The sequence below is a fragment of the Yersinia sp. 1652 StPb PI genome, from assembly GCF_041538345.1.
Taxonomy (GTDB): domain Bacteria; phylum Pseudomonadota; class Gammaproteobacteria; order Enterobacterales; family Enterobacteriaceae; genus Yersinia; species Yersinia enterocolitica_E.
Genome location: NZ_JAULSM010000001.1, coordinates 57,672 through 112,275, shown reverse-complemented (window position 1 = coordinate 112,275; position 54,604 = coordinate 57,672). Strand labels below are relative to the sequence as shown.

Here is a 54,604-nt window from a genome sequence, read left to right as displayed (position 1 = left end):
ATCACCATTTTCCCCATAGTACCTTCAGTACTCAGTCCATTCTCCAGAAATCGAATGGCGATCCCCTTTTTATAGCACGCATCAACAATGTGGATCATGTCTGCGGTATTGCGGCCAAGCCGATCCATTTTTGTACAAATGATGATATCGTCTTTTTCCGCACGGGCCAGCAGACGTTGTAATCCTTCACGTTCGTCCGTGGCTCCCGACATCACATCAGTAAATATTCTGTCATCTCTAACACCAACAGATTTCAGCTCCGTGAGCTGCACCGTTAGCTTCTGATGGCTGGTTGATACTCTTGCATATCCCAGTAATGCCATATTGGTCTCACAAATCGATATTGATACTGTGTAGTATCATAAAGCATAAATCACGATTTCTGATACTCATTTTTTGATCTGTTTTTAGCAGTCTCATAACTTATAATATCTGATACTGCCAAAAATAATACGGTTCAATAAATAACGAAAGGATGCGTGATGGCTGCTGATTTTCTGACCGACAAACAGACACAGAACTACGGGCGTTATGCCGCAGAGCCAAACGAGATTCAACTGGCACGGTATTTTCATCTTGATGAGCGAGACCTTACTTTCATCAACCTGCGTAGGGGCAGGCATAACCGGTTGGGGATTGCCCTTCAACTCACAACCGCCCGCTTTCTGGGAACCTTCTTGCCCGATCTCATTCAAATACCGCCCGGTGTCCAGTTTTATGTCGCAAGGCAACTTAACATCCGCTATCCAGAGATCATCTCCCGCTATGCTCAAAGGGAAAACACACGTTGGGAGCACCACGGGCTTATCAGGCAGCACTACAGCTATCATGATTTCGGTGATTTCCCGTGGTCGTTCAGACTGAAGCGATTGCTGTATACCCGTGCATGGCTCAGTAATGAACGCCCGGACTGATGTTCGATTTTGCCACCGCGTGGTTGCTTCAAAATAAAGTGTTGTTGCCAGCCGCATCCACCCTGACGAGGGTCATTGGTGAAATCCGTGAGCGTGCGACCCGCCGCCTGTGGCGAAAATTGGCCGCGCTGCCAAACCGTTGGCAGACCGCACAACTGGCTGGGTTACTTGAAATCCCCGAAGGACAGCGACTCTCAGTGATGGAGCACCTAAAAAGAGGCCCTGTCACTATCAGCGGCCCCGCGTTCACTGAAGCACTTGAACGTTACACTCGCCTGCGCAGCCTGGAATTTTCCTGCCTGAACTTCACTGGGCTGCCTGCCATACAGCTCCGCAACCTGGCACGCTATGCCGAAATATATCAGCAGAATGCCAGAAGAACGGCGGCTGGCTATCCTCACCGCATTTGTGAAAGCGCAAGAAATCTCGGCGCTGGACGAGGCCGTTGACGTGCTGGATATGCTGATCCTCAATATTACCCGGGAGGCGAAGAAAACCGGGCAGAAAAAGCGACTTAGGACGCTCAAGGATCTTGACCGCGCTGCGTTGCTGCTGGCGCGGGCATGTGCACTTTTACTTGATGAGGATACTGGCGATGATTTGCTGCGAAAGACCATATTCAGCAGTATACCTGTCGCCAGACTGGCAGAGTCCGTGGAAAAAGTGAATGAACTTGCCCGCCCCCAGGATACAAACTTTCAGGATGAAATGGTGGAGCAGTACGGACGGGTAAAGCGTTTTTTGCCCGCACTACTGCGCGATCTGCACTTCCGGGCGGCCCCAGACGGTGAACATACCCTGGCTGCCATCCATTACCTGGCAGAGCTAAACGGCTCGAAAAAACGGATCCTGGACGATACACCTGAACATATCATTTCAGGCCCTTGGAAACGCCTGGTGTAAGATGCTGAAGGTCGGATACAGCGAGCGGGTTACTCGTTGTGTCTGCTGGAGCGACTTCAGGATGCGCTACGCCGTCGTGACATTTGGTTGGAAAACAGCGATCGTTGGGGTGATCCGCGCCAAAAACCTCTTCAGGGGGAAGAATGGCAGGCGCAGCGGGTTCCAGTGTGCCGGGCATTGGGTCACCCCACCAATGGCAGTAAAGCATCGGAGCAATTGGCAGCACGGCTAGATGAAACCTGGAAAACGGTGGCATCACGTTTTGACCGCAATACCGCCGTGGACATCTGAAATGAAGGTAAATATCCTTCGCTGACCATCAGCAGCCTGGATAAATTGGATGAACCACCGGCGCTCATACGACTGAGCAGCCGAGTCAGACAATTGCTCTCACCCGTTGACCTGACAGAACTGTTGCTCGAGATTGACGCCAGAACGGGCTTCACCTGTGAATTCAGCCATGTCAGCGAGTCAGGTGCCCGTGCGCAGGATCTACATATAAGCCTGTGTGCGGTGATGCTGGCTGAGGCCTGCAATATCGGACATGAGCCGCTGATCAAGCACAATATCCCTGCCCTGACCCGCCATCGCCTGAGCTGGGTGAAACAGAACTACATCCGAGCAGAAACGCTGGTCAGCGCCAATGCGCGACTGGTTGATTTTCAGTCCTCGTTAGCGTTGGCAGGATACTGGGGTGGCGGTGAGGTAGCCTCCGCTGATGGTATGCGTTTTGTCACACCAGTGAAAACGGTGAATTCTGGCCCCAACAGAAAATACTTTGGTTCAGGGCGCGGCATCACCTGGTACAACTTTGTCTCTGACCAATATTCGGGTTTTCATGGCATAGTTATCCCTGGAACGCTGCGGGATTCCATCTTTGTGCTTGAAGGGCTACTTGAGCAACAAACGGGACTAAACCCGGTTGAAATCATGACGGACACAGCAGGTACCAGTGACATTATCTTTGGCTTGTTCTGGCTACTGGGATACCAATTTTCACCTCGTCTGGCGGATGCGGGTGAGGCGGTGTTCTGGCGGGCCGACAAAGCAGCGAATTACGGGGCGTTGGACGAACTGGCGCGGGGTTGTGTTGACCTTTCTAAAATAGAAAGCCACTGGAATGAGATGATGCGGGTTGCCGGTTCGCTGAAGCTGGGCACTATTCATGCGTCAGAACTCATTCGATCGCTATTGAGAAGTACCCGACCGTCAGGGCTTGCTCAGGCAATAATGGAGGTCGGAAGAGTTAATAAGACATTGTATCTTCTCAACTATATTGATGATGAAGACTATCGCCGCCGGATCCTAACACAGCTGAACCGGGGCGAAGGTCGCCATGCCGTGGCAAGAGCCATCTGCTACGATCAGCGTGGTGAGATCAGAAAACGTTACCGCGAGGGGCAGGAAGATCAGTTGGGTGCGCTGGGTCTGGTGACAAACGCAGTGGTGCTGTGGAATACACTTTATATGCAGGAAGCCTTGTCGCACCTGCGCAGCACCGGGGAAGGGCCAGAGGATGAACATATCGCGCGGCTTTAGCCTCTGATACACGGTCATATCAACATGCTGGGACATTATACGTTCACACTATCGGAGGATATTATGAAGGGGGAGTTGAGGCCGTTAAATCTAAATATAAACAATGAATTATCTCCTTAGCGTGGTTTTTTACATCATTGGCCCTCAAACCCCTTTACGGGTTCCCAATGCTTTTTTCTACATGTTTACTTCCGAACTTTTACTGGCTACAGGAACCCACGAAATAACACCCATAACTCCGCTGACATTCTTCTCTTTGGATTTATAACTAGTTGCCGAGTTTGAAATCCAATCATTTAAAAACATACTGATATTTTATTTTTATAGCGGATGAACGCTTATAGTATGATGTGACAAATTTAACCAACCCATTAGCTCACAGATAACCACAACATAAACAAGTAAGTTTAAAATTCAGTTAGGCCTGAAATTATTAGCCAGTATTATCTGATATTACTAACGAGCTAAAAAATCTAGAATAGTACAATCCCATTTATCATTCACGGAGTAGCTTTACTGTTGTAAATGCGTTTCCATACCCAACTCAACGTCTTGACAAGATCACCGGACTCAGGCATTTGGGTTATTTCGGGTGCTGCAGCCCAAACGCCACGGTCAACTATGCCCGTAATGTCATAGCGGAAAAAATAATCAGGCTCTAACCCCATTCGCAGGTCTGTAAGGATCAACCGAAGCTCGCCATCCTTACGTCGCTGCGCGTGAGCGGCGACAAACCCCTGAGTGAACCACAATAGACGTTTCAACTGAGGTACAGATGTCAATTGCGTCAACGCCTGGTTGTCACTTACGTGAAAAATAAATTGCATTGCTCCCCGATCCGCGACAAGGGACCGGTCACCGAGCCAGTAGCCATCCGGTATCCCCCTGCTTCCGCCCGTGACCATGCAACTTTTCCAACAAGAGTAGACATAATGAAGCTCCTTAGAGGGGGTTAATCGTTTTTTGCTTCTGTGCATTCGCACTACGCAGTAGGCGAATATCAGGAAGTAACGTCATCAAGCCGACGATAGCCATCAAAAAACCAACCCAAAGCGGCGATCGCAGACTGAAACCAAAGCTGACGCACAGGCCGCCGAGGAAGGAGCCGACGACAATACCCAGCGTGATGACGGAGGTATGTAAGGTGTTGACCAAGGGCCTTCCGTTCGCAGTACGCATTACGCGTGAAACCATGGCGGGGTTCATCGTGACGCCAACCAGACCGATCCCCACCAACGCCAGAGCGGCTATCAGTTTACTGTCTGCGAACAAGGCAAATAACACCAGGAATACCGCCAGCGCGATCAGTCCAATGGACAATGTTGAGATCGTATGGCGCTCTGCCAGTTTCCCAACAACCAGGTTGCCGACAACCGTAGCTGCCCCATAGGCAAACAATAAGCTCGCTACCGCCGCATCGCTGTATCCTGTGATCTCTTTCAAGATTGGAGTGAAATAGGTGAATGCCGCAAAAGTGGCGCCAATGATTAATAAACTGGTCGCAAAGGCAGCCCAGAGTTTGGGATTTTTCAAGGCTCCCAATTCACCTCGCAGGCTTAGCGCGGCAGCCTTTGGAATGGAGGGGATAAAGACAATACTCACAATGCCAGCCATCGCCGCCAGAGCGCTAACGGTCCAGAAACTTTCGCGCCAACCAAAATGTGTCCCGATCAGATTAGCCATAGGGAGGCCTAACACTGTGCCGACCATAATGCCAGCCAATACAATAGAAACAGCCCATCCACGCAGTGATTCTGTAACCAGTTGCACGCATATCGCCAACGCAACACCAAAGAAAGCCCCAGATGCTGCACCGGTAATCAACCTGGCGATAATCAATGCCTCATAGCTTCTGGAGAGTGCCCCAAGAACTTCACCGCTGATAAAGACCAGGTAAAGAATGATTAACGCCGTTTTTGGCGCGATTTTCAGTAGCCCGATAGCTAACAGTGGGCCACCGAAAGCCATGGCAAACGCATAAATGGAAACGAGATAACCAACTTGCGATATCGTCACCCCCAGATCGTCAGCCATGACAGGGATCATTCCAGAGACTTGAAACTCACTGGTCACCATCGCGAATATGCCTAGGCACAGTATGTAGATGGCTAAAGGCAGTGAGTCTTTCTTTGTATTGATGGGGATAGCGAGATTAAGTTTCACGTCATCCATTTGTTCCCCTCCCAATGATCGAGCGAGCAGCTACATCACCATCGGTTGGCATTTCCTGATGAGTTTGATGATAAGAGGCAATCTTGATTTCCCTGGCCAGGCTATCCTCGGTAGCTGCGGGCGGAGTAACTCCCTCAACCACGGGTCGGCCTGCCGCCAAGAAGAACTCTTCTATGCCTCCTGGGGTATAGAAAATCAGCATGCTGGCAGCCTGGTCTGAACGATTGATAAAGGCATGCGGAACCCCACGTTTGACAAATACACGCCCACCCGCCTTGACCTGATATACGACAGCATCAACCATGATGTCGAGCTCACCGGTCTGTACAAAGAAAAGTTCGCCCACGTTGCCATGCTGATGCATGGGGGGCCACTTCCCGGGGGGATAAGTGCCTCAATCAGCGTCATGGTATTACCACTGTTTTGAGCATCAAGAAGAATCTGATATTCATCACCACTCATCCATACTTTCGGTCCAAAACCTGCGGGTAAATAGGTTCGCCTTATATCGGATGCGGATTTATCCCTTGGGTTTCTCTCTGACTTTTTCATCATAAACCTCTTTAGCTTTGTGTCGGATTAGCCTGCAGCAGCGAGCTTAGCTTGTGCCACTCTGGACGTGACCAGCAAATTGCTGGGAGTAACACGAGTTTCTATAGGCCCCAGTTTTTCCCTGTGCTTATCGCGTGTAGACCGATATGTGTTTTGAATTGATTGAACAGGCGAATAATCTGCTGAACCTGTTTCACCGTATGGGGACGAATGACGGCATGAATAGCGCGAGATCTGAATTGACTGGCATTGCGTTGCGGGGGCAAGGGCAGTGAACTCATTGGCTTATTATAGGTTAAATTCTCCTCGCCGATCAGTTGCTCAACCTGAACCAGCACCTGTTGTAGTGCCGTGAAATCTATCGGTTGTGAACTTCTATTAATTTGATCCATCAACATTTCTCCTTGAGAAAGCGTCGTAGTCAGATTTAAGGACAACTTAAATCCTGCACTGGCCGAACGGCTATAGTGCCAGGCAGAAAGATGTGACGTGGTTCACCATGACGTTTGCGCCAATTCACATGAGCGAGCAAACGGATCATTCTGGGGAGCATTATCTGGGTGGGGAGTTCCGCAGCACGTAGCATAGGGATCCTTCCCCAACCCGCTTCTTGAGCCGCCAGAGGAGGAAGCTCGCTAGTCAAATTCGGGGTAACGGTAAAAATGAAACTAATCAAGTCTGAATGACGCAAACTATTGCGAGTAACGAGTTGGCTAATTAAGGCCGAGGTACCTGACGCAATCAAATCAGGCGTATCGGATGCGATTTGTATGGCCCCTCTTATCGCACGGAGTTGAGAAGAGCAACAACCTGTCCTCCTTGTCTGTTTGCGCATATCGATCCCTCAATTTTGTGACACAGCAATGGTATTGGCGTCTACCGGTCAGCGGTCGAAATCAGCGCTATGCAGCTAGCCGTTGCTAATTCTTTGAACCGCGAAAAGACGATGCATTATCAGGTTTTTATCCATTTCTGTAATAACAATTACAAAAATCTAACACCCTTGCCAAATTCAATCAAGTGAATTATGTTATTACCACTACAGAAATAAAGTGAGGTAAAAAGGGCATGTCGGTAAGAGGAAGACCTCTTAGTTTTGATCGAGGGCTAGCACTCAAACGTGCGATGGAGGTGTTCTGGTCGAAAGGTTATGAGGGAGCACAATTGGTTGATCTCACAACAGCAATGGGGATCAATCCACCCAGTTTTTATGCAGCCTTCGGTAACAAAAAAGCGGCATTTTGTGAGGCCGTTGACCTGTATATTGAGACTATAGGGTGCAAATCAGCACATGCTCTCAATACTGCCAAGACGGCACGTGCAGGATTAAAAGCCATGCTTAAATGCTCTATTGATGTCGCTACATCCAATGAATCCGGAGGGTGCCTCATTGTGTTAGGCGTAGTGAATAATTTTGCTGAAAACCATGAGGTATGGGCATACCTTAAAAATGCGCGCCGCAAAACATTGGCTATGATCCATGCCAGGCTTGAACGAGGCGTAATGGAAGGGGATCTCCCTGCGAATACCGATGTCAAAGTGCTCGCTTCCTATTTTTTAGGGCTAACACAGACTATTTCATTTCAAGCCCGCGATGGCGCCTCACGTACTGCGCTCACACGTTTGATAGAGCCAGCAATGGCCGCTCTCCCGCTTACATAAGCGTACAAGCATCCCAAGTATAAACATTAACCCCCTCGGAACCCGCCGCCAGATCACACCCTCAATATTTAACATGAAAAGTACACTTTTTACCTTAATGTTACATTCCTTTAAATCACCTTACGCATACTCATCCCACGCCCACCCCTACCGAGGGAACCAACTGATGAAAACTAGCAACCCGATGCTGGAAAAATTACTGCCCATTCTGCCACTTAACGCTGCCAATGCCGCCTAGGCAGAAAACGAACGAAAAGTACCGGATGAGAATATCCGTTTGTTAAAAAGCATAGGTATGCACCGGATTTTCCAACCGAAAAAATTCGGTGGCCTGGAAATCTCCCTGCCAGAATTCACCGACTTTGTCGCCGCGCTGGCTGGAGCCAGCGTAGGTACGGCTACCCCGGCGCTAATGTGTCTTGCAGAGTCCACCCGCCGCCCGTGCCTTTTTGGAAAAAAACTGGCAAGAACATGCCGAACACGGTCGCCGGCACCAATATCCTTCTCACCAGACATTGACGTTCTGGCGTACCAACCAGGCCTACGCAGTCAAAATGTGCATCGAATCGGTTGATCGCCTGTTCAGCGCTGCGGGGGCAACCAGTTGGATGGAAAGCAATGAGATCCAGCGCCTGTTCCGCGACTCACACATGACCGGGGCACACGCCTATACCAATTACGATATCTGCGCGCAGATCCTGGGGCGCGAGTTGATGGGTTTAGAGCCCGATCCAACGATGGTGTAACGAGCAGGAGTTCCTATTTAATGACACATCACACAGAACCAGCCCAGGATCCCCGCGCATTCCGGCGTGCGCTAGGCAATTTCGCTACCGGCGTGACGGTAGTGACAGCGGCAACAGCAAATGGCACCCGCGTAGAGGTAACGGCCAACAGCTTTAACTCGGTATCACTGGATCCGCCGTTGGTCTTGTGGAGCATTGATAAACGCTCCGGCAGCTACTCAATCTTTGAGCAGGCCAGTCACTTCGCCATTAATGTGCTGGCCGTCGATCAGATGGATATTTCCAATCGCTTTGCCCGCCCCAGCGAGGATAAATTTGCCGGGATTGAGGTGGAGGTCGGCGCGGGTGACGTACCTTTGCTTACCGACTGTGCCGCACGCTTTCAGTGTGAGAAATATCATCAGGTTGATGGCGGTGACCACTGGATCATGATTAGTAAGGTATCCTCCCAAACTAAACTGCTCAGCCACAGCGATACCAATGGTCTGCTCCCATGCGGGTTGTGGTTGGCCAGTAGGGATGTTCTCTTAAATAAAAAGGGAAACATCCCCCAGGGAAATGTTTCCCTGGGGAGTGATAGGTTGACTTAGTAACCCTGTGTAGAAAGTCAGTGCTGCGTTGGTTTGTCGCCTGCCTCATCGATACAGACGAGTTGGACTTTCTCCGGCACAATTTCCATTACGGCAACCAGGAAGTTGCTCGGAGTCAGTAAGGGACTTCGGAGAGACCAGACATTCTGGTCAATCCTGTCCAGGTGGTATTTTTCGACCAGTTGGTTTATCGCTTCAAACACCGGCACGTTAAGTTCAACCAACTCTTGTACAACAGTATCGTCATGCAGGTTGGTATCGTTCAACGTCAGCCCAAAATGCTTCTTCAGCAGATACGCCGCTATCGTCTGGTATTCACGAACTTCATGGGTATCCATCGTTAATTCCTCCGATATGGGCTCAGGCTGCAGCCAGGGCCTGTTCACGTAAAATAAGGTACTCAAAGGCTTCTCGGGCAAAACGGCTTGCCTGAAAAATAACCTTCTTGTCTTCTTTCAGTGCCTTCAGCCATGACGCGATATAGCTCTCATGCTGAACATCACCCTGGATACCCACTTCGGCGCACAGGAATGCCGAACCGATTTCCGCCACAAGCTCTTCGAACGCATACACCGGGTCCCCAAACCGACGTGAAGAAGACGTTATGCCTTCTCGCGCCAATCGGGAGACATGACCGGTAGAATGCACCAGCTCATGCAACAGCGTACTGTAGTAATCTGCCGGGCGATGGAACTGCACCGCTTCCGGCATCGTGATACGATCTGCTCCAGCGCTGTAGAACGCCCGGTCTTGATGCCTATGTACCACCGGTACGCCACTGCAGGCGATCACCTGCTCTGCCCGCTGAATACGCTCAATATCGTGTTGCTCTGGCGATTCTACTGCATCACCGGCCACACTCACCGGCGTCAACAGTTTCTCGGGTAAATTCTCACATTGCTCAACGTTGAAGAGGTGAAAACTGGTCATAAAATTCCGCTGAGAAACCACGGCGTTCCCCTGTTCGTCAAAAAGCGGCCTGCCCTGTTCGTCAGTCTCTTTTTTCTCAAACGGCTTGAACAGGGTCACCAGTGTGGATTTCTCGCCTTTACGCACGTGACCGCCCACATCCAGTGCCTGTTTGAACGTCAGCCAACGGTGTGAGGTAAACCCCTTCTCCGCTGCATCAATCCACAGCAGCAACACATTGATACCGCTGTAGGCTCGTCCAGTAATGGCGTTGGCCGGTAATCCGCTCATGCTGACAGAACGGCCACCGGTAACAGTACGCCACGGTTTGCGCCACGGAGACGTGCCCTTTTCCAGCGCCTCGACGATTTTATCCGTCACGATCTGGAACAGGTCCACTTTATCCTGGTGACGTGATGCTGCCTTTTTCCTGGTTTCTTTCGTTGTCATGGTAAGTCCTCGCCATAAAAAACGGGGACTTACCCCTTGCGGGAATAAATCCCCGCAAGGGTTGTCAGTGCTAGAATCGCATTAACCGATAATAGCGTCAGTGTGTTGAAGCCCTGGTGGTAACATCACCACCAGGTGGAGGTGGGCGTTTAACCAGTCAGCCACCTGCTGCCACTCAGCACGTCCGACTGTCGAATGAAGGGCGTAACACGTCGGGCAATAGTGGTTGACCAGCAGCAGTACCGCCATCACCAGAAAATCGTAAGGATGATGGCCGGTATCACACTGACTTTGCCGCCGTTCGGAGGAAAACAACCGAACCAGGCAAAGAGGGTCACCTGACAGGCCTGCGCCAAAATCACCGTTAAAGGAGATAACGCCCAGACCGACCAGACTGTCGTCATACCTCAGTGGCTTTGTTCCACTGTGGTCACAGACAGTCAAAGGCTTACCCAACCAACAAAAATCAGGCTCATTACGGATCCGATGATGCACCTGAGTTACTGCACGACACAGTTCCTTCCAGGCCTCATGGGGAACAGTCTGAAGATGAGTGAAAGAATGGTTCCGTTTCATCACCATCCTTCCTCCATATCCATCTCGATCTCGATTGCTCTAGCCATGCCACATTTGAAAAAGTAATCCCAGGCACCTTCAGTAATACTTCGCGCCAGGGTAACCACCTCTTCAACCAGTGCTCGGCAAGAAGGATGCGTGAAACGGGGTGAGTTACCGCCACATTTCAACGCAAAATCTTGGGCCAGAAAACCTATCGCCCAAACGTTATCGGTAAAACCATCTTCATCGGGCTGTATGCCAATGCCCAATTTCTCGCGTGCTGCAATCACCAGCAAATCACCTTCAAGGTTCGCCAGTTCACACAAGTCATCGAGAGAAAAGGGGTTGTTGGGCTGGTTTGTCGCCATCATGGTAAATTCCTTTAACATTAAAAAAGGGACTTACCCCCGATAGGGAAGTCAGTCCCTATGGGTGAGTGAAATCAAAACATTGGTTTAGCTGCCCTGAGTTCGAACAACCTCTAATGCAGCCTCCAGCGTTAACCAGCAGATCCCATTGTTGGCATCGAAATCATGAACAGCCTGTTCAAGTGCTGCTATGGCTTCGTCATGGGTCGCCGTCTCGTCTTGAGACTGAACATCTTCGGCGTACCACAGATCCAGCAGGATCATTTCGTCCTGATCCGCATGCCGTTGAAGTTTTTGAATGGCTTCAGCCACCGTTAAGATAGCGGCCATCAGTCAATCGCTCCGCCAATAGCAGCCCATTCAGGATGCCACGCTGCAAAATCACGCAGTCGATGGTAGCTCTCGATAAAAAAATCATGACCCGATTCCGCCAGGACGCACAGGGCATACAATGACACCGTCATTCCCAACGCCTGGGCACTCATCTCACCCCGGTAATAGTTTGAGTACACCTCAACACGATAGGTTTTTTCTGTCTGCGGACAGACAAAGAACCCGCCATCGGATTGGGTGTACCAATGCCAAAAATCCCCGCCATAGTCCTCGCCATAGTCCTGACTAAACTTACGGGCATAGGCGTAGCACATCTGAGTAAAGCTAACCACGTGGAGAGTGGCACTGTCCTGGGAAAAACCCTGTTGGACGAGTACCGAAACCAGGTTGTAGAAACCGGTCATCCAGTCCGTGTTCTCCGCCGTTACGAAGGGTGTTTCTGTTTTTGTCATCTGTGTCATTCCAGGTTTTCTCCAAAAAAAGAGCGGAACCTGCCCTTTGGGGGACACGTCCCGCAAAGGATTGAGTAACAATAAGGTTATGCGACGTTCACCACAGACGTGGGTAGCAGCATCTCGCCGTGTTCGTTCACCATCGCTATACGTTCACGCAATACACGACTGGCATGGCTGAAACATCGCCGGTCACGCTCACTCGCTCGCTTACAGCTCAGATTTTCCAGTTCTGCAAGATGACGTTGCGCACTACCCCGCCATGAACGTCGCTCATCATTCCCAACGCAGGCGCAGAAATGGGCATTCGCCAGGGTAAACATACGGTCCGTTGCATTCCGGTATTCCGCGACAAGAACAAAGGTTGTCATAAGTCACTCCGTATCAAATATGACAGGGAGTCATCCCTTTACGGGGATCGGCTCCCGTAAAGGTGAGAATGAAAATCTCTACCAGGGGAAAAGCATCCCGGCAGAGACAAGAGCCATTAGCTCGCTGAAGTAATTATCAGTTTGTAATCGTCATATTTCACCAGGAAGCTCTCTGTCAGCTCGACAGATTCCTCCCCCAGACGAACAAACAGGGTTAATGAAAATGTCACTTCCGTATCGGATGGAACGAACCGCTTACTCCAGGCATCCTGCGCTGCTTTTATCAGCGCAAGTTGCCGACGTTCCCACTCAGCGATGCTAAAGCGGTCTACGGCGCGATCCCAGGCCGATAACGTGATAGATACCGGTAAAAAAGCCAGTTCTTTGTCTTTGTGTGAGTCCATAGATGTTTCCTTACGCAAAAAAATAAGGGAACACCTATCCCTGGAGGGAAGCGTGTTCCCTTTAGGGTGAGTCAATCAGATAGGATGCCAATCAAGGCAAGTGGGATAAACGTACCTTCATCGCAGTAAACTGCGATCCCCGCTTTCAAAGATTCAGGGGGGTTACCGCTCTAAAAGCGTTGCATTTCAGGTCTAGGCAACTGGGGTTTGACCACCTTACAGCGCTACCTTACAGGTCATGGCAGCATTGGGTGTTGTCGAAGACAACGGTTCAACGACTAAAATCGTACACAATTCAAACGTACTCGACAAGCCCCCCTTTTTGCATAAATACTCACCGTTGGCACTGTCAAGATTCATCATCACTCACTCTGTTATAAACCCTGGCAACGTAATGTCCGCGCCCATCCCCATGCCCCAAATCCATCGAAACCATTGCTTCCGCCTCTTTTCGGCTCAATCCTTTATTCATATGATACTCCGTCGCTTCTCTGGAATAGGCATAGCGTATCGGGTACAGCTTGATTCAACGAGGCGTGTCGTCAGCAAGAAATATACCCAGCGAATAGAACGATATAATCTTAATCTGCGCACATATATCAAACGACTGACCCGCAGAATAATTTTCTTTTCTAAGTCAGAGGAAATGCACGATAAGATCATCGGTTGGTATCTCACCATTCATCATTATCAATAAATCTGCGTCACGACCAAATGTATGATGGAAACCATGCCAACCACACGCCCTATCTTTCTTTATGGCGAGATTTAACCCCCCTCGTTTTCCCCTATGTGATGAAAAATGGAAAACAATTAACAATAAACAGAATTGGTTCAGGCCTGCGGGATATTAATACGCTGCGTAATCGCATATCTCACCATGAACCCTTATGGAGGTCAGATAAAACTTACTTTATCGAGCAGGCAATAAATAAAGTTATACGTGAGTACAATCGGCATTTTGAGGTCATTAGATGGTGCAATCCTTCTAATCTTAAGTTATTAAGTACTGTAGATAAATCACAAAAAAAAAAATAAATGAACCTTGCAGCCAAAAATAATTATGGAAAAATAAAAAACTTCCTGCGGAACTTTCTGAGATTGGTTTAATTAATAATGAAACGTGGTTAGGGAATATCTTGTTAGAAACCCGACATACAGGCGAAATCGTAAATATTAATACCCAAAGTAATATAGCAATGATTCACAGCGAAAAATGTGGCAATACCTTTATTGCCTTTGCGAAATCATTTGTGGGAGGGATTAATGCATATGCGCTGGGTGAAAGGGTTTCATTTGAACCTGAAAGGAGCACGCAACAAGATGCACAACCTATTGCTGTTTCAATAAAGAGGGCGTAGGTGCACATTGATTTAGACTGTCATTGTGTAGTGGCATAGTGAATTTGGCCACCTGAATAGAGGTGATATCATCACCTCAACCACTAAACAGGTGAAAAAATGACTAACAAAACGAGGCAGACTTTCTCTGCTGAATTCAAACTTGAATGCGCTCAACTTATCCTTGACCAGGGCTACTCATTCCGTGCAGCCAGCCAAGCCATGAATGTCAGCACATCGGCTCTCGAATCATGGGCAAGACAGCTCCGTCTGGAGCGTGAAGGGGTCTCACCTAAAGCCTCGCCACTGACTGCCGAACAGCAGCGTATTCGTGAGTTGGAAAAGCAGGTTCGTCGCCTGGAGGAACACAACACCATATTAAAAAAGGCTACCGCTCTCTTGATGTCAGACTCCCTGAACAGTTCTCGCTAGTTGAAAAACTCAGAAGCAGTCACACCGTCAGCCTTCTCTGCGATGTTTTTGAAATACACCGCAGTAGCTATAAATATTGGGCAAAAAGGCGGCATGTCATCAATCCAGAGCGGGTCAGAGTCCATAGCGAAGTTCGTCGCATACACCGCCTCAGTAACGGTTCTGCCGGTGCCAGAACGCTTGCGGATATCCTTACCCGTGAGGGGCTTGCGTTAAGCCGATACCGGGCAAGCAAGATAATGAAAGCGCTGGGCCTGAGTAGCTGCCAGCCGGGTAAACATGCCTACAGAAAATCGACTCAAGAGCACACGAGTCTGCCAAATATACTGGAGCGCCAGTTCGCAGTAACGGAGCCTGACCAGGTCTGGTGCGGTGATATCACTTTTATCTGGACCGGACAGAAATGGAGTTACCTGGCTGTCGTGATGGATCTGTTCGCCCGTAAGCCAGTGGGTTGGGCAATGTCGCCGGTTGCGGATACAGAGCTCATCATTAACGCCCTGGAAATGGCCTGGGAAAGTCGTAATAAGCCAGAGGGGGTGATGTTCCACTCGGATCAGGGAAGCCAGTATACAAGCTTGAGGTACCGGCAACGGCTCTGGAAAAAGCAGATAAAACAGAGCGTCAGTCGGAGAGGAAACTGTTGGGATAATAGCCCGATGGAACGCTTCTTCCGTAGCCTGAAAAGCGAATGGATACCTGAAGGAGGCTACAGTGCAGCGAAAACAGCTCAACGAGAAGTCACTCGTTACATAACGGGTTACTACAACACGTTCAGACCTCATCAATACAACGGAGGTCTGACACCTGACGAGTCAGAGAGAAGATACCACGCAGCTTATAAAACCGTGGCCAGTTTTACTTGACCACTACAATCAGATGGGATGCCAATCAAGGCACGTTGGATAAGTACACCTTCATCGCAGCGTACTGCGATCCCCGCTTTCAAAGGTTCAGGGGGGTTACCGCTCTAAAGCGCGTCCTCTCAGGTGATGGTCGCTTTGGTTTGTGATTACCCGAAGGCGTCCCTCTCAAATCACCAGGACATTGGCTGTTGTCAGAGGCAACGGGTTAACATGTAAAATCGTACACAGTTCAAACTTATTCGACAAGCCTATTCCTGCAAAAAACACTCACCATTGGCAACTGTCAAGACTCATCATCACCACTAACTTTGTTATAAACCCTGGCAACATAATGACCACGTCCATCACCATGCCCCAGATCCATTGAGACCATTGCTTCCGCTTCTTTCCGGCTTAATCCCTTACTCATATGATAGTCCGTCGCCTCTTTGGAATAAGCATAGCGCAAACTGTGCGGAGACTCCTTCCCCGTTAGCCCGGCCTCTTTAAGTATATTTCGATACCGATCAATCGCAGAATGTAAATTAGGTTTATCTATAAGTCGGCCATTATGCTTATCGGCATATTTAATCGCCTCATTCACTGCGCGAATAACCGTATCGCGATCCACAACCGTGGTATCCCTCGGGCGTCCACCTTTGGTCCCGAATACAATGCGTAGGCGCGCATCCCCTTTATTCAATGCCTGCTGCCAGGTCTTTAACGACTTAGCGGATTGTACCGTCTCTTCTGTTCTCAATCCTAAATAACGGGCTAATTGCATTGCGGCAGCAACACCTTCGTCTTTATCACGGACCTGGGCGAGCGCTGCGTGATAGCGCTCGTCTGAAATAGCGACTTTTGAACCGTCACGACTGGCCCCCGATAAGCCGAGTGACGAATTACTTAATCGTTCATGATTCGGATCGGCGAGTTTCGTCCTGCCTGCTGTAGTGAACATCGCTCTAATCGCCGCCATTTCATTTTGCAGAGTACGTTTAGAGATATTATCTGACTGACGGCTTTTTATATAAAGCTCAACATGATTGGTTTTTACATTACTGATATCGCGGATCTGGATATTTAATTTCAACATACTTTCGGCGAAACGCGACGCTATTCTGGCGCGATCTGAAACGGTTTTAAAACTCCCGCCCGACTTTCGGGCCAGCGTGATTAATTGCTTGCTTAACTGCTTATTGGCTCTCGACATCCCCCCTCTCCTTTCGTCTTGAAAAACGCACGACATTACCGCCTTCGTCGCGAGGGATGAAGGACGTACCGAACTGCATTTTTGATGTATGCCAACAACGTCTGAACAACGTTCAGCGCGACGGTGATACATCCTGGCCCCGACGACACGGTGTGATTTGCGCTTCCTGCGGCTCGACTGATAACTGTGCATCGGGGTGGCAAAATGTTGAGTTCTTGTGAGGTATCCACAGCTCGCTGAGCTGCTTGCGGCTTGCGCCGGTACCTGACTACTGCCAGGTCACCTCCATCCATCAGCTTTGGCTGATGTTGCCATCGTTATCGAGTCGATTGTTCTCCTTCATTGCATAGATAAGCGTCTTCATGGGGTTACCCCGTTTTTATGACGCGATGGTTTAAAAAATGTTCTTTTACTGCTCGGGATGTTCCGTAGTCCGTGGTTCGGCCAGGGTACTACGTGTCGGTCAGAGCGTAGAAGACGTTGGAAAAGCCCGTATTACGTGGGTTCGTCCGTTATGCGCTTTGCGCGTCACTTGGTTTTCGTTTCACTTCATACAAGTGACGCGCTGCGCATATCCCGCGCCAAATGCTGCTTCTGCAGATGCCAAATGTTCCAATTGGCATAGCAGAACGCCGCAAATGTTGCCGGGATAGCTGGACGTAGGTCCAAAGAGATAAGGGCATAGACATGGTGTTTCTCCTGGTAATAGAGAAACTAGCCCGCTGGGGTGCAAGTTGTCGTGATGAAACTGACTGTCTGTGAGTGGATAAACGTACCTTCATCGCAGTGGTTCTGCGATCCCCGCTTTCAAAGATTCAGGGGGGTTACCGCTCTAAAAGCGTTGCATTTCAGGTCTAGGCAACTGAGGTTTGACCGCCTAACAGCGCTACTTTACAGGTCATGGAAGCATTGGGTGTTGTCAAAAACAACGATGAGACAGGGGCATCATAAATGAGAGTTCAAAAACCTTCAACAGAAACGAGGCGGAGATATATGCAGCAAAAGAGACTGAGTTTTGCACATACCCACCGCCAGAGTCTGTTCGCTTGCCCCGCTCACAGACCGCTCCCGTTTGCCGGGGTGCTGGGTGGCCCCCGGCTTCACTGGCTTTTCTGACCGTGGATATGTGCATAACTCAATTTATTTTTCAACATTGACAAGTTCTCAATCGCTTTTTTCTCCGTCAGTTTGACTGTCGGTTTTATATTATCCCCAGCACCTGGAGATACTGTCGAAATAACATCAACATCCGCTGTTTTGGATGGGTATAGTAACCAGATCACGGGGAAACCCCTTCCATTCACTAAGACTGTTTTTTTACAGACCACTACTGGTACAAAAGCATTATCCACTAACCCCAGCGCCCCAATCGCTCCTACTGATAGGCGGCTATGATCAATAATTTTTTTCTTCAAGAGTTGACTTTAACTGATCTAACATTGCAACTGCATGGGTTGCATATTCGCCAATCCATCGATCATAGATTGCTTTAATTGGAAGTGCATTCAGATGGTTCCAACGCTCACGTCCTTCTCGACTGAATATAACTAAGTCTGCCTCTTCAAGTATTTTGAGGTGCATCATAACTGTGCACCGATCCATTTCAGGAAAAAGCGCACATAGTGCACCCGTGGTTAACGGATTATTTTTTAGCTCATCTAAGAGGAGACGACGTGTCCGGTTAGAGAGCGCCTTGAATACCTGGTCATCTTCGTTTACATTTGACATGTTATAAATATATAACATATAGTCCAGTCTCTCAAGATAAAAAGGGTATTTCAATAACGTTAGATTTTCAGGTGTCTGCTCGGATGAGTAAGCCGGTCGAGGATGTGTATCAGGCGGTCGTCAACCCTGAGCAGCTTAGTGCCTATTTCACAACGATTGGAGGGGCAAGTAGACCGCTGGTTGCTGGAACTACCGTTATCTGGTGGGGCCGAACGCCTGTTGAGGTTATCGAGATTGTTGAGAATAAACGTATTGTGCTGCGCTGGGATGCCGAGATATCGCCAGGAAATAATCCTTACAAGACTTTAATCGAAATGCTCTTTATCCCCCTTGATGAGGGGAGTACTCTCGTCAAAATTGGTGAAACAGGTTGGGAAATGAGTGAATCAGGGCAAAAATCTTCCTATATCAACTGTGAGGGTTGGACCCAGATGCTGTGCGCAATGAAAGCGTGGCTAGAATATGGGATCAATCTCAGAGCAGGCTTTTATCAGAGTGAAATGCAGGGAGAACCTGCAAGTTTAGCTAATCATACCAATACTAAATAAGGAAAAATCTTTATGAATGCAGAAATTAAGGGGGGATTGATATCGCTATAAAAGTACCCACGTACCAGTATCAGCAGACGCTTGATTTTTACCGTAACGCTATCGGACTTGAAGAGATTACGGAAAAATCACCGGCTATCGGGTTTATACTTGGCCCGAATCGACTGTGGATCGATGAAGCACCAAGTTTTAGCCAGGCTGAAGTCTGGCTTGAACTGTTTACACCCGATTTTAAATTGGCTGAGCAGCATGTCCAAGAATGCGGGGTTGCACGTTGTGATACTGTCGAGCACCTACCCGAGGGATTTAAAGGGGGATGGATCATTAGCCCCTGCAATATTGTGCATATGCTACGAGAGCCGGAGGCTTGGTGAGTTGATGTTGGTATTTTTTACCCGGATCTTTGCCCAATACACTCTATCTAATTGAATTTTTAAACTCAGTATGTTGCTCTTATTTCCCACCACAATGATGCCAGGTTAAGGCTTAGCTTAAGCTGGCCAAAATAATACTTTTCCGTTGCCCCGACAGTGCCTGTGCACAACATATGTTAATGTTATGACATTAAGGTATGCAGAAGCGAACGGACGAGTTCTGACTCATAAATGGTTCCAAGTTTCAGCGAACCGGCAACCCGCATCATCTCATCCCAGTGAGTCTCAGTTTTCGATAAGTCAGTACATCCTCGCGCCAGTGCGTCTAGCGCACCGTAATTCGCTGATTTATCAGCGCGCCCGAACATTGTTTAACCAGCATCAGCCAGGCGTGGGGAAAAATGTTATCCCAGTAGCCAGAGCAGGCCAAAGATAATGTCGCTGGTGCCTGTCTTGTCCGTCATGATTTCAACCGGGTTCAGCCCCGTTTGTTGTTCAAGTAGCCCTTCCAACACAAAGATGGAGTCCCGCAGCGTGCCCGAGATCACTATGCCGTGAAAACCGGAACTGGAAATGACCGTACAGGAGAAACCACCGCGTCCGAGGTTTGCGGTGCTGATGAAAGCTTTCTTGTGTACCGATCCGTACCAAGGCATCCTGTATGGTGGCCTCTCCGTTTTGCCAGCCCCGCCATCCGACAATCGCCTTGGCCTTTGGCTGGGAATCTACCTCTCATCCCCATTCCACCGTTGACAAAGCCAGAGCGCGACAATGACCGCGAAAAGAACGGGTAACAACCCCAGCAAAGATAGCCGTGAGGCTGGCAACCCGGATTGGAGCGCGCTACCACCAAGCATACCCGCTGCCGCGATACCCAAATTGAAAGCCGAACTGTTCAAGGAGAGCGCGAGTGCTGGTGCCAGATCACTTGACGCGGTTGCCACCCATGTATTCAGTGGTGGGAAAGTCGAAAAATATGCCAGACCGACGAGGCTCACCGCGACAACTGCAACCCATGCCGAATGACTTGAAAAGGTAGTGACGAAAAGCGCAATACACGTAGCTGCCAGTGTAACAACCATTGATCCCGGCAGGCTGCGATCAGCAACCATGGCACCGAGTTGATTTCCAACGAGACAGGCGGCCCCATAGACAAAAAGTGAGAGGGCCAACCAATGTTGGGCGACGCCGGCCTCCCCCAGCATTGGAACTATGAAGGTAAGCAGAGTCAGCGCACCTAGGGCGGCGAGCGCGCTCATCGCAATGCCGCCGCTCACATCTGGACGTAGCAGCACGCGCAGCGCTCCGAAGCCGATGGATTTCGGCGCGTCCAATCGGGGAAACGCATACAAGATCAAGGCGAGAGTGCCCGCGATCAACATGGAGATCGCTAGGAATGATGCGCGCCATCCAAGGGTTTGCGCCAAGGCGGTTCCAATCGGAACACCGACCACCGTAGCAACCCCTAGCCCGAGGGTAATGCGTCCGATTGTCCGCGCTTTGCGATCCGGAGCGGCAGTCTCCATCGCGGTGAGAATAAACATCACGAGAATTGTGGTGTGCATCGCTCCCGTGAGAATACGGGCCGCCATCAGCACGCCGAACGTAGGTGCGAAGGCCGCCAACAGGGAACCCACCGTGTAAAGCGCAACGACCGTCGCCGTCAGGCCAAAGGGCCGCATGGTGGATGTCAGGATTGCCAGAAGCGGACCCGCCACAACAGCGGTTCCCGCATATGCCGTTATGAGCAAGCCGGTTTGCGCGATGGAGATTCCGAGAGACGCACTGAGTTGCGGAAGCATTCCCGCAATCACATTTTCGGATGTCCCAAGCGCAAAGGCACCTAGAAAAAAAGCGGCTTGTAGCGGGATGCCTCCCGCTTCTTTATTAACAATCTCCATGTTGGCCCCATTGTATTGTTTTCACTTTAGATGACGCGCGCCGGTGCGATGTGGCGACTTCAGCGCGCCTTGGTCGGTTATCTGGCGTTCTCCCTTGGGAGATCGACGGTCAGGTTCAGGGAAGCAGGAGTATTTTCCCTAGGCTGTGTCCGGCTTTGATTTGTTCAAGCGCGACCGTCGCCTCGGATAAGGGAAGGGTTTCGGCGATCCGGATGTTCAGCAGACCTTGCGCCGCGAGCTTCGCAACCTGATGAAGTTCATCGTCTGGATGGCTTACCCAGGGAATGCCAGCGGTATGAGAGTGTCCGTCGCCCCATGCGGTCACGGCCCGGCCGCCAGCAGGCAGCAGTGCGACGGTGGTTGCAACCGAGGCAGCGCCGCCAACGGCATCCGCGCTGGCTGTTATGGGGCCGAGCCTGCGGATCGTATCCACCATGTTGGCGGTATAATCGACCGGGTGAGCGCCCAATGACCTAAGATAGTCGTGGTTGGCTGGGGACGAGGTTCCGATAACGCGCGCACCGCGTGCGACGGCCACCTGAACAGCGGCGGAGCCGACACCGCCAGCAGCGCCATGAACCAGCAGTGTGTCAGCCTTGGTGATCCCGAGATGATGGATCATGGAATAGCCCGCGACCGCTGATGATGGGAGTCCTGCCGCTTGCTCGATGCTGACTTCCGGCGGCCGAACGACGATCTGGCGTGTACCCACCGCCACATATTCTCTGAACGTGCCCGCGCGGCTGCCCGAGGTCACAGCCAGACGGGCGCGACTGTCCACGATCACCGCCTGTCCCACAGCGAAGTCGTGCACGCCCTCGCCGATAGCCTCGATGATCCCGGTACTTGCCCAGCCCGGAGTGCCGGGAAACGGGGCCGGGTCGCTTCGGAATAATCCCGCGACAAGCTTCCAGTCAATCGGATTGACGCCGATCAACTCGTTGCGCACCAGCACTTGACCGCGCGCCGGGTCGGGGACAGTTTCGCCTTCCCAGCGCAAAACCTCGGGGCCGCCATGTTCGTAGTAGACGATTCGTTTGCTCATGCTGCAAATACTACAGTCTCACACCAATGTCAGAGTCAAGTGATTTCTGACAACGTTCGCGTAAGGTGTTATCAGGCTGGGCTGGCGGTGATAATTTCGTCCAGAGCCTTCACCGAGGCGCGCAGGGTAGCGATACGATCAAGGAGGTTCTTTCGCTCCGCGACCAGATAGTCATTGAGGTCCGCGCACGACAGCCGCAGCCCGTCGCGATGCTGCATCATACAGGGCAGGATGCGTTCGATCTTTTGCGTACTCAACCCAGCTGCGAGCAGGGCTTGTATGCGTTGAACCCGCACCACATCGACATCCGCATAAGTCCGGTAGCCGCTCGCCATCCGCTCAGGGTGCAGCAGATTCTGTTCCTCATAATATCGCAGCGACCGGATGCTCACCCCAGTTCGCCGCGACAATTCACCGATCTTCATCTTATCCTACCTACTTGCATCGCAATCTCTTTCATCAATGTGAGATATTAGCGGCAAGGCATCCTCTCGTCCATGGCGGGTCGATAAAGTCATGGCGGATGAGGAATTGCCTGCCAGATCGCAATTCTCGACCGACAAGCGGTCACATATGCCGGCCAGATTCTTGAGCCTGTCCTCCGCTTCGCTCTGACCGGGCGGAGTACTAAGGGCGTTGCGTTTGCGCGATATAAAAAAAACTCAGATTATGGGTGGAGGCCGGAACCACGGAAATCTCTGTTACCAGAATGGGAGATTTCAACCCGAAGTGAATTTCCACTTAAAAGGTAGAGGGAAAGTACGATCTCGATTAGCTCCTTTACTGCAGGATAATACTCGTGGGCTGTCAAACCAACAGCTTTGCTCTCCATATCCTCATGCACGAAGCAGCTTCGGATCTGGCAAGCTGCGAATAAGAATCTTGAGGGCTAAATCCGTGTTCAGCCCTTATGTCGGATAAGCACAGCCAGTTGCCTGACTGTGCTCTCCTAAGAACGGGGCGTGCGACTTTCACCGCACTCCGCTCAAGCCTCTCAAAGGCATTTATTGTTACCCGGCAAGGCTTCAAGTCTTGGTAATGGAAACGCCTCCGTCGACAAACAGTGTCGTCCCCGTCACAAAGCTTGAAGCATCAGAAGCCAAGTACAGCGCCGACTGCGCAATTTCTTCCGCTTGCGCCATGCGTTTCAAAGCATGAATACTTTCCACGAAAGCCTTCTGTTCAGTGGTATGAGCTGAAGCTCGCCCCATTTCTGTGTCAGTGCCACCCGGCATCAATGCGTTCACCCGTAAACCTAGCGCACCATACTCTGCCGCCAACGTGCGAGTGAGACCCACTAGACCGGCTTTGCTCGCTGCATAGGCCGCCATCCCTGGAAGACCCACACTGTAACCCACAAAGGAAGAAGTAAAGATCAACGAGGCTGTCTTCCGCTTAAGCAGTTCTGGGATCTGGTGCTTGGCACTGAAGAATGCACTGGTCAGATTAGTATCTAGTGTGTCATGCCAGCCGTCAGCAGAGATATGGGTGATACTGCCCAATTCCCCCAAAGTTCCCGCATTGTTAAAGGCAATATCCAGACCACCATAGTGTTTTACCGCCAGACTGACCGCCTCCTGAGCACAGTCTTCATCCTTCACGTCCCCCGCCAGGGCAATAGCCTTCCCGCCAGCCGAGACGATCTCATCCACCAATTGATCCAGTACCAAAGCACGCCGTGCGACAACGACCACGTTTGCGCCTTCTCTGGCGAAAAGCTTCGCTGCCTCAAAACCTATACCTGAACTCGCACCGGTAATGATCGCTGTCTTGTTTACTAAAATAGTCATAATTTAACCTTGCTTGATATTGGATTCATGTACAAATATTTTGGTCTTTCACGCTCAAGCAGTTTGCGCTTACGTTCAACGCCCCAACGATAGCCAGACAAAGAACCATCGCTGCGCACCACGCGATGACAGGGGATCGCAACAGCAAGATTGTTTGCGCCGCATGCGTTTGCTACAGCCCTCATGGCGGTCTGAACCGTACCGGGTTTTCGGGAGACTAAACTCTCAGTGAAAGGAGACCCGAAATGACATCCAAACGAGCAAACCGTTACCCACCAGAGCTGCGTGAGCGGGCTGTCCGAATGCTGCTGGAACAGCGCAGTGAATATCACTCTGAACATGCCGCCATCAACTCCATCGCGCCAAAAATTGGCTGTAGTCCCGACACACTCAGAGCCTGGCTGCGTCGACATGAACGCAATAATGGTGCAGATGATGGCGGGCTCACAGGCGATGAGCGTCAGCGACTCAAAGAGCTGGAGCAGGAGGTTCGTGAGCTGCGGCGCAGCAACGATATTCTGCGCCAGGCCTCGGCTTATTTTGCGAAGGCGGAGTACGACCGTCTGTGGAAAAAATAATGCCGCTGCTGGATACCCTCAGCGGTAGTCACGGGGTCGGACCGGTATGTCATGAGCTGAATATCGCCCCGTCGACGTACTACCGGCACCGTGAATACCGCCAGCATCCAGAGAAACGTAGTCAGCGTGACCACCGTGACGACCAGTTGAAACCGGAAATACAACGAGTGTATGACGAAAACTACAGCGTCTATGGCATCCGTAAAGTCTGGAGGCAGTTGCAGCGTGAGGGCTTCAGCGTGGCCAGATGCACCATCGCGCGACTGATGAAGGCTATGGGTCTGGCCGGAGTTCTTCGGGGTAAAAAAGTGCGGACTACGGTCAGCCGGAAAGACGTTGCGGCAAGCGACAGGGTAAACCGCCAGTTCGTGGCAGAACGGCCCAATCAGCTTTGGGTGGCAGATTTTACGTACGTGAGCACCTGGCAGGGGTTCGCCTACGTGGCGTTCATCATCGACGTGTTCGCAGGCGTTATCGTGGGCTGGCGGGTGTCATCGTCGATGGAAACCACGTTCGTACTGGATGCGCTAGAGCAGGCTCTGTGGGCCCGGCGGCCGTCCGGCACTATCCATCACTCGGATAAAGGCTCGCAGTACGTATCGCTGGCGTACACGCAGCGACTGCAGGAAGCGGCTCTTCTGGCTTCAACGGGCAGCACGGGTGACTCTTATGATAATGCCATGGCCGAAAGTATTAACGGGCAGTATAAAGCGGAGGTGATACACCGGCAGAGCTGGAAAAACCGACAGGAAGTGGAGCTGGCCACACTGGCATGGGTGGACTGGTACAACAATCGTCGGCTGCTTGAGCGGCTCGGCCATATCCCACCTGCTGAAGCAGAAAAAGCATATTACGCTTCCATCGGGAAAAAGGATCTGGCAGCCTGAGTTCCCGGACTTAACTCTCTCCCACAAAACCGGTACGGTTCAGTCGGCATTCCAATCCTCACCGCAATATCAGCGTAGGTAGCTGTCGTACCTACCGGAATTTCCCGAAGCGCTTGCCACACACGCTCCTGAAATACTGTCCCTCTTATATCCAGAGGAAGCGTTAGACCTATATCCGGTGATTCAATGAAACCGACCACAATGGCCACGAGTGTTTCAAATTCTGTATCTCCGCCCAAAAGGTTAGCATTCGGGAATTGATCCTGGAAATTCTTCACCAAAAGAGCCGGGTCATCACCCAGCAATATGGCACAAATACCCTTCGAACTTTGAGCGACTAGGATCGAACCGAGGGAACATTCCCCTACCGCAAACTTGATATCGACATTCGTTCCCCCTGAACGATATTCGGAAGGTTTCATACCCAGAATGCTCTGGGAGGCTTCATAGAAACGACTGTTTGAGTTGTAGCCTGCTTCATACATTGCATCGGTGATCGTTACAGACTGAGTAAGCTGCTCCCTGACACGAGAGCCTCGCGATGCCTGACCGTATTCTTTCGGTGTCAAGCCCGTGATCTTCTTGAAAACCCGGTGAAAGTGAGAGGAGCTTAATCCGGCTTTTTCTGCCAGGTCACTCAGGGTATAGAGAGAGTCAGAAGTATCAATATGCCTGCACACATCCACTACAATAGCTGCGTATTTTTTAGCTAAAGTTTCCTGATCCATACCAACACGCTTCGATACACGGAAGCCTGCTGCTTCAGCTTCTGCCGCAGAGTCGAAAAAAATGACATTCTCTGGCCGCGGGAGTTTCGTCGGACTACAGGGATAGCAATAAACTCCCGTTGTAATCACGCCATAGACGAACTGCTCATTGTCATTGACCTGTCGATTGATCAGAGCAACCCAACATGGATCGTCTTCGATACAAGTGCCAGATATGTCTTGCGGATGTTTGGTGACTCTCATGTATGTGCCCTCCTGAGGGTTCTCCAAAGAATAGCTATAGCTATTGGCAAAAACACTCCGAGTATTGCTTTCAAATTCTTGGAGTACCCAGAATGACCCTAACCCAAAATCCTGCTCCATTCAGAAACAGAATTCCGGCATGATAATGACTCCCCTGAGCGGAGGTTGTGCCGATGAAAAAATCACGATTCACCGAAGAACAGATTGTCTTTGCCCTGAAGCAGGCCGAGCTGGGTACATCGGTGCCTGAAGTCTGTCGTAAACTGGGTATCTCTGATGCCACCTTTTACACGTGGCGTAAAAAATACGGCGGAATTTCCCCTTCAGAGCTGAAGCACATGCGGCAGCTCGAAGAAGAAAATCTCAGGCTGAAGAGGCTGGTTGCCGATCTGAGCCTCGACAAGGCGATGCTGCAGGATGTGCTGGCAAAAAAGAACTGACGCTGGCACGCCTGCGCGAATGGGTCAGGGATTTACAGGCCCGATACGGTGCCAGCGAAAGACAAATCTGTTTTGCGCTACGGCTCAGCCGGAGCTCGTTTAGATATAGTTCTGTTGCTGCCGATGACAGCGCACTGCGCCTGCGTATTCGTGAGATCACCGAAACGCGAATTCACTACGGATATCGTCGGGTACACGTGATGCTCCGGCGTGAGGGCTGGCGCGACAATCACAAACGGATCTACCGCCTCTACTGTGAGCAAGGGCTGTCGCTACGCCTCAAACGGCCACGTCGCAATAAATCTGCCCAGCGGCGACAGCCGCAGCCTCAGGGCTTATATCCAAACCACGTCTGGGGCATGGATTTTGTTTCTGATGCGTTGTTTGACGGGCGACGACTGCGCCTGTTGACGGTTATCGATCTTTACACCCGCGAATGCCTGGGGATCTGTGTGGGACAGAATCTGCGTTCGACAGAAGTGGCAGAGATGCTGAACAACATAGCGCTCAGGCGTCCTTTACCGCAGTTGCTGAAAACCGATAATGGTTCTGAATTTGCAGGGAAAATGTTGGACAAGTGGGTGTATGAAAGAGGGATCAGGATCGACTTCTCACGCCCGGGAACACCGACGGACAACGCTACGGTGGAGTCCTTTAATGGCAGGTTGCGGCAGGAATGTTTGAACGAGAACTGGTTCATGTCTGTGGAGGATGCACGGTGCAAAATCGAGGGCTGGCGCATACACTATAACCAGAGCCGTCCCCATTCTGCCCTGGGCTGGATGACACCTTCTGAATTTGCCGAGAAATCTGCCGGTTGCCAGAATATGCAGCCAGAATGAAGCCGGCTATTCCTGATTATGAATGGATCACATATGGGGAGCGGGTCACAATCCGGTTATTCCTGATTATGAATGGATCACATACGGGGAGCGGGTCACTTCCCAAATCATGCGAATACTTTTTCCCGTCAACGTTATAGTTGAACACTTTTCGCATTCCCAGGATGGCAGGGCTCCAGCCATCTTTGAAACTGTTACCCGATAGATGTGTCTTGATCTCGTCCTGTTCCAGCCAGGCTGGTTTTACGTAGGTCGACCCATCATCACAAGATACGTTGAACATGTAATGCCTCTAAATTGCGTATTGATATGACTCATATTGAGAAAACATGAGTGCCTGAAAACACGCTTACCTTCGGACGAATCAATAAATGAGTCTATTTTTAACTCAAATTGAGAAATTTATAATTTCCATACCTCGTTATTCCCTGTGATGACTCAAAATGCGTCATGAAATGCCTCACAGTGAGTCATCTTTCATACGGCAAACATGTTGTCCCAACATCGCATCTGCCGTAATGTAGTGGTGACAAAACTCTGGAGGTTAAGGACTATGACCAACAAGGCATCAAGTCAGCAGGATGATATCTGGGCCGTTATCGCCAAGGGGCTAGTAGAAGCAGTAAAAATGGTGTTTTCAATTTTTGCATTCCTTTTAACCACAAATAAAACTCAATATGTTGATGTGAAAGAAGAGGATGGTTGGCGTGAAGGCCATAGTGGTACTGGTTGCTATATGGGAAACACTCGTATAGATGATGAAAATATGGATAAATGATTTGTTAAAAAACCATCTATCCATTAGTCAATATATTCAATTATTACTTTTTAATCGCACTACGCCCTTTCGTCACAACTGCCTTAGCGGTTTCCATTGCAGAAGCGCCCCCTTTAGCGCCCGCATCCATACTTCCTTTGCTTGCATTACTTACAGCAGATGAAATTGCGGCACCGAGCTGTACCCCACTCCAGCCTACAGCCCCAAACCAAAATGCAGGCAGCACCACAAACATCGACCCCAGCACCAGATTCATGATCCAGCCTTCAGCCCCAACGCTACTGAACCAGTTGTAATACCCACGCGCACCGGTGTAGACGATTTCAATGAGCCGATCGTCAAGCCAACTACCCAGTTCCCACCAGAACGTCACGAAAGTCATCGCAAACATGGCAAAAGTCAGCGTTACCACCACTTTGGGATCATAGGCACCGAACAGCATCACCAGAGGAATACAGATAACCATCGCCATCATCAGAATGCCATGCACCATAGGCAAAGCCTGGCGCAACGCATCAAATGCCGGTAACTGAGTCGCTTGTGCAGAGAATGCGCCCAGGCCGCTGACCATCTGCTTGAAGCTGCTATCAAGAGCGATCCCGGTTCCCCGCTGGCTTCCTGCCATATAGGTTTCATGCCCCCCGGACATCAGGGTATTTTGCGGACTGACCAGCCAGCGCAACAGGTTTTCCTCCCAGTTTTCGCCATCAACAAACTTCATCCTGTTGGCGACTTTCGTGTTATAGGCACCCGACAACCGACTTTTCAGCCCTGTACCGGATGCACTCCACCACTCTTTGCACGTTGGATACCCGCCCCGTCCCACATCGGGATAACCGCTATCCCGACTGTCGCTGTACGGCCACTGAGAACGGGGTGAGGTAGACGTGTAGTAGTCATAATATCCGCCCGTATTCAGGAAGTAGCTCGAACCTATCCAGCCCACCGAATTGATGGTGGCATCAGTAAGCTGGCTATTGGTGGATTTCAGCTTGAAATAGGCCTTGGAATAGCACTGGTTGGCGAATTCCTGTACCTCCTGTCGGGTCACCGGATCAATAAGTTGGGTATGTTGCACCTCAAAGCGCAACTGGCGCAGTTCCATACCACAAGGGATGGACGCAATGGCCGCATGCGTCACCCCTTTTGACAGGTTGTGAACCAGATACCACCACATCGGCACCTTGGCAACCTGGCCGTTGAAGTCGGTCAGTAACCCGCCATAGCCTGACTCATCCGGCTTGGGCACATTGGTGCCGCATTGCCTGGAACGGGTTTGGTCAAACTTCATGACTGTCAGATCAACCTCTTTGAACGGCATCGCACAGAACAGGATCACCACGAATGCCACGTACAACACCTGCTCGATGCGAGGGAGTGCCAGTGCCCCCTTGTTTCCCTCGTCATCCCCTTCAGTACGTACCTTCAACCAGACTCCGGCCACTTTCAGTACCAACGGCAACGCGAACAATCCCGTGGTGGTAATGATGGTCCACAGGGCGTTATTAATCAGCCAGCCCAGGAACACCAGGAAAAACTCCAGATAACTGTCCGTCGTCATCACATCCCCCAACGGTAACTGGTGAACTCAATCAGCAAGGCCAGGCACACCATCATCACTTCGATTCGGTAAACCGCACCCGGTGAAGGAGCCTGACGCAACAATGTCGCCCGGACACGGTGAATCCACATTGCGGCCACAATGCCGTACAACGTTAACCGCCAGATAAACAGCGGAACTCTCGCCAGTTGTAACCAGTCAGTCAGTGCGGTTTCATGCCCGGCCAGATACAATCCCAATGCCGTCGCACATCCCCCCAGTAGCAAAATTCCTACCATACCGAAAATAAAACCTGCAGCTTTACGCCACCGGTGCGGCATCTTTTTCTCTGGTTGGCTTTCGTCCTTCGATACTCTTACGGTCACCATGATTATTCCTCCGTGGACTTGCTGAGTCCCTGGACAGCACTGTCATTTTGCTTATTGTCCTGGCGCAGGCTGTTGTCGATCTCACGCGCTTCCTGACGGGTGATCGCCACAAGAATGGAGTTGTTGCTGATGGACTTACGTATCTCCATCTCATTTTTCAGTGCCTGGATCTCCCTGTCTAAAAACTCCAGACGGCGGTCAGATTCAGCCACAATAAGCTCTTGAGCCGCCACGCTCGGCTCTGATTGCCCCACCATCAACATACGACGCATCGCCAATGCCGTCGTAATGGTATCTGCCATCGCCAGTTCACCCGCCAAACGCTGTACCAGAGCGCCATTGTCCGGGTCATCCTTCAGCGCTTGAATAACCCCGCGCGTCACGGCCAGATCACCGGTTTTCAACGTCGCCAGATTGGTCGCGTTAGGAGCCAGGTTACCGTTCACCAGTTTGACCAGGATCTCCTGATTCTCTTCGGTGGTCTTTTCCAGAGTGGGAGAAAAACCTTCGCCTGGTGTAGAGGTGCCAGGCTCATTTTCCAGCCCACCACTACTGCACTCGCTGCCACTCACACAAGTGCGTAGTGCACGATCCCCCAGAACTTTAGATACTGCCTCTGCAGCTTCAGCACTGGTTGTGTATTTTTGACACAATGAACCATTACATGCTGAAGCACTCACCGCAGCATCACTGGTTGCAGACTGCTTATTCAGGATGTTGTAACCAGCTTTGGCAATATCATACGTGGGTTTGATAGCTTTCTGCCCCGTCCCCCCTCGCTGTTGCCCCCCTACCCATTTCACGCCCTCTTTACCCGTCGATGTCTTCAAGCTGTTATCTGCACGGATCGCATCAGACGTACTGGAAATCACGCTCTGAAACTCCTCCCCGATCGCGGTTTGCGTCAATTTGCCTGACAATGAGTAATCAGCCAGTTTTTTCGACATCGTCTGGCAGTTGAGCTGAGCCTTATCGAACGCTACATTGGCCTGCAGGACGCCATTGGTCAGTAGTTCGTATAATCCAGGATTAGCCCGCTGGATTATCATCGCTGGAAGACTAGCAACCGCGCCGGTTGCGCCGTTAATCACATCCCCCATCATATTTTTGAAGCCGTCCGTCGCCCCGTTGAGCTGGTTCTTGACCGTGGTACTCAAATCGAAGTTGCCGCACATCAGGTCGTTGTTCCAACTGATACCGAGCCCCATTTTCTCCATATTGTTGCTACTGGGGGGTTGAGATATCACTGTTCCCCCACCGATGGAATAAAACAGGTTGTCGTTTACCGCCCCTTTCATTCCCTTGCCATAACCGGCGTTTACCTCCTCGCCCGTAATATCGAATACCGCAAATGCCGGTTGATTCAGAGCCAACAGAGCAGCCCCCGCCAGTGCACCTGCCTTTAAAAATGCGTTGAATGTCATGGTGTACACTCCCTTGGGTTAAAAATCAGTGCTGTAGAGGAACGTTTGTCCGCGCCGTTGGCAGCAAGAATAGGGTTGCCAAAGCGCCCAGGCATAAGCACCATCCGCCGCAATGGGGTTGCTGCTGTCTGGAAAAACAGCGCAAGAAGAAGAGATGGAGGGGACCAGCCGCTGCCATTTGTGGTTTTTGGTGCCGGTGTTTTCGGTCACCGACTCAGGCGGCCAGTACCCGTCACTGCGGCTGGCGGTCATCGGGTTATAGACATGTATTTGGCCGGTGCGCGTGATGATATCGGCAGTACGCTGAGCCACAACTGCAGCCGCTTTGTAGTCATCCACCTGGGTGACAAAACCACCACGCGGGTACACATTGCCCCACATATCCCCGGTTGAACCCACTTCACGCATTCCCGGTGTCAATGCTTCGGGATAGAGGGTTTCCGGGATACCAGTGCGCCAGGCCAGCGCATCCAGGGTGCTGAGGAAGTACGGCACAAACGCCGTGGCCGAACCGGCGCAGGTGTAGCCCATCGCCCCCATGAAATTGTTAAATAAAGGAGCTGCTAATGCAGGGTGACCAATCGCATCGGCGTTCTTGAAGCGTAGGTTGTCTTTGCGCAACCCTCGCTTCTGCTCATTATTGCCACCGCCTTCAGCCACGCTAGGAATACCGGTCCCCAGCATCGCCACTTCTAACCAAGGGTTATCTCCGGTCTGGGCATAGCTGGACACCACTGCATTGGGGATGTAGTGCTTCACCTTGACAGAGGTCCGTACCATACATCCCCAGGCTGTACAGAACAGCCAGTAACACACCCCGGCAATCCGGTACTCCAGGCACGTCGGGGAAATCGCGCTGGCAATGATTTGTACCGAGTTGATCGCGCTGGCCGTGAACGGTTGTACCGCGCTGTACAGCAACAACGCCGTCGCCAACTTATGACGGCGCAAGGGGATAAGGTTCATTGTGCCCCCTTGTGCTCAGCCAACTTTGCTTCGGCCAGGGCAACGTCAGCCGTGCCGTACACCACATACCGGTCGTCAAACACCACGGCAGGGTATTTCTTCAACCCGATATCGTAGGCCTGGATAACCCCATGGTAAGCCTGCACTATCTGTTGCTCTTTCTGTTGCCAGTCAGGGGACTGCAGCACCGCTTTGGCCTGCTGCTCTGCCTGGCGAGGGTCAGCAGACAGGGCACCAAACACTTCACGCTGGACGACCTCCGGTGCATCCAGGTAAACCACCTGATGCCCGGCACCTAATCCAGCCGGGGGATACTGACTGTCGGTATACACCACGGTTGCCGCCTGTGCCGATACGGCAGCGCACCCGATAGCCAGCAAGAACACAGCGTTAAGTTTCTTCATCACATCTCACTCCTGTGGGACAAAACCGCAGGGTGACGTGCATTGCTGACAAAAACAGCAAACAACTCTAAATGCGTTGGGGGAAATTAATGAGGGAATAAAGGGGGAAACAACACGAAAGCGTACAGCAATAGCCGTGCGTACAGATTATTCCACAGGCGAAGCTACAGGATACAATTGCGAGCAAGCTGATTTAGTCAGGGGAGATAGCTAGACATGGCAACGGTCGTCCTGATGTGCCGACACGCACGCTAGGCTGGAAGTCGGGCTGTATGAGTTACTGAACCGTACCGGTTTTGTGGGAGAGAGTTAAGTCCGGGAACTCAGGCTGCCAGATCCTTTTTCCCGATGGAAGCGTAATATGCTTTTTCTGCTTCAGCAGGTGGGATATGGCCGAGCCGCTCAAGCAGCCGACGATTGTTGTACCAGTCCACCCATGCCAGTGTGGCCAGCTCCACTTCCTGTCGGTTTTTCCAGCTCTGCCGGTGTATCACCTCCGCTTTATACTGCCCGTTAATACTTTCGGCCATGGCATTATCATAAGAGTCACCCGTGCTGCCCGTTGAAGCCAGAAGAGCCGCTTCCTGCAGTCGCTGCGTGTACGCCAGCGATACGTACTGCGAGCCTTTATCCGAGTGATGGATAGTGCCGGACGGCCGCCGGGCCCACAGAGCCTGCTCTAGCGCATCCAGTACGAACGTGGTTTCCATCGACGATGACACCCGCCAGCCCACGATAACGCCTGCGAACACGTCGATGATGAACGCCACGTAGGCGAACCCCTGCCAGGTGCTCACGTACGTAAAATCTGCCACCCAAAGCTGATTGGGCCGTTCTGCCACGAACTGGCGGTTTACCCTGTCGCTTGCCGCAACGTCTTTCCGGCTGACCGTAGTCCGCACTTTTTTACCCCGAAGAACTCCGGCCAGACCCATAGCCTTCATCAGTCGCGCGATGGTGCATCTGGCCACGCTGAAGCCCTCACGCTGCAACTGCCTCCAGACTTTACGGATGCCATAGACGCTGTAGTTTTCGTCATACACTCGTTGTATTTCCGGTTTCAACTGGTCGTCACGGTGGTCACGCTGACTACGTTTCTCTGGATGCTGGCGGTATTCACGGTGCCGGTAGTACGTCGACGGGGCGATATTCAGCTCATGACATACCGGTCCGACCCCGTGACTACCGCTGAGGGTATCCAGCAGCGGCATTATTTTTTCCACAGACGGTCGTACTCCGCCTTCGCAAAATAAGCCGAGGCCTGGCGCAGAATATCGTTGCTGCGCCGCAGCTCACGAACCTCCTGCTCCAGCTCTTTGAGTCGCTGACGCTCATCGCCTGTGAGCCCGCCATCATCTGCACCATTATTGCGTTCATGTCGACGCAGCCAGGCTCTGAGTGTGTCGGGACTACAGCCAATTTTTGGCGCGATGGAGTTGATGGCGGCATGTTCAGAGTGATATTCACTGCGCTGTTCCAGCAGCATTCGGACAGCCCGCTCACGCAGCTCTGGTGGGTAACGGTTTGCTCGTTTGGATGTCATTTCGGGTCTCCTTTCACTGAGAGTTTAGTCTCCCGAAAACCCGGTACGGTTCATACTGATGAGCGGATAGTGAACCTGGAGCCGCGTGATCCGAACACTGGAGACGTAGCTATGTATTTCGCTTATTATCTATGGGCTGTATTTATAATAGGCCACTGAATTTTAACCAGTCGAGGTCGCGAGACCCACTAACTCGTAGCACCTGTGCCGACACAGGCGCATGACATCTCAATAAATCGGGCGGGGTTTAGAAAAATGGCGAATGCTAGGATCAAGTACCATGCTAATGAACATAGCATTTTGTACGGGGAAACAGGAGGGAGTTGCCCGCTCTGCGCCTTGCCTATGATGTTCAAGAAGGCAAGCTCTAAGCATCCAAGCATAGGTTATGAGATTGCCCATATTTTTCCTCTAAACCCAAACTCATCACAGGCAAAGGCTCTGGGGAAATACGCCGCTCCAGATGACATTAATTCTCTTGAGAATGTGATCCTGTTATGCCCGACCTGTCATACAAAGTTCGACAAAGACTTTAAAATCGAAGAGTACCTCAAGCTTCTTGAGATTAAGAATGGCTATCTTAGCGAGGCAAAGGCAAGACTTACAGCCTCGCAACACGCCCTTCAGGATGAGGTTAGTGAAATATTGGATCTCATCGTGCGCGATGACGGAAATTATAGGGATCTGTCTGAGACAAAACTAGACGTCAGTTCGCTTGACGAAAAACTCAAGACAAACATAAGCCCTTTGCAGAAGAGAGAAATTCGCTCAAACGTCATTAATTTTTTCGTGCCCATCAGAAACCACATTCGTCTCATCGAACAGCGGGATCAGGTAGCAATACGAATATTGCAAAACCAGATAAACTCCTATTATCTGGTCATGGAAAAACAAAACCCTGGAAACAAAGACCTTGTTTTCAACCATATTTCAAAATGGATAAGCTTAAAATCTGGGAAATCCATTATAGCATCCAAAATTCTCGCCTCTTTTTTCGTTCAGAATTGTGAGGTCTTCGATGCTGGTTCCAACTAAATTTACAACACTCGAAGAGTCCACAATCTTCAAGATGCGCGTCATTTTGGAAAAAAAAGTAAGCGGAGAGAAGGTGTCGGACTTATTGGTCAGAACCTCGGGGGAATTTCAAGACGCGTCGGAATTCCTGCATGCTTTAGACATCCTCTATGTTCTTGGATTGATTGATATTGATGCCTCTACTGGAACGATAAAATATGCTGCGTAGAATAACCTGCCCTCTGTTCAATCATGGCGAAATATCTTTTGATTTTGGCTTAAATGTAATCCTTGGTGATGATGACGCCAAAAATTCCATTGGAAAATCTTCTGCCTTGATGGTGATTGACTTTGCCATGGGCGGAATGTCCCTGCTGGAAGATAAGGCTGGTGCCATCAAATCAATGGGTCACCACACCTATAGTTTTGAGTTTATTTTTAACGAAATTAAATATTTCTTTAGGCGCTCCACTAATGAATCCAACATTATTTGCATCTGCAATAAAGATTATGAGGTTATGGATGAAATAAGTATTGATGAATATACAGCCAAGCTTAAAGAACTCTACGGATTAGATCATCTAAAAAACAGCTTTCGATCACTTGTCAGCCCTTTCAGTCGAATTTGGAATAAAGGTGCCCTGGATCCGGAGCAGCCATTTTCTGGTGATGCAAAAGAGTCTGCGGGAGTGGCTATTGGACGGCTCATAGATCTTTTTGAGCGCACAGGTGATATCTCAGAAGAAAAGTCCGTTCTAGACGCGCAAAATGAAAAAAAGAAGCTCATTTCCAAGTCGATGAGCGCAGGGATCATCCCCAAGATTAACAAGACTCAATACAAGATCAACCAGAAGATAATCACTGATAACACAGATGCTATTGAAGCGTTAAAACAAGGTTTTACTGGCGCACTTAGCGCTTATGAAGCACTTTTCGACGAGGAACTACGTACACTACAGCAGCAGAAAAATGACTTAGTCAGCCAAAGGAACGAGGTGCTGACAAAAATAGACCGAATTAAGCGTGACCTCTTAGGGCTAACACCGAGGTTAACCGCCAACATCGCTCTTGTTACGGAGTTTTTTCCTGATGTCGATGCTGAACGACTTGAACAGGTTGAATCTTTTCACCAGAACATTGGCAAAATGGTGCAGAAAGAGCTTAGAAAAGATTTTTCCTTGTATTTTGAACGAGCATCAGGGCTCAGTGATGAGATCGATGATTTGGAGAACAATATACGCACCAGCCTAGCCTCAAAAGGGACGCCAGATGATCTGTTTGCGCGAGTTTTTGATCTAAAGGAGTTTGCTAACAAAGCTGCTGACGAGAATCGTTTTTACGACAAAAAGGCAGCCATAGAAAAGGAAGCGTTGTTATCAAAAGAACGCTTGGAGGCTATCTACGTGGGCATTTTCCTTAATATTGAAACCGCACTGAATGTAAAACTAAAAAACTTCAACAAAGTGGTATATGGGCCGAACCGCAATGCTTCGCAGCTTAGAATAAAAAGCGCAAACTCATACAGCTTCATCTCGACTGAGGACACTGGCACTGGAAAGTCCTATGCGGGTCTAGTTGGCTTTGATCTTTCCATACTCTCGCTAACTCATCTGCCGTTCATCATCCATGACTCGGTGATCTACAAAAATATTGAGGTACCGGCCACAAGAAATATCCTTCGCATACTAGCGTCAGTTAAGCGTAAGCAGATATTTCTTGCGTTTGATGAGGCCACAAAATTCGGTGCCACAGCAGAGCGATTGCTGCGTACTCACACCGCTCTCAAGTTGAGCGATGACGATCTACTGTACAACAAAGATTGGAGGGAACAGCAATAGAGAAGGGAGTTCGCAAGCCTGTATAACATAGAATTTCCGGCTAAAACCGGCCTCTGATATGCAACACAAGACGTAGCCGAAAGGGGCCGATATCCTAATGCTGGTCAGTTAAGATGACTATATGCCCGGCCTGGTTTTTCCAAGATCCACCCAGCATAGATATACGCAATATAGTGTGTTGAGGGTAACAATTGTCAGATCGGACTCAAATTCATCCAAATTTTTCTTTTAGGAAAAAATAACTAATAGGCTGATCAGGGCAGTTGACCAGCCTTTAGCAAAATTTACTACTTTTGAATATTCAACCTCTCTTCCAACTGTGTCACCAGATACACTGCATCGATCGCATCCGGCAGGTTGATATACCAACGCGGAGCCTGGGCATAATCCTGTGCGGTCGGCCAGCGTAACGTGCCGGTGATCGTCAACAGCAGATTGACACTGCCATCGTCACCGGCGAGCTTCACCGCGACGCAACTGTGATGCCCCACCCGGTGCGGCGAACAGGTGATCGAGACCACCGACCGGATACGCCCCCGTATCTGCTCACACAGTTCTGCCAACTGCCCGGCATGTGCCGCACTGATACGCGGGTTACCCTGTGGCGGGGCCTCAAACAACACGCCACCTTCACCACCGTCACCAGCCACAATCTCCAACATGGCCTTCTTCAACTGCATCATGCCGCCGCCTTAGCGATACCGCGAGCCACATCCAGTTGATGTGCAATCTGTTTTGCTGCCGCCAACTCTGACACCCCCTGCGCCTGCATAATCGCCCGTCGCGCCGCCTTCTCCTCTTTCTCGGTCATGCCCAAAGCTAAATATAAACTCGGCGGTACCGCCCGGAACAACGCCTCGATGCGGCTCGCCAGTACCACCCCTTCGGTATAACAACGGGGGGTTTTGGTCGCCGACAACAACATGGCTTTCTGCTCCGCCGTCAATTTCTTGAAGCGGGCGATCTCCTCCACCTCTTCCGGCGGCATCACCAGGCACAGCCACCATTCAATCATGTTGAGCATCTTCTTCGACGTGTTCGGGAAATCCTCCAGGTTCTGCGTAGCCAGCCACAGCCAGGCTCCCAGCTTACGCCACATCTTTACGATTTTGACCACGAACGGAGCCAACAGCGGGTTGGTCGTTATCATGTGCGCTTCATCTGTCGCAAAGACAATTTCACGATCCAGGAACTGATCGCGCTCGGCAATGTTGTTGATGGTGTTCACCAACGAGGTGTAAGCCACCGCCAATGCCGCCTCATACCCTTCCCGCGCCAGCGTCCCCAGGTCAATCAACGTCACATCCGCCTCGGGCCAGTTCTCACCGGGGCGGTCAAACAGTTCGCCCAGGAACCCCTGCATAAACACGCCCAGCGATTCCCCCATATTCTGCGCTCGGGTTCGGCGAACTTCAGGACGCACCGGATCAGCAGCAAACTGGTACAACGCCGCCTGCAGGTCGCCGGTGACCATTTGCCGCCCCTCATTATAGGCCGCTCGCGCGGCCACCAGGATGGCCTCACGCATCATGCCCCGATCGGCCCGCTCCAGCTTGGCCTCTTCCTTGGCCTCGCCACCGGTGATCATCAGTCGTGCCACAATCTCCAGCTCACCCAGGATGTCACGCTCCTCATCGTCATCCTCCTCGTCACTGTCCTCGGTTTCGATTCGTTCACTCAGTTCTTCCTCACTCACCAGAATGGCGGGTGTATCGATCAGACGGTGTGCATCGGCAAACGGAGCCAGGGAAATGCCGCAACCGGGCTTGATGCTGACCTTGTTCACCGTCAGATCCAGCTCTTCGCAGTAATCGGCATAAAGACCAAAGGAGTTACCGGCTTCGGCAATAAACAGCCGGGGACGGTGGATAGCCATCAACTGCGCAAACAGGTTGTTCAATGTGGCAGACTTACCAGAGCCGGTCGGACCAAACAGCACCAAGTGGGCATTCTTGGAACGATCCTGACTGTTGAGCGGATCAAAGGTCAGCGGTGCGCCCCCCCGATTGAAGAAGGTGAAGCCGGGATGCCCGGTGCCGGTATCCCGGCCAAACACCGGCAGCAGGTTAGCCATGTGCTGCACAAAAGTCAGGCGGGTATACCAGTGTTTTTTGTCGTGCATCGGGTTAAAGCACATCGGCAAGGCGCGAAGGTAGCCGTTGAGCGGGGCAACATCGAACTCCGGCTTCACCGGCTGCAACCCGGCGTTCAACAAGACCGCCGTCAGATCACGCTGGCGGGTATTCAGCACCTTGACTGTCGGGGCCTTCAGATAGAAGGTCATGCTGCCCCGATACAGCTTGTGCTTTTCCCCCAGATAACGCTTGGCGGTTTCCGAGTCTTCACGCACCCGCTCCGACTCGGTATTCTCGCCGATGGCATTCTTCGCCAGGTGATTAAAGCGCTCTTCCAGCACGTCCTGGGGCTGCACCACCAGGGTCAGCGAGACCACCGTCCCTTCCGGCAGCAAATCCATCAGCGCATTGATATTTTCCCCTTTGCGCGTCTCCCCCGTCAGATGCCCCACTGTGGGCGCCCGGCGCAGCCGGTCAACCGTGACCGCCTTGTGTGGCAGTCCGTCAAACCACCACACGCCGCGCTCCACGTCCGAACGCGGCGGTGAAAACAGCACCGTCTCACTGAAATCATTTTCCACTGGTAACACACCCGACTCATCATCCTGGTGCGCTGCCGTGCGATACAAGGTCTCTTTATCGACCCAGTCAGGCTCGGGGTTAAACCAGCGCAGCAACCAGGCATGGATCTGCTCGCCATTCTGACGGGCCGCCACGACACCGGCACCGGCCAGCGCTGACGAGAGACGTTCACAGACCTGGTTCAACGCCTCTTCGGGCGCATGGGGCTCACGCAGTGCCGGATTGATATAGCGATAGACCACCATCCGGGTTCGGCGTTGCTGGCCGCGCCAAGGTGCGCCGGTGATCGCCTTGTCGATAAACAGCCCCTTGGGTACCGCAATGCCGCGCATATGCCGTTCCATCTCGGTGAGATAGGCTTCAGTAAACGCAGTACCCTGCGCCCAGGGTTTGACGTAAGCACGCAGTTGATCCAGGTATTCAGTGACGTCGGTTTCATCCTGACAGAAGAACTGGATAACCCACGGGTGCGAATCCCGCTCCTCAAAACTGTCCTGCAGGGCATCTTCCACCACATCGCGGATCTCCTCCAGCCGCTCCGGCGTCCGCCCTTCGGTACCCACCGGCACAATCTCAAACACCGCGCCGACCGATACCCCGTCATCGAGCAACAGGCACTGGCTGCGCGGCAGGTACTCAGCCCACGGCAGATAATCCACAAACGTCGGGTTGTTCGGGTAAAGTGCCTTTTCCTCGGCCACCGTCAGCTTGCCGGTTTTCACCTGCGGCTCACGCGTCAAGACCGCCGTATCCAAGCCATCGTCTTCTGCTGCTGCGGGAGTTTGCTTGCCGATTTTCTTCTTGCTAAACAATGAGAACATTACAGCGCCTCCGTACGTTCACCCGGTAGCGCATACTGCACCCGGCTGTAAAACGGGAATACCGAACTGTAACCCGGCACCGGCGCGGGGGCATTTCCTGCCATATGTGGGTAGATATAAATCACCATATCGGGGTTCGGCAGGCGCGGGAACACCTGCTGGATCTCGTTTTCCGCCGTCCGGGTATAGCTGTCCTCAATGGCCTGACGGGCAGCGCTGTCGTCATCGGTCAATCCCCGGCGTAATGTGCTGCGAGCTTCGGTGGTCGTCCGTGCCGACGAGCCTTTGTTTTGCCACAACTCCAGCATGGTAGAATCCCCCGGTGGCAGCATTTCATCTTTGGTGGTACTGCAGCCGGTCAACAAGACAGCCAGGCACAGTAAAGGTAAAACTCGCTGTTTCATCAAAACCTCCTCAATCCAGCGTATGCTGCTGGCTGATGTCAAAATCGTACCGAACCTTGCGGCCCTGTTCTTCGTAGTCAATCGGGATTTGGCGAGTAATATGCACGGCCACCTGGGCACCCGGTGGCACATACACGGCGTCAAACATCTGGCCGTAACGCGCTTTCACCCAGTCGGCCAGTTCATTGGTGCCACCTGACAAGGCCTTGCCCAGCGCCGCCTGCCCGGCACTGCCGGTCAGCGTACTGGTCACCGTGGTACCGTCCACCGAGGTGGTGTTCTGTCCGTTCGCCATCGCATCCGCCGCCGCACCGGCCCCGGACAACGCGAACAGGGTGGGCAGGTAGGTCGAGGCGTTGGATTTGCGCTCCCCGGACAGGCACGGCACCCCGTTTTCATCGGACAACCAGCCAATGCTGCCGCCGTTCGATTTGCCGTTGCTGCCGTCACTGGATTTTGCTGGCGATGGCACGGTACGCACCGTGCCATCGGTAAAGACAAAGGTAATGGAATGCACTTCGCCCCGGACACAGGACAATACCCAGTCACCAGTGGCGGTACCGGAGACAATCGCCCCTTCCACGTCCGGCAGCTCGATGCCGTTGGCGGTCAGGTTCTCCTTGCCGATAAGCACTTTAAACGGGTACGGATCGGTGACTTTTCCATCAATCGGCACCCGGCCCAGCAACGCCGTCATACCCCGGCTACCAATCAGCGTCGAGTTTTCCGGCAACGTATACACCGGTGTCGCTTCCTCAATGGCCTGCTGATTTTTCGCCGCCCGGTCCAGTTCGGCTTTCTGGCGGGAAATTTCGTTATCATCCAGGCTGGTAAACGAACTCGGGAACTGGAAACTGCCGGTGCCTGCCGCCGTGCCCACGGCAGCGGCCCCGATGACCGGTTTACCGTTGCGATCAAGCTGCACGGCGTCCTGTGGCTCAATCCACATCACGCCGCCACTCACGGTGCCCGTTGCCCCGTCACTGCCCTCCAGGCCCAGCCCAATCGGCAAATCACCTTGCTGTCCCTGCCCTGATGCGGATGAACCGGCAGACGGCGACTGACCTGACTGACCGCCCATCCCCTTCAGACTTTCAATCAGCGTTGCCAGGCGCTGCTGCTCCGCCTGAAGTTTCTGCCGGGCCTGCACCTCTTCCTGCTTCGCCACATTGACCGCATCACGAATGCGGTTATCGACATTCACCCCGCCTTCTTTGAGGGTGGCGTTCTCTTCCGACAGCGTGACATTCTGCCGCTCCAGACTGGCCTGCTTGTCCTGGATAACCTTCAGACGTGCCACCAGGGTTCGCAGGGTATCTTCCGGGGTATCCCCCTCGATACCGAGGATCTGTAACTCCTCATCGGTCAGGTCAGCCACCGTATTCGTTTTGACGGTCGATGAGGCCGGTGTGGTGCCTGAACCACAGGATTTCACCCCAATGGCGATGGCAATAAACAGCACCACCGGTACCAGGACTTTCAGCAGGGTATTGGATTTAATTTGCATGAGTCTGCCCTCCTGACAAGGTTCGCGCCTTGCCCTTCACGGCAGGGGCCACCGGCTCTGGCAGAAATGCTGCCTCTGGGCGTCCCTGCATCACCAGGTACAACAGGGTAGTGTCTTCCGGTGTACCGGCAGCACCCAGCCAGCGATGCTGGAAGGTGGCAGAATGGAAGGTGCCCTGCAAACGACGCGGGTCAAGTACCACTTTCCCCGACCGCTGATTGGTCAGCTTCAGGGCAACCACGTTGTACCCCTGTACCCCCCATGCGGCCAGCGGGCGCACCGTAACCGGCTCAGAGGGCAGTAGTGAGGTAATGTTTGATGACAGACCGTGCGAAATGGCGTGTACCCCCGGCAACGCTTCAATCGTACGCAAGGGGGCATACAGTCTTTGTGCCGCATAACGCGTCAGGGCAATCGGCAGCGGTGTCGTGATACGAGGGGTGTTATCTTTGGCGGAGGTCTGACCCTTACCCTGGGTGGTGACCGTCTCCTCTACACTGACCGAGGTGTTATCGCTGCCGGTCGCACTGGAGACGTCGCCCTGATAGACCAGACTCACCGGTTCACGCACCTGCTTGCCCTCAAGGGCAGTGATATCCAGCAGGATAAGTTCGCCATTCTCCACGTCCTGCAGTTGCAGTCGCGTGGTGACAAAGGTGCTGCTCGCCTGCAGGTACACGGCACCGCCGGTGCTCTGCACCCGCAGTCTACCGTTCAACTCCGGAGGGAAACCCACCCGGACGTTCTTGTTCACAAACACAATACGTTCTTGTCCCACGGTCAGCGGCACCTGCAGCGGGATACGCTCCCACTTCATCAGCTCTACCGCCTCGACCGGCAGAGGAACACTCAGCGTGCCTGCCACACCCAGCAACGCCAGGTACAGCGGCAGATAATGACGATGTTTTATACGCATCAGAACAGTCCTTTCTTCTCAACCGGCGCGACCGGAGCCGCTTCCAAGCGTTGGGGAATATCGGCGTAGCAATCGAGTGCCAGACCGAAGGGATTGGCTTCCGGGTTCTGGTCCCAGCGCACAATCTTCAGCGGGTAACGCACCAAGGCGCGTTTCACCGGTTCGGTGTGGTAATACTCATCGGCCACCAGATCCAGGCGTACAATCCAGCTATCGCGGCTCACCACCGTGACACTGTCGTCCTTGTAACCACGCCCAGGGACTTCAGAGATCCCCCTGACGCGCTCACGCAGCTCCCCGGCAGATTTACGCTGTTTCGCATCTTTGTTCAGCCACTCTTCACAGGTCGGCGTCAGGTAGGCGGACAAGGTGCTGATACGGTACGGGTAGTCGGTATCGCCATCTTTCGGCCAGGAGTTCAATTGCTGGAAGATGTAAAACGCAAAGCTGTATACCGTAGACGGGTGAACCTCCCACCATGCACGGGTCGAGCCAGAACGCAGATCAGGCGGGTTATGAACGGTCAGATTACGCGGTGACAACATCCAGCCTGCGAGAGCCACCATCAGCAGAACCATCAACACCCCGCAGGCTCCACGCAGGGTTGAAATATGGCGGTCACGCGCATTGACCGCACTTCTGTACTTACTCATCAAACTCCTCCTGGAGCTGGCGAATGACCGGCGTTGAACGACGCAATGCCCAGGTCTGGCTACGGTGTATCAAGTGGGGGTTGCCCATCCGCTGACGGCTCAGCCAAAGCTCAACACGCCGGTACAGGTAGTTCTCTGGTTTGCCGCGCTTGAAACGAGCCATCAGTTTGCCGCCGAAAAACACGACGACAATCGGCATCAATAAGCTGACGGTAGGGAACGCCAGCCAGCCAATAAACAGGGTAAAAGGTATGGCGACCACCAAGCCGCCCAATACGCTTAATCCCGCGGTCATAAACAGCTCTGGCGTAGTAAAACCCTTGAATACAATAGGCTCTGCATTCAGCCGGTCGGGTAGAAACGAGATAGTCGCCATACCGTACCTGCCTTAGCCCACGATAACCGTGGCTGCTTTGGTTGCCAGCCAGATGACAGCGACGACCAGCACGATACCGACGACAACCAGCATCCCGAACTTGGCCCAGGTCGAACGCCCCTGCTGCACTTCAGAGAAGGTGGCGATAATGGCGTTGGCAACAACCAATAGTGCCGCAGCGGCGAGGATCAAGCCCCCCAGGACAATCCCGTCGTTGAGATAGCCGGAAATCTGACCGTAGAACGAACTGTCGGTGCTGGATTTGGGGCCTTCAACGGTCGGTAAAGCCGCGTGGGCTGGCGTAACAGCCGTTAACGCCAGCAGCAGGGAGGACTGACGGACACGCTGTGCGACACGGCGGGTAGAAGAGAAAAGAGACGGCAAATTCATGGTGGTTTCCTTACAAATGAAGAAGAGATAAATGATTAACTGGCGAATAAATACAGACTGACCAACAGCAAGATGACGACACGGACCACGAAGCGTTGAACGGTAGCCCCTTTGATGTTGCCTGCCGCATAGCCCCGATAGACGTGAACAAATCCCCACCCTGCCCACAGTGTCAATAACGCTATCAGTGAACCGATAAACAGCAGGTTCAGGACGGCAGGTTCGACATTGCCAGCAGCGGCTTTAAACGCGGCGGTCTGTGCTTCATTCATTACCGACGCTCCTGGCGGTATTGCCCGGAGACTGACGATGTGGTGGGTTGAGCGCGGGAAGGTTCGAGGTAAAACTCAATCCCCCGGCGCATCGTGTTGACGTCCTGCGTAGCCCGCAGATAGTCAAAATGAAAACGCCCGGACTGACCGTCCTGAACCGCCACCACACGGGCACGCTCCAGGCTGGCCTGCACCTGATCCAACTGCTTCATGACAAGGGCCAACTCGTCTTTCTCACTGGCCTGGACGGACAGCGCGGTGAACAGACTGCCTGCGAGACACAACGCCCGTAGCGGTGTTATGTGCATGGGAACCTCCTTTTACAGGTAATAGATGCAAGGCAGAGCTTGGCGAAAAGGCGGGGGAGGGTCAGCAAACAACTAGAATGGGGATTTTGAAAATTCACGAAGGACTCAACAGCATGGCGCTACCATAGCGCCATCAGGGCTATGGTAGTGGCCAGTAGGGCATCATTGCTGTCGTAGAAGTCATTGCTCACAAGGCTTTTGGGTAATAAGAGCGTCAACTCAGTGGTCTTGCAAATACTCGTTGTCGCGGGGGTGGCTTTAGCGACCTCGGGTAGGAATGATTTTTTTTTGATAGTCTATGCTTCGCCATCGGCGGCCGTAGACGCCATAGGTAAGCGGTTGAGTCACTCAACGGATAAAATCAACAAACCGTTGACAGACGTCAACACCCTAACTAAAATGTAGTTATCGGAGGCGAATGAAGAAACATCCGAATAAGCATATTCAAGAGGCCATTGAATACGCGTTGAATAATGGCTGGGAATGGGTTGAAGCAGGCAAGTCGTCACACGCTTTTTGTCGCTTGCGTTGTGGAAACCCAGAAGGTGAGCACAAAACTCACCAAAGAAGTGTTTGGTCAACTCCACGCGTTCCGGAGAATCACGCACAGCAAATCAGGCGATCTGTTGACGAATGTTTAAACATTAACAAATGCTCTGACTGCTAATAAGTAGTAATTGTGGCGGTTTCGGCCGCCATTTATGAACACCTAACAAAAAGAGGTACTATGGCGCTTTATAATTTCACTCTGACTCTCTCAGGCGTAACGTATGAGACCGAAGGACTGGAAGACGCGCTGTATGAGAACGGCTGTGACGATGCGCTGATTGGCGCATATGGAAACTCCGTCTATATTGAGTTCGATCGCGAAGCTGAATCTCTGGATGAAGCTATTACATCTGCGATCGACAATATTGAAACAGCCGGTATCGGCGCAATTGTTGAGTCAGTCGACTCAGCTCTTGTAGGGCTAAGCGACATTGCAGAAATTACAGGCATGTCACGACAAGCGATTACCATGCTAAAAGATGGTACTCGCGGAAGCGGTGACTTCCCATGCCCAGTTCAGCGTATCAAAGGGCAATCCCCACTCTGGGATTGGGCTAATATCGCGGACTGGTTAATGAAGAATGGTCGTCTGTCTGAAGATAGCGAACTAGTGGTGAACGCAAACACTCTCAGCAAATGGAATCTGGCGCTTCGAAATAGCGCATCAAAAGACTATGGCGAGATTAAGTCAATATCAGTAAGGCTCATTGAACGCCGTCAAAAAGAAGCCGCCTGCCACTAGCAAAACCCCGCATTCTAGCGGGGTTTTGTTGTCGTGATTGTCCACTATGGCGCAGGAATATTAACGGCGTTTATCAGTAAATCACTTACATTATCCTTACCAACCACCCTAGCCCCCCATCCACTTGTTTGGGTTACGTCCTTGGTGAGTTCAGATCGAGCCAGTTATTAGAAACACCCACGTTGCTTACAAATACTTCTTAAAGCTCCCCATCGTCACTGAAATCGCCAACCCCATCAGCAGCGCAGCAGGCAGCAACAGCAGGTTCGGATACACTGAGAACGGTGCAGACAGATAGAGAATGCAGGGAATGTAGACAGCCGGTTTCACAAACCGCTTGGCATGGTGATACAGAAAACTCGACTCATACCCAGCACCATAGCGACGTAGGTCACGCCTCACCATCCCGTCTACGATTCCCACCAGGGCCACCAGAACAAACAGCGGCACCGACAACACCAGGATGGTGACACGCATCAGGAAAACCAGCGTGACATACATCGAGGCCATCAAGTATTCACGCGCCACCTGTATCAACCAGGCTCCACCGACATTCAGGCCATCCGTCAGGGCATTACCGCTGTTATTTGACTGTGCTGACTGGAGCCACCCCAGAAAACCACTGTTCACAAACAGCCACTGATAGCCAACGGTTATCCAGGTACTCACCGTGGACACCGGCGCAGACAACAGCAGGCTTCGGGTAAACCCTTCAGAGAAATAACCGCTTTCCGTCACCATCATCGCACGGCTATGCTCGGCTCCCTGTTCCGGCCAAAAGAAGGCGATCCCGATGTACTCCACTATCAAGCTAAACAACAAGGAGACCAGTAACATACCGACTACCCGCCAGGGCATATCCCACAATACCGTCATCAGCACACCATGCGGTTTAGGTGGCTGGGCCTGCTGAAGCGGTTGCGGGGAAGAAGATGCTTGTGCCATACCCCTCTCCTTAATGCAGCGCCAGGACTTCCAGCTCACACTGCAGCAGCATGGGCTGGGCATTGATTGTCACCCAGATGCCCACCTGATTAGCCGGGCAAGGCTCCTGCTCACGTCTGGCGTCATACCCTAAGCCATTTAACGCTGCCACTATCTCTGGGGCAAAGGGCGTTGAACAGTGCTGGTTTTTCAGCACCGCCATGATATCGCGAGGCACCTCTGCAGACTGCCCCAGACTGGATGCCAGCACAGCACTGACACGATACTGTTGTTTCATTGAATTTCCCTTATCAGACCACGTTATTGTCAATATTCGGTGCTCGGTCTCCCGGCAAGGCCGTTCCCGACCACCAGGTATCGCCCGTGCGGTAATTTTTCTTCATATACTCGGCGATTTTCGCCAGACTTTCTGGCATCAAGGCATCATTCCCTGCCGCTGGCAACGGCATACGGATCTTCCACAGTTTACCCCCTTCCAGCAAGGCAAAGGCCTGGCCTTTCGGCAGGTTGATCACATTGGCTGGGGTGATCAGCGGCGTACGCACTGAGCTGACCCTGTCTTGAGTATTAGACGTAAAATCACTGCCCATCTCCGGGTTGGAAATATCCGTCACCCCGGACACCAGGGTCTTGGTATACACCTCCACTTCCGGCACTTGTTTCGTCATCAGTTCTGCCGTTTCGGTATGCCGGACGCGCAGCATTACCAGGCTGTTGAAGTTACCGACCACCTGAGCGGCTTTGGCTGCACTGCCTAACCGCGCCTCAATGTCCGGCAGGGTCTGTGTATAGGCTGTCACCTCGATCCCTGCACCGCCCCCTTTGTTGATAAGCGGGATAAACTCATCACCCATCAACTCGTTAAATTCATCGCAATGGAGGCTGATAGGGGTTTTCTTCTCATCCTCCACAGGCAAACCATCATTGATACCAAACTTATAGATGTGACCAGCTACGCTCACCAAGTCGGCAAACATGCTGTTGCCCACCGCTGCCGCCACCTCCGGATCTGACAGCGCATCGAGCCCGATATAGACAATGCCCTTTTTACGGATCACCTGCTGCCAGTCAAAAATCGGGCGCGGATCGGTGAGGTCGGTATAGTCCGGTGAGATGAGTTGCGCCGTCTTGCCGGAGGTCAGTTTCTCCAGCAACGGCAACAGGCTGGCGACAATCTTGTCATAGTATTTCTGGTCATAGCGAACAGACGAGCGCAGGCCATCCAGGACAGGGTCATACACCCGTTTTCCCTCATCACTCCCCAAAACGTGCTCAATCGCCACGATACGCATCGAGCGCCCCTCCATATGCCGAGGAATATCACGCTCATCGAGAACGGGCACCAGACTCTCAATCTGCAGCCACAACGCCGGGGCATGTTGCGAAAGGTAAAACTCGGCGTAGTTTTCATAGAGGTCACTGATGTTATTGACGTAACGCATGATCAGACCAAAGTCAGGCCGCTGTCCCAGGGCAACTAGGCCACGGGCGATAATGTTGACAAACCGCCAGGCAAACTCGCGAAACACCGCATTGTTACCGCCGCCTTCCAATTGTCCAGCCACACGGGTAGCAACCTCAGAAATACGGTTGAAACGGCCCACGGCGTTGTAGCGGGCACTGATGTCGGGCCAACCCAGGTGAAACACCTGCAGCTCGCTGGCGCGACCGGCGCGGTGGGCTTCGGCGTAAATGCGCTTGAGCAGATCCGCATCCCCTTTTGGGTCAAAGACAATGGTGACATTGCCACGCCGGATATCCTGGGTGATCAGCAGCTCTGCCAGGCGGGTCTTCCCGACGCGGGTGGTGCCCAGAACCAGCATATGTCCCACCCGCTCCAGCAGGCTCAGCGACACATTCACCTCATCAGGTTCAATACCGTGCAATGCGGGTTTACCGCCGACGTCCGGCAGTGGGCGCACCGGATTGAGCGCTGACTGGCTGGAAAGCCATTTGCACAAGGTGGGATAACGGTATTCATGGTGCTGTTCAAAGCGGCGGGCCGCCTGATACAGCGCAGGGGGATTCACATAGCGCTCCACTTCAGGGCGCAATGTCGCCAGCAGGCGCTGGGTATGTTTCTGTTCCCATAAAAATCCGCGCCCCAGGAACAAACGTTGGTGACTCACTGGCACCTCAGCGCTGGTCATCACATAACGCGGTAAACGGCGGATATTGCGCCGATAGCGCAGCACCCTGAACCCTTCACGGGTCCGTTTCAGCGCAAACACGGCAAACCCACCGGCAGTGACATAGCTGACAACAGGAGCCAACGCCACCGCCCAGGGCGCTGTCACACAGATATAGCTGGCACAGGCGGCAACAACTGCGGTATTTAGCTCGACAGCCGGTCGCAACATCGCCTCAATCACATAACGATCACTCATTGTTCATTCCTCATTCAGTAGCCAGGGTCGTTGCCCGTCGATAAGGTCAAGTAACCGCTGACCACTGATAAACTCGATATTGGGGAAACCTTTCCGCGCCTCGCGGGATTTCAAACCCGTTCGCCCGGTATGCACAAACAGCCCCCGGCAACGTTCGCGGCAGACCAACGCCCCAAATGCCGCCACATGGGCCGGTGTGATGGTGCGGGCATAGCGTTTAGCCTGGATAAGGTAACGTTTGCCATGAATCCACACCTGCCCATCTAATCCGCCATCACCGCTATAATGCCGGTTGCGTTTGATGCGATATCCCCGGCGTTCGAATGCAGTCAGTAGCAATTCTTCAAACACATAGGGGTTCACTTTACGCAGATAATTCAGACGTTGGCCGTCACCAGCCAACTGAGGAAGACGCGCCAGAACACGTTGAGCCTGACGCTGATAACGTCGGTGGCGACTGACTTTCGCGCCAATCAGTAACGCTATCCAGCTCAGCACGCTAAGTAAAAGCAGCCACCAGACCAAAGGTCCCAGACTCTCCAGCATCAGGCCCGATCTCATTGTTCCAATCCCTTTTCCGTCAACAACACCGGGTAATGGGTCAGCCCCAGCCGCTTCGCCAGATCACTGCCCGAGACCGGCAACAACTCCAGCCCATCCGCGTGTTTCTTCAGGTCATTGAGCGCTCCCTCGCTGGCAACGTTAACAACCAGGCCCACCGCGTTTAACTGCACCAGAGCATCCCGACGCAGTGACAGCCAACGACGCGACGGGTCATCATCACCAATCAAAAACATCGGGCGCATCCCCGGAAGAGTCAGTGCCCTGGCCTCCACCTTGCCGGGTGTCAGCTCAGGGGTACTGATGGGCAAAACGGTAAGCGGAATAACAGACAACGGCTCTGTCTGGGATGCCGTGGGTTTACCTTGATTATTGATGCCCTCAAAATACGTTGCTGTAGGCTGGCCGCCCAAATCGGCTACGACAGTGAGTTCAGCCTGGACGGTAAAACTGGCGACACCCAATACCAGCACACAGATCAGGCGGGGCAATAAACGTGAATTCAGATTCATGGCGTCGCTCCTGCAGCAGGTTCAATGACAACATTCGATGCCAGTACGCCGGTTGTCGGCTGCAGGCGATTCAAATGCTGTTTCACTATGGCTTGATAGGTCCGTGCAGGCTGACCGCCTGCCGGATGGTGATAGCACCCGGCAGCGGTTATCCAGCTCCCCGGTTTGTTGTCGTAGCAAGCCCGCAGAATACGGGCTGCCACATGCAGATTGATATACGGATCAAAGGCCTCCCAAGTGGAGCGGAAGTGATGCCCGTTCCAGCCCAGATTCACCTGCGCAATCCCGACGTCGATACGTTTCAGCGAATGGCTGCGCATAAACCCTAATAGCGCCTGATAAGCCTCTTTGCGAGTCGCATAACGGTAGCCTTTTCCGGCTACGTTAATGGTCCACGGCCAGGGGCGAATACCGTGGGGAAGTCTCTTTGACGATTCCGTCAGCGCCAGGCTGTACAAGGCTTCGGCAGGCACCCGCTCTTGTACTGCCACCTGGTAATAACCTGACGGGATCTGCTGAGAGGATACGGTTGCCAGACTGCCCGCGCTGCACAAGAGAAGCGCCAGCGCACTTAATACGCGGTAATTTGCCATCCGTTTGTCCCCTGTTGCAGTACCACCGGCATACGTCCCTGACCGAACTTGATCCACTGCCCCCGGTCGTGATTGAGCGTCAGCGTTTTCGCTTTCACCCGTTCGACGGGGATAGCCAGCTTCTTCGCCCATACCCGTACGGCTTCATCCTTCCCTTCACTGCCGACCAGGTAGATATCCAACAGGCGTTGGCTTGCCAGCAAAGACGCCACTTTGGTCTCACACGGTGTCCCACAGTCAGCCCGAACAAACAACGCCAGCCGCCCGTTACCCTGCCCGGCATCCCCGGCAGATTGCACCGGCAGGATACCGGGGTAGACACGAACCCAGGCGGCATTCACTTCACGCTGGAATGCCAACTCAGCCTCAACCCGCTGAAAGTCCTGCTTGACGGACAGGTCGGCGTAGTGACGCCGCTCTTCCTCGCTCCGCGCTTCGATACCCAGCGTGGTGATCGGATCTAACCCCGGCGATAAAATCCCCCGACGCCCTTTGCTCAACTGCTGATAGCGTTGCCATTCCTCGGTGGTCAGCCCCCATTCTTGCGCACTTTTTTTCGACTGCGCTTCTTCCAGCGCCTGCAGGGTGGTACTGACACTGGCGGTGTTTCCCTGCTGGGATTGCTCAGTTTGCAGTGCGGCTGTTGCCGGGAAAAGCGGGGCTATACCCAGACCCAATACCAGCGCGATTGATGTCAATTTCATCCTGAACCTCCTTTATTGAACGGTCAGCGTCTGCGTCCGACCTGCGACGCTGAACTGGGCCTGATTGCCCCCGGCTGACAACAGTGTCCAGCCCTGGACGGTTTCGCCGGTTTCAACCAGTCGGATATCCGCCAGGTTGAACGCCTGCAGCGGTGCCACGGCGACAAACACCGTTCCTCCCCGTCGTTCAATGCTGGTCAGACGGAAAGGGGCAGCGACAGACCGGGCGCTACGGGTGGGCGTATTCTTGACGGTGGGTGTGGTCGCCCCTGGATTGACGGCAGAGATTGCTGGCTTGGTTACTGGTGTTTGTGCTGCACCGGCCCGTTGTTCCAGGGTGTCAACACGAGCCTGCAGAAGTGCCATCGTGGCATGAACGCCCTGCAGCGCCTGCGCATCTGACGACACCGGCAGGCTGACCTTCGTCTCGAGCGTACGCACCTGTTGCGCCAGATGGTCAAATGCGGTTTTATCCACGACGGGCGCAACCAAGGCTTCCTCCAGAGAGGCTGACAGCGTTTTCAACGTCTCGCTATTGCTGATGACCTGCCCGTTCAGCTTGTCCAGCTCTTGCTGGACCGCATCCCGGCCAGGGACTTGCCCCAGCGCTGTTTGCAGCGAGGCAATCTGGGCAGACTGGCTCACCATTTTCGCCCCAATACCCGCAACCGAAAGTACCAGGAGCGTGAAGACGCTATAACGCAGCAACCGCATCCCCTTGCCCAGACGCGCGGACTGGGTCTCCTCCATTATCTCGCTCATTTCAGCATCCTTTGCCGGGCTGGAGCCGGAGTGGGTTGCGGTTGTACGGTGGGAGCCACTGACTTGATGGCAGGCGGCTGTAGAAAGTGACTGCTGGCGATCGGCGCAGGTGTCGGCTCTGGCGGTAAACGGAATCCATCACGCAGCGAGTGACAAACTACACGTTGCACCGAGTCCACCTCTAGCTGCCAGGCCGGTCCGGCCAGGATTTGCAACGCGTCACTCAGGCGGATCGGGCCGAACTGATGATGCACTGCCGGTAAGGCCTGGCTGTAGAGCACACGATTGGCTGACGTGATACTGCACAAGCTGAACCCAGACTGGCGCAGCGCATAGCGCATGGCATCGGCCACGGTGGGCGACAAGGAGGCAGGAATGCGAATATCGATCACCTGCTCCAGCGGGGCGCGTTGTGCCTGGGAAGGGGAGGTACTGACCAGCAGATAGCGGTCATAGCGAACCACCTCCAGCGGCGCAGCAAACGCATCGGGACGAGCTGACTGTACGTTACTCGAGAGCTGGACACCGGCAATCGGGGAGGGGGGATCGCGTTGCAGGTTTTTTTGCGGTTGGACACACCCGGTCAGCACCACCGCGGCCAGTAAACAAGCAGGGAAAGCGTAATATGATTTCATGAACATCCTCAGTAAGCAGTCAAAAAGACGTGCTCACTGTGCGAATCTTCACGGTTACCCTCAACGAACAACTCATTTCCCGAAAATAAAAAAAACGCCAGAGAAAAACCCTGGCGTAAAGTGGGGTGCTACATCGACAATCTAGAACGCATTGTCT

At 52.4% G+C, this 54,604-nt stretch carries 62 protein-coding genes, 6 pseudogenes and 2 other annotated features (2 of these 70 only partly in view); of the genes and pseudogenes, 16 read left to right on the top strand and 52 right to left on the bottom strand.

Annotated features, from left to right (window positions below):
- Positions 1-323 carry the 5' portion of a recombinase family protein gene (locus tag Q2T71_RS00605; protein WP_372557793.1) on the bottom strand. 223 nt of this gene lie to the left of the window's left edge, so the window shows 323 of its 546 coding nt (coding positions 1-323); its start codon is at positions 321-323; its stop codon lies off the left edge, out of view.
- A 159-nt stretch (positions 324-482) separates the two neighbouring features.
- Here Q2T71_RS00605 and Q2T71_RS00600 point away from each other — a divergent pair.
- A pseudogene (locus Q2T71_RS00600) lies at positions 483-3,476 on the top strand (Tn3 family transposase).
- A gap of 380 nt (positions 3,477-3,856) precedes the next feature.
- On the opposite strand, the gene Q2T71_RS00595 reads toward Q2T71_RS00600, so the two are convergent.
- The 5 genes and pseudogenes from Q2T71_RS00595 to aroH all read right to left on the bottom strand — a co-directional run bounded on the left by Q2T71_RS00595 (position 3,857) and on the right by aroH (position 6,915).
- Complete coding sequence (locus Q2T71_RS00595; RefSeq protein WP_372557792.1) at positions 3,857-4,138, bottom strand: hypothetical protein; 282 nt, start codon at positions 4,136-4,138, stop codon at positions 3,857-3,859.
- 160 nt (positions 4,139-4,298) lie between these two features.
- Positions 4,299-5,528 (bottom strand): MFS transporter, encoded by a 1,230-nt coding sequence (locus tag Q2T71_RS00590; protein WP_372557791.1) that lies wholly within the window; start codon positions 5,526-5,528, stop codon positions 4,299-4,301.
- Positions 5,521-5,907, bottom strand: a pseudogene (locus Q2T71_RS00585) (cupin domain-containing protein); the annotation flags it as partial. The gene Q2T71_RS00590 and the pseudogene Q2T71_RS00585, both read right to left, overlap by 8 nt.
- A gap of 274 nt (positions 5,908-6,181) precedes the next feature.
- Positions 6,182-6,472: a hypothetical protein gene (locus Q2T71_RS00580; protein WP_372557790.1), complete on the bottom strand. Its 291-nt coding sequence runs from the start codon at positions 6,470-6,472 to the stop codon at positions 6,182-6,184.
- A 35-nt stretch (positions 6,473-6,507) separates the two neighbouring features.
- On the bottom strand, positions 6,508-6,915 hold the full coding sequence (gene aroH / locus Q2T71_RS00575) for a chorismate mutase (RefSeq protein ID WP_372557789.1): 408 nt from the start codon (positions 6,913-6,915) through the stop codon (positions 6,508-6,510).
- A gap of 233 nt (positions 6,916-7,148) precedes the next feature.
- Here aroH and Q2T71_RS00570 point away from each other — a divergent pair, with 233 nt between their 5' ends.
- The 3 genes from Q2T71_RS00570 (at position 7,149) to Q2T71_RS00560 (ending at position 9,078) form a co-directional block, all read left to right on the top strand.
- Entirely contained in the window at positions 7,149-7,742 is a 594-nt protein-coding gene (locus tag Q2T71_RS00570; RefSeq protein WP_372557788.1) for a TetR/AcrR family transcriptional regulator, read from the top strand.
- A gap of 419 nt (positions 7,743-8,161) precedes the next feature.
- Positions 8,162-8,488 (top strand): hypothetical protein, encoded by a 327-nt coding sequence (locus Q2T71_RS00565; RefSeq protein WP_372557787.1) that lies wholly within the window; start codon positions 8,162-8,164, stop codon positions 8,486-8,488.
- A gap of 20 nt (positions 8,489-8,508) precedes the next feature.
- A complete protein-coding gene (locus Q2T71_RS00560; RefSeq protein WP_372557786.1) occupies positions 8,509-9,078 on the top strand; it encodes a flavin reductase family protein in 570 nt (189 codons plus the stop codon).
- A gap of 17 nt (positions 9,079-9,095) precedes the next feature.
- Here Q2T71_RS00560 and Q2T71_RS00555 read toward each other — a convergent pair whose 3' ends face one another.
- From Q2T71_RS00555 to Q2T71_RS00515, 9 genes and pseudogenes are all read right to left on the bottom strand, one after another.
- On the bottom strand, positions 9,096-9,416 hold the full coding sequence (locus Q2T71_RS00555; protein WP_372557785.1) for a TA system toxin CbtA family protein: 321 nt from the start codon (positions 9,414-9,416) through the stop codon (positions 9,096-9,098).
- 22 nt (positions 9,417-9,438) lie between these two features.
- Complete coding sequence (locus tag Q2T71_RS00550) at positions 9,439-10,437, bottom strand: ArdC family protein (RefSeq protein WP_372557784.1); 999 nt, start codon at positions 10,435-10,437, stop codon at positions 9,439-9,441.
- Positions 10,438-10,518: 81 nt separating this feature from the next.
- Positions 10,519-11,013, bottom strand: coding sequence for a hypothetical protein (locus Q2T71_RS00545; RefSeq protein WP_372557783.1), 495 nt, complete (start codon positions 11,011-11,013; stop codon positions 10,519-10,521).
- Positions 11,013-11,366, bottom strand: a complete 354-nt coding sequence (locus tag Q2T71_RS00540; RefSeq protein ID WP_372557782.1) for a hypothetical protein — start codon at positions 11,364-11,366, stop codon at positions 11,013-11,015. Before Q2T71_RS00540 ends, Q2T71_RS00545 begins: the two co-directional genes overlap by 1 nt.
- 84 nt (positions 11,367-11,450) lie before the next feature.
- Entirely contained in the window at positions 11,451-11,693 is a 243-nt protein-coding gene (locus Q2T71_RS00535) for a hypothetical protein (RefSeq protein WP_372557781.1), read from the bottom strand.
- Positions 11,693-12,148, bottom strand: coding sequence for an antirestriction protein (locus Q2T71_RS00530; RefSeq protein WP_372557780.1), 456 nt, complete (start codon positions 12,146-12,148; stop codon positions 11,693-11,695). Before Q2T71_RS00530 ends, Q2T71_RS00535 begins: the two co-directional genes overlap by 1 nt.
- Before the next feature lie 86 nt (positions 12,149-12,234).
- Entirely contained in the window at positions 12,235-12,519 is a 285-nt protein-coding gene (locus Q2T71_RS00525; RefSeq protein WP_372557779.1) for a hypothetical protein, read from the bottom strand.
- 116 nt (positions 12,520-12,635) lie between these two features.
- Positions 12,636-12,923, bottom strand: coding sequence for a hypothetical protein (locus tag Q2T71_RS00520; protein WP_372557778.1), 288 nt, complete (start codon positions 12,921-12,923; stop codon positions 12,636-12,638).
- A 349-nt stretch (positions 12,924-13,272) separates the two neighbouring features.
- Positions 13,273-13,434 (bottom strand): annotated as a pseudogene (locus Q2T71_RS00515) (DNA-binding protein); the annotation flags it as partial.
- Here Q2T71_RS00515 and Q2T71_RS00510 point away from each other — a divergent pair.
- From Q2T71_RS00510 to Q2T71_RS00500, 3 genes and pseudogenes are all read left to right on the top strand, one after another.
- Positions 13,432-13,620: pseudogene (locus Q2T71_RS00510) on the top strand (IS1 family transposase); the annotation flags it as partial. The pseudogenes Q2T71_RS00515 and Q2T71_RS00510 sit on opposite strands and share 3 nt — an antisense overlap.
- A 442-nt stretch (positions 13,621-14,062) precedes the next feature.
- Complete coding sequence (locus tag Q2T71_RS00505; protein ID WP_372557777.1) at positions 14,063-14,284, top strand: hypothetical protein; 222 nt, start codon at positions 14,063-14,065, stop codon at positions 14,282-14,284.
- Positions 14,285-14,383: 99 nt separating this feature from the next.
- Positions 14,384-15,561, top strand: a protein-coding gene (locus Q2T71_RS00500; protein ID WP_372557776.1) for an IS3 family transposase whose coding sequence is annotated in 2 segments (ribosomal slippage) — positions 14,384-14,642 and positions 14,642-15,561 — 1,179 coding nt in all. Because the reading frame shifts where the segments join, the coding sequence is not laid out codon by codon here.
- A gap of 283 nt (positions 15,562-15,844) precedes the next feature.
- On the opposite strand, the gene Q2T71_RS00495 is transcribed toward Q2T71_RS00500, so the two are convergent.
- The 3 genes from Q2T71_RS00495 to Q2T71_RS00485 form a co-directional block, all read right to left on the bottom strand.
- Positions 15,845-16,753, bottom strand: coding sequence for an integrase domain-containing protein (locus tag Q2T71_RS00495; RefSeq protein WP_372557775.1), 909 nt, complete (start codon positions 16,751-16,753; stop codon positions 15,845-15,847).
- 1,100 nt (positions 16,754-17,853) lie between these two features.
- A complete protein-coding gene (locus tag Q2T71_RS00490; RefSeq protein WP_372557774.1) occupies positions 17,854-18,168 on the bottom strand; it encodes a hypothetical protein in 315 nt (104 codons plus the stop codon).
- On the bottom strand, positions 18,149-18,499 hold the full coding sequence (locus Q2T71_RS00485; RefSeq protein ID WP_372557773.1) for an ArsR/SmtB family transcription factor: 351 nt from the start codon (positions 18,497-18,499) through the stop codon (positions 18,149-18,151). Before Q2T71_RS00485 ends, Q2T71_RS00490 begins: the two co-directional genes overlap by 20 nt.
- A 65-nt stretch (positions 18,500-18,564) precedes the next feature.
- Between Q2T71_RS00485 and Q2T71_RS00480 the strand changes: the two genes are divergently transcribed.
- Positions 18,565-19,029 carry an SRPBCC domain-containing protein gene (locus Q2T71_RS00480; RefSeq protein ID WP_372557772.1) on the top strand — a complete coding sequence of 155 codons (465 nt, stop codon included), beginning with the start codon at positions 18,565-18,567 and terminating at the stop codon, positions 19,027-19,029.
- Between the two features lie 574 nt (positions 19,030-19,603).
- Here the strand turns inward: Q2T71_RS00480 and Q2T71_RS00475 are convergent.
- From Q2T71_RS00475 to Q2T71_RS00450, 6 genes and pseudogenes are all read right to left on the bottom strand, one after another.
- Positions 19,604-20,059 (bottom strand): annotated as a pseudogene (locus Q2T71_RS00475) (Tn3 family transposase); the annotation flags it as partial.
- Positions 20,060-20,128: 69 nt separating this feature from the next.
- Positions 20,129-21,304 (bottom strand): MFS transporter, encoded by a 1,176-nt coding sequence (locus Q2T71_RS00470; RefSeq protein ID WP_372557771.1) that lies wholly within the window; start codon positions 21,302-21,304, stop codon positions 20,129-20,131.
- 115 nt (positions 21,305-21,419) lie between these two features.
- A complete protein-coding gene (locus tag Q2T71_RS00465) occupies positions 21,420-22,349 on the bottom strand; it encodes an NADP-dependent oxidoreductase (RefSeq protein WP_372557770.1) in 930 nt (309 codons plus the stop codon).
- Positions 22,350-22,420: 71 nt separating this feature from the next.
- On the bottom strand, positions 22,421-22,774 hold the full coding sequence (locus Q2T71_RS00460; RefSeq protein ID WP_372557769.1) for a MerR family transcriptional regulator: 354 nt from the start codon (positions 22,772-22,774) through the stop codon (positions 22,421-22,423).
- Positions 22,775-23,374: 600 nt separating this feature from the next.
- Entirely contained in the window at positions 23,375-24,139 is a 765-nt protein-coding gene (locus Q2T71_RS00455) for an SDR family oxidoreductase (protein WP_372557768.1), read from the bottom strand.
- A pseudogene (locus Q2T71_RS00450) lies at positions 24,136-24,330 on the bottom strand (methylated-DNA--[protein]-cysteine S-methyltransferase); the annotation flags it as partial. The pseudogene Q2T71_RS00450 and the gene Q2T71_RS00455, both read right to left, overlap by 4 nt.
- A 54-nt stretch (positions 24,331-24,384) precedes the next feature.
- On the opposite strand from Q2T71_RS00450, the gene Q2T71_RS00445 reads away from it, so the two are divergent.
- A protein-coding gene (locus Q2T71_RS00445; RefSeq protein WP_372557759.1) for an IS3 family transposase occupies positions 24,385-25,604 on the top strand; the annotation gives its coding sequence in 2 pieces (ribosomal slippage) (positions 24,385-24,679 and positions 24,679-25,604; 1,221 coding nt in all).
- Positions 24,672-24,788, top strand: a sequence feature (AL1L pseudoknot). It overlaps the preceding gene by 117 nt.
- Here Q2T71_RS00445 and Q2T71_RS00440 read toward each other — a convergent pair.
- Positions 25,568-26,575 carry a bifunctional transcriptional activator/DNA repair enzyme AdaA gene (locus Q2T71_RS00440; protein ID WP_372557767.1) on the bottom strand — a complete coding sequence of 336 codons (1,008 nt, stop codon included), beginning with the start codon at positions 26,573-26,575 and terminating at the stop codon, positions 25,568-25,570. The two genes, Q2T71_RS00445 and Q2T71_RS00440, sit on opposite strands and share 37 nt — an antisense overlap.
- 173 nt (positions 26,576-26,748) lie before the next feature.
- On the opposite strand from Q2T71_RS00440, the gene Q2T71_RS00435 reads away from it, so the two are divergent.
- Positions 26,749-27,857 (top strand): IS3 family transposase gene (locus Q2T71_RS00435; RefSeq protein ID WP_372557766.1). Its coding sequence is split into 2 segments (ribosomal slippage): positions 26,749-27,010 and positions 27,010-27,857, totalling 1,110 coding nucleotides; the frame shifts between segments, so codons are not numbered across the junction.
- A 16-nt stretch (positions 27,858-27,873) separates the two neighbouring features.
- Here Q2T71_RS00435 and parM read toward each other — a convergent pair.
- Complete coding sequence (parM, locus tag Q2T71_RS00430) at positions 27,874-28,140, bottom strand: plasmid segregation protein ParM domain-containing protein (protein WP_372557765.1); 267 nt, start codon at positions 28,138-28,140, stop codon at positions 27,874-27,876.
- 270 nt (positions 28,141-28,410) lie between these two features.
- Between parM and Q2T71_RS00425 the strand changes: the two genes are divergently transcribed.
- Positions 28,411-28,635, top strand: coding sequence for a hypothetical protein (locus tag Q2T71_RS00425; protein ID WP_372557764.1), 225 nt, complete (start codon positions 28,411-28,413; stop codon positions 28,633-28,635).
- Between the two features lie 43 nt (positions 28,636-28,678).
- Here the strand turns inward: Q2T71_RS00425 and Q2T71_RS00420 are convergent, their stop codons facing one another.
- The 6 genes from Q2T71_RS00420 to Q2T71_RS00395 all read right to left on the bottom strand — a co-directional run bounded on the left by Q2T71_RS00420 (position 28,679) and on the right by Q2T71_RS00395 (position 34,901).
- Positions 28,679-30,196, bottom strand: coding sequence for a conjugal transfer protein TraG N-terminal domain-containing protein (locus Q2T71_RS00420; RefSeq protein ID WP_372557763.1), 1,518 nt, complete (start codon positions 30,194-30,196; stop codon positions 28,679-28,681).
- Positions 30,196-30,564 carry a hypothetical protein gene (locus Q2T71_RS00415; RefSeq protein ID WP_372557762.1) on the bottom strand — a complete coding sequence of 123 codons (369 nt, stop codon included), beginning with the start codon at positions 30,562-30,564 and terminating at the stop codon, positions 30,196-30,198. The genes Q2T71_RS00420 and Q2T71_RS00415 overlap by 1 nt, the downstream gene beginning before the upstream one ends.
- 2 nt (positions 30,565-30,566) lie before the next feature.
- The gene (locus Q2T71_RS00410) at positions 30,567-31,988 is read right to left on the bottom strand and encodes an integrating conjugative element protein (RefSeq protein ID WP_372557761.1); all 1,422 of its coding nucleotides are present in this window, start codon (positions 31,986-31,988) and stop codon (positions 30,567-30,569) included.
- Between the two features lie 18 nt (positions 31,989-32,006).
- A complete protein-coding gene (locus Q2T71_RS00405; RefSeq protein ID WP_372557760.1) occupies positions 32,007-32,954 on the bottom strand; it encodes a TIGR03756 family integrating conjugative element protein in 948 nt (315 codons plus the stop codon).
- The gene (locus Q2T71_RS00400) at positions 32,951-33,358 is read right to left on the bottom strand and encodes a TIGR03757 family integrating conjugative element protein (protein ID WP_372559803.1); all 408 of its coding nucleotides are present in this window, start codon (positions 33,356-33,358) and stop codon (positions 32,951-32,953) included. Before Q2T71_RS00400 ends, Q2T71_RS00405 begins: the two co-directional genes overlap by 4 nt.
- 323 nt (positions 33,359-33,681) lie before the next feature.
- A protein-coding gene (locus Q2T71_RS00395; RefSeq protein ID WP_372557759.1) for an IS3 family transposase occupies positions 33,682-34,901 on the bottom strand; the annotation gives its coding sequence in 2 pieces (ribosomal slippage) (positions 33,682-34,607 and positions 34,607-34,901; 1,221 coding nt in all).
- Positions 34,498-34,614 (bottom strand) — a sequence feature (AL1L pseudoknot). Its footprint overlaps the gene before it by 117 nt.
- Before the next feature lie 255 nt (positions 34,902-35,156).
- On the opposite strand from Q2T71_RS00395, the gene Q2T71_RS00390 reads away from it, so the two are divergent.
- From Q2T71_RS00390 to Q2T71_RS00380, 3 genes are read left to right on the top strand one after another with little or no spacing between them, the layout of a single operon-like run.
- The gene (locus Q2T71_RS00390) at positions 35,157-35,936 is read left to right on the top strand and encodes an ABC-three component system protein (RefSeq protein WP_372557758.1); all 780 of its coding nucleotides are present in this window, start codon (positions 35,157-35,159) and stop codon (positions 35,934-35,936) included.
- Positions 35,920-36,144: an ABC-three component system middle component 7 gene (locus Q2T71_RS00385; protein WP_372557757.1), complete on the top strand. Its 225-nt coding sequence runs from the start codon at positions 35,920-35,922 to the stop codon at positions 36,142-36,144. Before Q2T71_RS00390 ends, Q2T71_RS00385 begins: the two co-directional genes overlap by 17 nt.
- On the top strand, positions 36,134-37,753 hold the full coding sequence (locus Q2T71_RS00380) for a DUF2326 domain-containing protein (protein WP_372557756.1): 1,620 nt from the start codon (positions 36,134-36,136) through the stop codon (positions 37,751-37,753). Before Q2T71_RS00385 ends, Q2T71_RS00380 begins: the two co-directional genes overlap by 11 nt.
- Positions 37,754-38,040: 287 nt before the next feature.
- On the opposite strand, the gene Q2T71_RS00375 is transcribed toward Q2T71_RS00380, so the two are convergent.
- From Q2T71_RS00375 to Q2T71_RS00330, 10 genes are read right to left on the bottom strand one after another with little or no spacing between them, the layout of a single operon-like run.
- Positions 38,041-38,436 carry a hypothetical protein gene (locus Q2T71_RS00375; RefSeq protein WP_372557755.1) on the bottom strand — a complete coding sequence of 132 codons (396 nt, stop codon included), beginning with the start codon at positions 38,434-38,436 and terminating at the stop codon, positions 38,041-38,043.
- On the bottom strand, positions 38,433-41,231 hold the full coding sequence (locus Q2T71_RS00370; protein ID WP_372557754.1) for a conjugative transfer ATPase: 2,799 nt from the start codon (positions 41,229-41,231) through the stop codon (positions 38,433-38,435). Before Q2T71_RS00370 ends, Q2T71_RS00375 begins: the two co-directional genes overlap by 4 nt.
- Entirely contained in the window at positions 41,231-41,635 is a 405-nt protein-coding gene (locus Q2T71_RS00365; protein ID WP_262033606.1) for a TIGR03751 family conjugal transfer lipoprotein, read from the bottom strand. Before Q2T71_RS00365 ends, Q2T71_RS00370 begins: the two co-directional genes overlap by 1 nt.
- A 10-nt stretch (positions 41,636-41,645) precedes the next feature.
- Positions 41,646-43,142, bottom strand: a complete 1,497-nt coding sequence (locus tag Q2T71_RS00360; protein ID WP_372557753.1) for a TIGR03752 family integrating conjugative element protein — start codon at positions 43,140-43,142, stop codon at positions 41,646-41,648.
- Positions 43,132-44,058 (bottom strand): TIGR03749 family integrating conjugative element protein, encoded by a 927-nt coding sequence (locus Q2T71_RS00355; RefSeq protein WP_372557752.1) that lies wholly within the window; start codon positions 44,056-44,058, stop codon positions 43,132-43,134. Before Q2T71_RS00355 ends, Q2T71_RS00360 begins: the two co-directional genes overlap by 11 nt.
- On the bottom strand, positions 44,058-44,711 hold the full coding sequence (locus Q2T71_RS00350) for a PFL_4703 family integrating conjugative element protein (RefSeq protein ID WP_372557751.1): 654 nt from the start codon (positions 44,709-44,711) through the stop codon (positions 44,058-44,060). Before Q2T71_RS00350 ends, Q2T71_RS00355 begins: the two co-directional genes overlap by 1 nt.
- On the bottom strand, positions 44,704-45,087 hold the full coding sequence (locus Q2T71_RS00345) for a TIGR03750 family conjugal transfer protein (protein ID WP_372557750.1): 384 nt from the start codon (positions 45,085-45,087) through the stop codon (positions 44,704-44,706). The genes Q2T71_RS00350 and Q2T71_RS00345 overlap by 8 nt, the downstream gene beginning before the upstream one ends.
- 12 nt (positions 45,088-45,099) lie before the next feature.
- Positions 45,100-45,477, bottom strand: coding sequence for a TIGR03745 family integrating conjugative element membrane protein (locus tag Q2T71_RS00340; RefSeq protein WP_372557749.1), 378 nt, complete (start codon positions 45,475-45,477; stop codon positions 45,100-45,102).
- Between the two features lie 35 nt (positions 45,478-45,512).
- Positions 45,513-45,749: a TIGR03758 family integrating conjugative element protein gene (locus tag Q2T71_RS00335; protein ID WP_372557748.1), complete on the bottom strand. Its 237-nt coding sequence runs from the start codon at positions 45,747-45,749 to the stop codon at positions 45,513-45,515.
- Positions 45,749-46,057 (bottom strand): RAQPRD family integrative conjugative element protein, encoded by a 309-nt coding sequence (locus tag Q2T71_RS00330; RefSeq protein WP_262033601.1) that lies wholly within the window; start codon positions 46,055-46,057, stop codon positions 45,749-45,751. The genes Q2T71_RS00335 and Q2T71_RS00330 overlap by 1 nt, the downstream gene beginning before the upstream one ends.
- Positions 46,058-46,475: 418 nt before the next feature.
- Here Q2T71_RS00330 and Q2T71_RS00325 point away from each other — a divergent pair, with 418 nt between their 5' ends.
- On the top strand, positions 46,476-46,724 hold the full coding sequence (locus Q2T71_RS00325) for a hypothetical protein (RefSeq protein WP_072015601.1): 249 nt from the start codon (positions 46,476-46,478) through the stop codon (positions 46,722-46,724).
- A 60-nt stretch (positions 46,725-46,784) separates the two neighbouring features.
- Positions 46,785-47,348, top strand: coding sequence for an AlpA family transcriptional regulator (locus Q2T71_RS00320; protein ID WP_038275059.1), 564 nt, complete (start codon positions 46,785-46,787; stop codon positions 47,346-47,348).
- A gap of 186 nt (positions 47,349-47,534) precedes the next feature.
- Here the strand turns inward: Q2T71_RS00320 and Q2T71_RS00315 are convergent, their stop codons facing one another.
- The 10 genes from Q2T71_RS00315 to Q2T71_RS00270 form a co-directional block, all read right to left on the bottom strand.
- On the bottom strand, positions 47,535-48,293 hold the full coding sequence (locus Q2T71_RS00315) for a TIGR03747 family integrating conjugative element membrane protein (protein ID WP_372557747.1): 759 nt from the start codon (positions 48,291-48,293) through the stop codon (positions 47,535-47,537).
- Positions 48,294-48,303: 10 nt separating this feature from the next.
- The gene (locus Q2T71_RS00310; protein WP_372557746.1) at positions 48,304-48,570 is read right to left on the bottom strand and encodes a hypothetical protein; all 267 of its coding nucleotides are present in this window, start codon (positions 48,568-48,570) and stop codon (positions 48,304-48,306) included.
- 13 nt (positions 48,571-48,583) lie between these two features.
- The gene (traD, locus tag Q2T71_RS00305; RefSeq protein WP_372557745.1) at positions 48,584-50,680 is read right to left on the bottom strand and encodes a type IV conjugative transfer system coupling protein TraD; all 2,097 of its coding nucleotides are present in this window, start codon (positions 50,678-50,680) and stop codon (positions 48,584-48,586) included.
- A gap of 3 nt (positions 50,681-50,683) precedes the next feature.
- A complete protein-coding gene (locus Q2T71_RS00300; RefSeq protein ID WP_372557744.1) occupies positions 50,684-51,241 on the bottom strand; it encodes a restriction endonuclease in 558 nt (185 codons plus the stop codon).
- Positions 51,238-51,723, bottom strand: a complete 486-nt coding sequence (locus Q2T71_RS00295; protein ID WP_372559802.1) for an integrating conjugative element protein — start codon at positions 51,721-51,723, stop codon at positions 51,238-51,240. Before Q2T71_RS00295 ends, Q2T71_RS00300 begins: the two co-directional genes overlap by 4 nt.
- A gap of 26 nt (positions 51,724-51,749) precedes the next feature.
- Complete coding sequence (locus Q2T71_RS00290) at positions 51,750-52,346, bottom strand: transglycosylase SLT domain-containing protein (protein ID WP_372557743.1); 597 nt, start codon at positions 52,344-52,346, stop codon at positions 51,750-51,752.
- Positions 52,325-53,050 carry a TIGR03759 family integrating conjugative element protein gene (locus tag Q2T71_RS00285; protein ID WP_372557742.1) on the bottom strand — a complete coding sequence of 242 codons (726 nt, stop codon included), beginning with the start codon at positions 53,048-53,050 and terminating at the stop codon, positions 52,325-52,327. The genes Q2T71_RS00290 and Q2T71_RS00285 overlap by 22 nt, the downstream gene beginning before the upstream one ends.
- A gap of 12 nt (positions 53,051-53,062) precedes the next feature.
- On the bottom strand, positions 53,063-53,812 hold the full coding sequence (locus Q2T71_RS00280) for a hypothetical protein (protein WP_372557741.1): 750 nt from the start codon (positions 53,810-53,812) through the stop codon (positions 53,063-53,065).
- Complete coding sequence (locus Q2T71_RS00275) at positions 53,809-54,453, bottom strand: PilL N-terminal domain-containing protein (RefSeq protein ID WP_372557740.1); 645 nt, start codon at positions 54,451-54,453, stop codon at positions 53,809-53,811. The genes Q2T71_RS00280 and Q2T71_RS00275 overlap by 4 nt, the downstream gene beginning before the upstream one ends.
- 135 nt (positions 54,454-54,588) lie before the next feature.
- On the bottom strand, positions 54,589-54,604 hold the 3' end of the coding sequence (locus Q2T71_RS00270) for an STY4534 family ICE replication protein (protein WP_372557739.1). It continues 461 nt past the right edge of the window; the window shows 16 of its 477 coding nt (coding positions 462-477); its start codon lies off the right edge, out of view; the stop codon is at positions 54,589-54,591.

Bases quoted from the DNA above. Each gene is read 5' to 3' on its own strand.
- Q2T71_RS00590 (WP_372557791.1), bottom strand. From the start codon at position 5,528: ATGGATGACGTGAAACTTAATCTCGCTATCCCCATCAATACAAAGAAA.
- Q2T71_RS00580 (WP_372557790.1), bottom strand. From the start codon at position 6,472: ATGGATCAAATTAATAGAAGTTCACAACCGATAGATTTCACGGCACTA.
- aroH (WP_372557789.1), bottom strand. From the start codon at position 6,915: ATGCGCAAACAGACAAGGAGGACAGGTTGTTGCTCTTCTCAACTCCGT.
- Q2T71_RS00570 (WP_372557788.1), top strand. From the start codon at position 7,149: ATGTCGGTAAGAGGAAGACCTCTTAGTTTTGATCGAGGGCTAGCACTC.
- Q2T71_RS00560 (WP_372557786.1), top strand. From the start codon at position 8,509: ATGACACATCACACAGAACCAGCCCAGGATCCCCGCGCATTCCGGCGT.
- Q2T71_RS00555 (WP_372557785.1), bottom strand. From the start codon at position 9,416: ATGGATACCCATGAAGTTCGTGAATACCAGACGATAGCGGCGTATCTG.
- Q2T71_RS00550 (WP_372557784.1), bottom strand. From the start codon at position 10,437: ATGACAACGAAAGAAACCAGGAAAAAGGCAGCATCACGTCACCAGGAT.
- Q2T71_RS00545 (WP_372557783.1), bottom strand. From the start codon at position 11,013: ATGAAACGGAACCATTCTTTCACTCATCTTCAGACTGTTCCCCATGAG.
- Q2T71_RS00540 (WP_372557782.1), bottom strand. From the start codon at position 11,366: ATGATGGCGACAAACCAGCCCAACAACCCCTTTTCTCTCGATGACTTG.
- Q2T71_RS00535 (WP_372557781.1), bottom strand. From the start codon at position 11,693: ATGGCCGCTATCTTAACGGTGGCTGAAGCCATTCAAAAACTTCAACGG.
- Q2T71_RS00530 (WP_372557780.1), bottom strand. From the start codon at position 12,148: ATGACAAAAACAGAAACACCCTTCGTAACGGCGGAGAACACGGACTGG.
- Q2T71_RS00525 (WP_372557779.1), bottom strand. From the start codon at position 12,519: ATGACAACCTTTGTTCTTGTCGCGGAATACCGGAATGCAACGGACCGT.
- Q2T71_RS00520 (WP_372557778.1), bottom strand. From the start codon at position 12,923: ATGGACTCACACAAAGACAAAGAACTGGCTTTTTTACCGGTATCTATC.
- Q2T71_RS00495 (WP_372557775.1), bottom strand. From the start codon at position 16,753: ATGTCGAGAGCCAATAAGCAGTTAAGCAAGCAATTAATCACGCTGGCC.
- Q2T71_RS00485 (WP_372557773.1), bottom strand. From the start codon at position 18,499: ATGTTATATATTTATAACATGTCAAATGTAAACGAAGATGACCAGGTA.
- Q2T71_RS00480 (WP_372557772.1), top strand. From the start codon at position 18,565: ATGAGTAAGCCGGTCGAGGATGTGTATCAGGCGGTCGTCAACCCTGAG.
- Q2T71_RS00470 (WP_372557771.1), bottom strand. From the start codon at position 21,304: ATGGAGATTGTTAATAAAGAAGCGGGAGGCATCCCGCTACAAGCCGCT.
- Q2T71_RS00465 (WP_372557770.1), bottom strand. From the start codon at position 22,349: ATGAGCAAACGAATCGTCTACTACGAACATGGCGGCCCCGAGGTTTTG.
- Q2T71_RS00460 (WP_372557769.1), bottom strand. From the start codon at position 22,774: ATGAAGATCGGTGAATTGTCGCGGCGAACTGGGGTGAGCATCCGGTCG.
- Q2T71_RS00455 (WP_372557768.1), bottom strand. From the start codon at position 24,139: ATGACTATTTTAGTAAACAAGACAGCGATCATTACCGGTGCGAGTTCA.
- Q2T71_RS00440 (WP_372557767.1), bottom strand. From the start codon at position 26,575: ATGAGAGTCACCAAACATCCGCAAGACATATCTGGCACTTGTATCGAA.
- parM (WP_372557765.1), bottom strand. From the start codon at position 28,140: ATGTTCAACGTATCTTGTGATGATGGGTCGACCTACGTAAAACCAGCC.
- Q2T71_RS00425 (WP_372557764.1), top strand. From the start codon at position 28,411: ATGACCAACAAGGCATCAAGTCAGCAGGATGATATCTGGGCCGTTATC.
- Q2T71_RS00420 (WP_372557763.1), bottom strand. From the start codon at position 30,196: ATGACGACGGACAGTTATCTGGAGTTTTTCCTGGTGTTCCTGGGCTGG.
- Q2T71_RS00415 (WP_372557762.1), bottom strand. From the start codon at position 30,564: ATGGTGACCGTAAGAGTATCGAAGGACGAAAGCCAACCAGAGAAAAAG.
- Q2T71_RS00410 (WP_372557761.1), bottom strand. From the start codon at position 31,988: ATGACATTCAACGCATTTTTAAAGGCAGGTGCACTGGCGGGGGCTGCT.
- Q2T71_RS00405 (WP_372557760.1), bottom strand. From the start codon at position 32,954: ATGAACCTTATCCCCTTGCGCCGTCATAAGTTGGCGACGGCGTTGTTG.
- Q2T71_RS00400 (WP_372559803.1), bottom strand. From the start codon at position 33,358: ATGAAGAAACTTAACGCTGTGTTCTTGCTGGCTATCGGGTGCGCTGCC.
- Q2T71_RS00390 (WP_372557758.1), top strand. From the start codon at position 35,157: ATGGCGAATGCTAGGATCAAGTACCATGCTAATGAACATAGCATTTTG.
- Q2T71_RS00385 (WP_372557757.1), top strand. From the start codon at position 35,920: ATGCTGGTTCCAACTAAATTTACAACACTCGAAGAGTCCACAATCTTC.
- Q2T71_RS00380 (WP_372557756.1), top strand. From the start codon at position 36,134: ATGCTGCGTAGAATAACCTGCCCTCTGTTCAATCATGGCGAAATATCT.
- Q2T71_RS00375 (WP_372557755.1), bottom strand. From the start codon at position 38,436: ATGATGCAGTTGAAGAAGGCCATGTTGGAGATTGTGGCTGGTGACGGT.
- Q2T71_RS00370 (WP_372557754.1), bottom strand. From the start codon at position 41,231: ATGTTCTCATTGTTTAGCAAGAAGAAAATCGGCAAGCAAACTCCCGCA.
- Q2T71_RS00365 (WP_262033606.1), bottom strand. From the start codon at position 41,635: ATGAAACAGCGAGTTTTACCTTTACTGTGCCTGGCTGTCTTGTTGACC.
- Q2T71_RS00360 (WP_372557753.1), bottom strand. From the start codon at position 43,142: ATGCAAATTAAATCCAATACCCTGCTGAAAGTCCTGGTACCGGTGGTG.
- Q2T71_RS00355 (WP_372557752.1), bottom strand. From the start codon at position 44,058: ATGCGTATAAAACATCGTCATTATCTGCCGCTGTACCTGGCGTTGCTG.
- Q2T71_RS00350 (WP_372557751.1), bottom strand. From the start codon at position 44,711: ATGAGTAAGTACAGAAGTGCGGTCAATGCGCGTGACCGCCATATTTCA.
- Q2T71_RS00345 (WP_372557750.1), bottom strand. From the start codon at position 45,087: ATGGCGACTATCTCGTTTCTACCCGACCGGCTGAATGCAGAGCCTATT.
- Q2T71_RS00340 (WP_372557749.1), bottom strand. From the start codon at position 45,477: ATGAATTTGCCGTCTCTTTTCTCTTCTACCCGCCGTGTCGCACAGCGT.
- Q2T71_RS00335 (WP_372557748.1), bottom strand. From the start codon at position 45,749: ATGAATGAAGCACAGACCGCCGCGTTTAAAGCCGCTGCTGGCAATGTC.
- Q2T71_RS00330 (WP_262033601.1), bottom strand. From the start codon at position 46,057: ATGCACATAACACCGCTACGGGCGTTGTGTCTCGCAGGCAGTCTGTTC.
- Q2T71_RS00325 (WP_072015601.1), top strand. From the start codon at position 46,476: ATGAAGAAACATCCGAATAAGCATATTCAAGAGGCCATTGAATACGCG.
- Q2T71_RS00320 (WP_038275059.1), top strand. From the start codon at position 46,785: ATGGCGCTTTATAATTTCACTCTGACTCTCTCAGGCGTAACGTATGAG.
- Q2T71_RS00315 (WP_372557747.1), bottom strand. From the start codon at position 48,293: ATGGCACAAGCATCTTCTTCCCCGCAACCGCTTCAGCAGGCCCAGCCA.
- Q2T71_RS00310 (WP_372557746.1), bottom strand. From the start codon at position 48,570: ATGAAACAACAGTATCGTGTCAGTGCTGTGCTGGCATCCAGTCTGGGG.
- traD (WP_372557745.1), bottom strand. From the start codon at position 50,680: ATGAGTGATCGTTATGTGATTGAGGCGATGTTGCGACCGGCTGTCGAG.
- Q2T71_RS00300 (WP_372557744.1), bottom strand. From the start codon at position 51,241: ATGAGATCGGGCCTGATGCTGGAGAGTCTGGGACCTTTGGTCTGGTGG.
- Q2T71_RS00290 (WP_372557743.1), bottom strand. From the start codon at position 52,346: ATGGCAAATTACCGCGTATTAAGTGCGCTGGCGCTTCTCTTGTGCAGC.
- Q2T71_RS00285 (WP_372557742.1), bottom strand. From the start codon at position 53,050: ATGAAATTGACATCAATCGCGCTGGTATTGGGTCTGGGTATAGCCCCG.
- Q2T71_RS00280 (WP_372557741.1), bottom strand. From the start codon at position 53,812: ATGAGCGAGATAATGGAGGAGACCCAGTCCGCGCGTCTGGGCAAGGGG.
- Q2T71_RS00275 (WP_372557740.1), bottom strand. From the start codon at position 54,453: ATGTTCATGAAATCATATTACGCTTTCCCTGCTTGTTTACTGGCCGCG.